Source organism: Clostridium sp. cel8, from assembly GCF_014050525.1.
Lineage (GTDB): Bacteria > Bacillota > Clostridia > Clostridiales > Clostridiaceae > Clostridium_B.
Genome location: NZ_JACGAG010000013.1, coordinates 1 through 57,070 on the forward strand (window position 1 = coordinate 1; position 57,070 = coordinate 57,070).

The 57,070-nt window shown below is 31.5% G+C and carries 73 protein-coding genes, 2 tRNA genes and 1 other annotated feature (1 of these 76 cut by a window edge); of the genes, 2 read left to right on the forward strand and 73 right to left on the reverse strand.

What is annotated here, in order from left to right:
• Window positions 1-151 precede the first annotated feature (151 nt).
• From trxA to ptsP, 4 genes are all read right to left on the reverse strand, one after another.
• Window positions 152-469, reverse strand: coding sequence for a thioredoxin (gene trxA, locus H2684_RS10485; protein ID WP_182089356.1), 318 nt, complete (start codon window positions 467-469; stop codon window positions 152-154).
• Between the two features lie 91 nt (window positions 470-560).
• Window positions 561-1,820 (reverse strand): tetratricopeptide repeat protein, encoded by a 1,260-nt coding sequence (locus tag H2684_RS10490; RefSeq protein ID WP_182089357.1) that lies wholly within the window; start codon window positions 1,818-1,820, stop codon window positions 561-563.
• A gap of 40 nt (window positions 1,821-1,860) precedes the next feature.
• Window positions 1,861-2,616, reverse strand: coding sequence for a DUF4652 domain-containing protein (locus H2684_RS10495; protein WP_182089358.1), 756 nt, complete (start codon window positions 2,614-2,616; stop codon window positions 1,861-1,863).
• 125 nt (window positions 2,617-2,741) lie between these two features.
• Window positions 2,742-4,355 (reverse strand): phosphoenolpyruvate--protein phosphotransferase, encoded by a 1,614-nt coding sequence (gene ptsP, locus H2684_RS10500; RefSeq protein ID WP_182089359.1) that lies wholly within the window; start codon window positions 4,353-4,355, stop codon window positions 2,742-2,744.
• Between the two features lie 376 nt (window positions 4,356-4,731).
• Between ptsP and H2684_RS10505 the strand changes: the two genes are divergently transcribed.
• Window positions 4,732-6,744, forward strand: coding sequence for a sigma 54-interacting transcriptional regulator (locus tag H2684_RS10505; RefSeq protein WP_182089360.1), 2,013 nt, complete (start codon window positions 4,732-4,734; stop codon window positions 6,742-6,744).
• Between the two features lie 14 nt (window positions 6,745-6,758).
• Here the strand turns inward: H2684_RS10505 and H2684_RS10510 are convergent, their stop codons facing one another.
• The 67 genes from H2684_RS10510 to H2684_RS10840 all read right to left on the reverse strand — a co-directional run bounded on the left by H2684_RS10510 (window position 6,759) and on the right by H2684_RS10840 (window position 54,768).
• Window positions 6,759-7,463, reverse strand: coding sequence for a tetratricopeptide repeat protein (locus H2684_RS10510; protein ID WP_182089361.1), 705 nt, complete (start codon window positions 7,461-7,463; stop codon window positions 6,759-6,761).
• Window positions 7,464-7,540: 77 nt separating this feature from the next.
• The gene (locus H2684_RS10515) at window positions 7,541-8,101 is read right to left on the reverse strand and encodes a Fe-S-containing hydro-lyase (RefSeq protein WP_182089362.1); all 561 of its coding nucleotides are present in this window, start codon (window positions 8,099-8,101) and stop codon (window positions 7,541-7,543) included.
• Window positions 8,102-8,152: 51 nt separating this feature from the next.
• Entirely contained in the window at window positions 8,153-8,995 is an 843-nt protein-coding gene (locus H2684_RS10520; RefSeq protein WP_182089363.1) for a fumarate hydratase, read from the reverse strand.
• Window positions 8,996-9,053: 58 nt separating this feature from the next.
• Window positions 9,054-10,064, reverse strand: coding sequence for a GntR family transcriptional regulator (locus H2684_RS10525; protein ID WP_182089364.1), 1,011 nt, complete (start codon window positions 10,062-10,064; stop codon window positions 9,054-9,056).
• Window positions 10,065-10,110: 46 nt separating this feature from the next.
• On the reverse strand, window positions 10,111-10,809 hold the full coding sequence (gene cwlD, locus H2684_RS10530) for an N-acetylmuramoyl-L-alanine amidase CwlD (RefSeq protein ID WP_243159333.1): 699 nt from the start codon (window positions 10,807-10,809) through the stop codon (window positions 10,111-10,113).
• 167 nt (window positions 10,810-10,976) lie between these two features.
• Window positions 10,977-11,369 carry a 30S ribosomal protein S9 gene (rpsI, locus tag H2684_RS10535; RefSeq protein WP_182089366.1) on the reverse strand — a complete coding sequence of 131 codons (393 nt, stop codon included), beginning with the start codon at window positions 11,367-11,369 and terminating at the stop codon, window positions 10,977-10,979.
• Window positions 11,370-11,393: 24 nt separating this feature from the next.
• The gene (rplM, locus tag H2684_RS10540) at window positions 11,394-11,828 is read right to left on the reverse strand and encodes a 50S ribosomal protein L13 (RefSeq protein ID WP_182089367.1); all 435 of its coding nucleotides are present in this window, start codon (window positions 11,826-11,828) and stop codon (window positions 11,394-11,396) included.
• Between the two features lie 159 nt (window positions 11,829-11,987).
• Window positions 11,988-12,722, reverse strand: coding sequence for a tRNA pseudouridine(38-40) synthase TruA (gene truA, locus H2684_RS10545; protein WP_182089368.1), 735 nt, complete (start codon window positions 12,720-12,722; stop codon window positions 11,988-11,990).
• Window positions 12,722-13,531: an energy-coupling factor transporter transmembrane component T gene (locus tag H2684_RS10550; protein ID WP_182089369.1), complete on the reverse strand. Its 810-nt coding sequence runs from the start codon at window positions 13,529-13,531 to the stop codon at window positions 12,722-12,724. Before H2684_RS10550 ends, truA begins: the two co-directional genes overlap by 1 nt.
• 11 nt (window positions 13,532-13,542) lie before the next feature.
• A complete protein-coding gene (locus H2684_RS10555; protein ID WP_182089370.1) occupies window positions 13,543-14,397 on the reverse strand; it encodes an energy-coupling factor transporter ATPase in 855 nt (284 codons plus the stop codon).
• Window positions 14,382-15,227: an energy-coupling factor transporter ATPase gene (locus H2684_RS10560; RefSeq protein ID WP_182089371.1), complete on the reverse strand. Its 846-nt coding sequence runs from the start codon at window positions 15,225-15,227 to the stop codon at window positions 14,382-14,384. The genes H2684_RS10555 and H2684_RS10560 overlap by 16 nt, the downstream gene beginning before the upstream one ends.
• Window positions 15,228-15,385: 158 nt before the next feature.
• Window positions 15,386-15,727, reverse strand: a complete 342-nt coding sequence (rplQ, locus tag H2684_RS10565; protein WP_182089372.1) for a 50S ribosomal protein L17 — start codon at window positions 15,725-15,727, stop codon at window positions 15,386-15,388.
• Between the two features lie 62 nt (window positions 15,728-15,789).
• Complete coding sequence (locus tag H2684_RS10570; RefSeq protein WP_182089373.1) at window positions 15,790-16,737, reverse strand: DNA-directed RNA polymerase subunit alpha; 948 nt, start codon at window positions 16,735-16,737, stop codon at window positions 15,790-15,792.
• Between the two features lie 63 nt (window positions 16,738-16,800).
• A complete protein-coding gene (rpsD, locus tag H2684_RS10575) occupies window positions 16,801-17,421 on the reverse strand; it encodes a 30S ribosomal protein S4 (protein ID WP_182089374.1) in 621 nt (206 codons plus the stop codon).
• A gap of 21 nt (window positions 17,422-17,442) precedes the next feature.
• Window positions 17,443-17,841: a 30S ribosomal protein S11 gene (rpsK, locus tag H2684_RS10580; protein ID WP_182089375.1), complete on the reverse strand. Its 399-nt coding sequence runs from the start codon at window positions 17,839-17,841 to the stop codon at window positions 17,443-17,445.
• Window positions 17,842-17,853: 12 nt separating this feature from the next.
• Entirely contained in the window at window positions 17,854-18,228 is a 375-nt protein-coding gene (gene rpsM, locus H2684_RS10585; RefSeq protein WP_182089376.1) for a 30S ribosomal protein S13, read from the reverse strand.
• A gap of 144 nt (window positions 18,229-18,372) precedes the next feature.
• On the reverse strand, window positions 18,373-18,486 hold the full coding sequence (rpmJ, locus tag H2684_RS10590; RefSeq protein ID WP_002509257.1) for a 50S ribosomal protein L36: 114 nt from the start codon (window positions 18,484-18,486) through the stop codon (window positions 18,373-18,375).
• A gap of 16 nt (window positions 18,487-18,502) precedes the next feature.
• Window positions 18,503-18,721 carry a translation initiation factor IF-1 gene (gene infA, locus H2684_RS10595; RefSeq protein ID WP_119969985.1) on the reverse strand — a complete coding sequence of 73 codons (219 nt, stop codon included), beginning with the start codon at window positions 18,719-18,721 and terminating at the stop codon, window positions 18,503-18,505.
• 7 nt (window positions 18,722-18,728) lie between these two features.
• Window positions 18,729-19,004 carry a KOW domain-containing RNA-binding protein gene (locus tag H2684_RS10600; protein WP_182089428.1) on the reverse strand — a complete coding sequence of 92 codons (276 nt, stop codon included), beginning with the start codon at window positions 19,002-19,004 and terminating at the stop codon, window positions 18,729-18,731.
• A gap of 20 nt (window positions 19,005-19,024) precedes the next feature.
• Window positions 19,025-19,777, reverse strand: a complete 753-nt coding sequence (gene map / locus H2684_RS10605) for a type I methionyl aminopeptidase (protein WP_182089377.1) — start codon at window positions 19,775-19,777, stop codon at window positions 19,025-19,027.
• Window positions 19,774-20,424 carry an adenylate kinase gene (locus tag H2684_RS10610; RefSeq protein WP_182089378.1) on the reverse strand — a complete coding sequence of 217 codons (651 nt, stop codon included), beginning with the start codon at window positions 20,422-20,424 and terminating at the stop codon, window positions 19,774-19,776. The genes map and H2684_RS10610 overlap by 4 nt, the downstream gene beginning before the upstream one ends.
• Before the next feature lie 22 nt (window positions 20,425-20,446).
• On the reverse strand, window positions 20,447-21,727 hold the full coding sequence (gene secY, locus H2684_RS10615; RefSeq protein ID WP_182089379.1) for a preprotein translocase subunit SecY: 1,281 nt from the start codon (window positions 21,725-21,727) through the stop codon (window positions 20,447-20,449).
• Window position 21,728: 1 nt separating this feature from the next.
• Window positions 21,729-22,169, reverse strand: coding sequence for a 50S ribosomal protein L15 (gene rplO, locus H2684_RS10620; protein ID WP_182089380.1), 441 nt, complete (start codon window positions 22,167-22,169; stop codon window positions 21,729-21,731).
• Between the two features lie 17 nt (window positions 22,170-22,186).
• Window positions 22,187-22,366 (reverse strand): 50S ribosomal protein L30, encoded by a 180-nt coding sequence (rpmD, locus tag H2684_RS10625; RefSeq protein WP_182089381.1) that lies wholly within the window; start codon window positions 22,364-22,366, stop codon window positions 22,187-22,189.
• A gap of 12 nt (window positions 22,367-22,378) precedes the next feature.
• Window positions 22,379-22,876 carry a 30S ribosomal protein S5 gene (gene rpsE / locus H2684_RS10630; RefSeq protein WP_182089382.1) on the reverse strand — a complete coding sequence of 166 codons (498 nt, stop codon included), beginning with the start codon at window positions 22,874-22,876 and terminating at the stop codon, window positions 22,379-22,381.
• Window positions 22,877-22,892: 16 nt separating this feature from the next.
• The gene (rplR, locus tag H2684_RS10635; protein ID WP_182089383.1) at window positions 22,893-23,252 is read right to left on the reverse strand and encodes a 50S ribosomal protein L18; all 360 of its coding nucleotides are present in this window, start codon (window positions 23,250-23,252) and stop codon (window positions 22,893-22,895) included.
• Window positions 23,253-23,271: 19 nt separating this feature from the next.
• Window positions 23,272-23,814: a 50S ribosomal protein L6 gene (rplF, locus tag H2684_RS10640; protein WP_182089384.1), complete on the reverse strand. Its 543-nt coding sequence runs from the start codon at window positions 23,812-23,814 to the stop codon at window positions 23,272-23,274.
• Window positions 23,815-23,845: 31 nt separating this feature from the next.
• Window positions 23,846-24,244, reverse strand: coding sequence for a 30S ribosomal protein S8 (gene rpsH / locus H2684_RS10645; protein WP_182089385.1), 399 nt, complete (start codon window positions 24,242-24,244; stop codon window positions 23,846-23,848).
• A 35-nt stretch (window positions 24,245-24,279) separates the two neighbouring features.
• Entirely contained in the window at window positions 24,280-24,465 is a 186-nt protein-coding gene (locus tag H2684_RS10650) for a type Z 30S ribosomal protein S14 (RefSeq protein WP_182089386.1), read from the reverse strand.
• Window positions 24,466-24,477: 12 nt separating this feature from the next.
• Complete coding sequence (gene rplE / locus H2684_RS10655; RefSeq protein WP_182089387.1) at window positions 24,478-25,023, reverse strand: 50S ribosomal protein L5; 546 nt, start codon at window positions 25,021-25,023, stop codon at window positions 24,478-24,480.
• A gap of 21 nt (window positions 25,024-25,044) precedes the next feature.
• Complete coding sequence (rplX, locus tag H2684_RS10660; protein ID WP_182089388.1) at window positions 25,045-25,362, reverse strand: 50S ribosomal protein L24; 318 nt, start codon at window positions 25,360-25,362, stop codon at window positions 25,045-25,047.
• 18 nt (window positions 25,363-25,380) lie between these two features.
• A complete protein-coding gene (gene rplN / locus H2684_RS10665; protein ID WP_182089389.1) occupies window positions 25,381-25,749 on the reverse strand; it encodes a 50S ribosomal protein L14 in 369 nt (122 codons plus the stop codon).
• Window positions 25,750-25,776: 27 nt separating this feature from the next.
• On the reverse strand, window positions 25,777-26,031 hold the full coding sequence (gene rpsQ, locus H2684_RS10670; RefSeq protein ID WP_182089390.1) for a 30S ribosomal protein S17: 255 nt from the start codon (window positions 26,029-26,031) through the stop codon (window positions 25,777-25,779).
• A gap of 19 nt (window positions 26,032-26,050) precedes the next feature.
• Complete coding sequence (rpmC, locus tag H2684_RS10675) at window positions 26,051-26,263, reverse strand: 50S ribosomal protein L29 (RefSeq protein ID WP_182089391.1); 213 nt, start codon at window positions 26,261-26,263, stop codon at window positions 26,051-26,053.
• Window positions 26,253-26,696: a 50S ribosomal protein L16 gene (rplP, locus tag H2684_RS10680; protein WP_182089392.1), complete on the reverse strand. Its 444-nt coding sequence runs from the start codon at window positions 26,694-26,696 to the stop codon at window positions 26,253-26,255. The genes rpmC and rplP overlap by 11 nt, the downstream gene beginning before the upstream one ends.
• A 17-nt stretch (window positions 26,697-26,713) precedes the next feature.
• Entirely contained in the window at window positions 26,714-27,385 is a 672-nt protein-coding gene (gene rpsC / locus H2684_RS10685; RefSeq protein ID WP_182089393.1) for a 30S ribosomal protein S3, read from the reverse strand.
• Between the two features lie 16 nt (window positions 27,386-27,401).
• Window positions 27,402-27,740, reverse strand: coding sequence for a 50S ribosomal protein L22 (gene rplV / locus H2684_RS10690; protein WP_182089394.1), 339 nt, complete (start codon window positions 27,738-27,740; stop codon window positions 27,402-27,404).
• Window positions 27,741-27,760: 20 nt separating this feature from the next.
• Window positions 27,761-28,054, reverse strand: coding sequence for a 30S ribosomal protein S19 (gene rpsS / locus H2684_RS10695; protein WP_182089395.1), 294 nt, complete (start codon window positions 28,052-28,054; stop codon window positions 27,761-27,763).
• A gap of 64 nt (window positions 28,055-28,118) precedes the next feature.
• On the reverse strand, window positions 28,119-28,952 hold the full coding sequence (gene rplB, locus H2684_RS10700) for a 50S ribosomal protein L2 (RefSeq protein WP_182089396.1): 834 nt from the start codon (window positions 28,950-28,952) through the stop codon (window positions 28,119-28,121).
• Window positions 28,953-29,010: 58 nt separating this feature from the next.
• Window positions 29,011-29,307 carry a 50S ribosomal protein L23 gene (gene rplW / locus H2684_RS10705; RefSeq protein ID WP_182089397.1) on the reverse strand — a complete coding sequence of 99 codons (297 nt, stop codon included), beginning with the start codon at window positions 29,305-29,307 and terminating at the stop codon, window positions 29,011-29,013.
• Window positions 29,307-29,927, reverse strand: a complete 621-nt coding sequence (rplD, locus tag H2684_RS10710; RefSeq protein ID WP_182089398.1) for a 50S ribosomal protein L4 — start codon at window positions 29,925-29,927, stop codon at window positions 29,307-29,309. The genes rplW and rplD overlap by 1 nt, the downstream gene beginning before the upstream one ends.
• Window positions 29,928-29,952: 25 nt before the next feature.
• A complete protein-coding gene (gene rplC, locus H2684_RS10715; RefSeq protein WP_182089399.1) occupies window positions 29,953-30,582 on the reverse strand; it encodes a 50S ribosomal protein L3 in 630 nt (209 codons plus the stop codon).
• A gap of 82 nt (window positions 30,583-30,664) precedes the next feature.
• Complete coding sequence (gene rpsJ, locus H2684_RS10720; RefSeq protein ID WP_182089400.1) at window positions 30,665-30,973, reverse strand: 30S ribosomal protein S10; 309 nt, start codon at window positions 30,971-30,973, stop codon at window positions 30,665-30,667.
• Between the two features lie 389 nt (window positions 30,974-31,362).
• Window positions 31,363-32,556, reverse strand: coding sequence for an elongation factor Tu (gene tuf / locus H2684_RS10725; RefSeq protein ID WP_182089401.1), 1,194 nt, complete (start codon window positions 32,554-32,556; stop codon window positions 31,363-31,365).
• Between the two features lie 40 nt (window positions 32,557-32,596).
• A complete protein-coding gene (gene fusA, locus H2684_RS10730) occupies window positions 32,597-34,666 on the reverse strand; it encodes an elongation factor G (RefSeq protein ID WP_182089402.1) in 2,070 nt (689 codons plus the stop codon).
• A 77-nt stretch (window positions 34,667-34,743) separates the two neighbouring features.
• Complete coding sequence (gene rpsG, locus H2684_RS10735) at window positions 34,744-35,214, reverse strand: 30S ribosomal protein S7 (protein ID WP_182089403.1); 471 nt, start codon at window positions 35,212-35,214, stop codon at window positions 34,744-34,746.
• 163 nt (window positions 35,215-35,377) lie between these two features.
• Window positions 35,378-35,755 carry a 30S ribosomal protein S12 gene (rpsL, locus tag H2684_RS10740; protein ID WP_182089404.1) on the reverse strand — a complete coding sequence of 126 codons (378 nt, stop codon included), beginning with the start codon at window positions 35,753-35,755 and terminating at the stop codon, window positions 35,378-35,380.
• A 98-nt stretch (window positions 35,756-35,853) separates the two neighbouring features.
• A complete protein-coding gene (locus tag H2684_RS10745; RefSeq protein WP_182089405.1) occupies window positions 35,854-36,093 on the reverse strand; it encodes a ribosomal L7Ae/L30e/S12e/Gadd45 family protein in 240 nt (79 codons plus the stop codon).
• A 111-nt stretch (window positions 36,094-36,204) separates the two neighbouring features.
• Window positions 36,205-39,741 carry a DNA-directed RNA polymerase subunit beta' gene (rpoC, locus tag H2684_RS10750; protein ID WP_182089406.1) on the reverse strand — a complete coding sequence of 1,179 codons (3,537 nt, stop codon included), beginning with the start codon at window positions 39,739-39,741 and terminating at the stop codon, window positions 36,205-36,207.
• Window positions 39,742-39,758: 17 nt separating this feature from the next.
• Entirely contained in the window at window positions 39,759-43,487 is a 3,729-nt protein-coding gene (gene rpoB / locus H2684_RS10755) for a DNA-directed RNA polymerase subunit beta (RefSeq protein WP_182089407.1), read from the reverse strand.
• 293 nt (window positions 43,488-43,780) lie between these two features.
• Window positions 43,781-44,146, reverse strand: a complete 366-nt coding sequence (rplL, locus tag H2684_RS10760; RefSeq protein ID WP_182089408.1) for a 50S ribosomal protein L7/L12 — start codon at window positions 44,144-44,146, stop codon at window positions 43,781-43,783.
• Window positions 44,147-44,178: 32 nt separating this feature from the next.
• Window positions 44,179-44,688, reverse strand: a complete 510-nt coding sequence (gene rplJ, locus H2684_RS10765) for a 50S ribosomal protein L10 (protein WP_182089409.1) — start codon at window positions 44,686-44,688, stop codon at window positions 44,179-44,181.
• A gap of 31 nt (window positions 44,689-44,719) precedes the next feature.
• Window positions 44,720-44,851 (reverse strand) — a sequence feature (ribosomal protein L10 leader region).
• 29 nt (window positions 44,852-44,880) lie between these two features.
• Complete coding sequence (gene rplA, locus H2684_RS10770; protein ID WP_182089410.1) at window positions 44,881-45,570, reverse strand: 50S ribosomal protein L1; 690 nt, start codon at window positions 45,568-45,570, stop codon at window positions 44,881-44,883.
• Between the two features lie 56 nt (window positions 45,571-45,626).
• A complete protein-coding gene (rplK, locus tag H2684_RS10775; RefSeq protein ID WP_182089411.1) occupies window positions 45,627-46,049 on the reverse strand; it encodes a 50S ribosomal protein L11 in 423 nt (140 codons plus the stop codon).
• A 57-nt stretch (window positions 46,050-46,106) separates the two neighbouring features.
• Entirely contained in the window at window positions 46,107-46,628 is a 522-nt protein-coding gene (gene nusG / locus H2684_RS10780) for a transcription termination/antitermination protein NusG (protein ID WP_182089412.1), read from the reverse strand.
• A gap of 47 nt (window positions 46,629-46,675) precedes the next feature.
• Window positions 46,676-46,903, reverse strand: a complete 228-nt coding sequence (gene secE, locus H2684_RS10785; protein WP_182089413.1) for a preprotein translocase subunit SecE — start codon at window positions 46,901-46,903, stop codon at window positions 46,676-46,678.
• A gap of 35 nt (window positions 46,904-46,938) precedes the next feature.
• Window positions 46,939-47,088, reverse strand: a complete 150-nt coding sequence (gene rpmG, locus H2684_RS10790) for a 50S ribosomal protein L33 (RefSeq protein WP_182089429.1) — start codon at window positions 47,086-47,088, stop codon at window positions 46,939-46,941.
• 270 nt (window positions 47,089-47,358) lie between these two features.
• Window positions 47,359-48,552 (reverse strand): elongation factor Tu, encoded by a 1,194-nt coding sequence (gene tuf, locus H2684_RS10795; protein WP_182089401.1) that lies wholly within the window; start codon window positions 48,550-48,552, stop codon window positions 47,359-47,361.
• A gap of 89 nt (window positions 48,553-48,641) precedes the next feature.
• Window positions 48,642-48,717, reverse strand: a tRNA-Thr gene (locus tag H2684_RS10800).
• A 10-nt stretch (window positions 48,718-48,727) separates the two neighbouring features.
• A tRNA-Gly gene (locus H2684_RS10805) sits at window positions 48,728-48,802 on the reverse strand.
• An 82-nt stretch (window positions 48,803-48,884) separates the two neighbouring features.
• Window positions 48,885-49,553, reverse strand: a complete 669-nt coding sequence (gene sigH / locus H2684_RS10810; RefSeq protein ID WP_243159336.1) for an RNA polymerase sporulation sigma factor SigH — start codon at window positions 49,551-49,553, stop codon at window positions 48,885-48,887.
• Window positions 49,554-49,585: 32 nt separating this feature from the next.
• Entirely contained in the window at window positions 49,586-50,107 is a 522-nt protein-coding gene (locus tag H2684_RS10815) for an NYN domain-containing protein (protein WP_182089415.1), read from the reverse strand.
• Complete coding sequence (gene rlmB, locus H2684_RS10820) at window positions 50,104-50,898, reverse strand: 23S rRNA (guanosine(2251)-2'-O)-methyltransferase RlmB (protein WP_182089416.1); 795 nt, start codon at window positions 50,896-50,898, stop codon at window positions 50,104-50,106. Before rlmB ends, H2684_RS10815 begins: the two co-directional genes overlap by 4 nt.
• A 47-nt stretch (window positions 50,899-50,945) precedes the next feature.
• Entirely contained in the window at window positions 50,946-51,359 is a 414-nt protein-coding gene (locus H2684_RS10825) for a ribonuclease III domain-containing protein (RefSeq protein WP_182089417.1), read from the reverse strand.
• Window positions 51,360-52,757, reverse strand: coding sequence for a cysteine--tRNA ligase (cysS, locus tag H2684_RS10830; protein WP_182089418.1), 1,398 nt, complete (start codon window positions 52,755-52,757; stop codon window positions 51,360-51,362).
• A 201-nt stretch (window positions 52,758-52,958) separates the two neighbouring features.
• On the reverse strand, window positions 52,959-53,660 hold the full coding sequence (gene ispD / locus H2684_RS10835) for a 2-C-methyl-D-erythritol 4-phosphate cytidylyltransferase (protein WP_182089419.1): 702 nt from the start codon (window positions 53,658-53,660) through the stop codon (window positions 52,959-52,961).
• 1 nt (window position 53,661) lies between these two features.
• A complete protein-coding gene (locus H2684_RS10840; RefSeq protein ID WP_182089420.1) occupies window positions 53,662-54,768 on the reverse strand; it encodes a PIN/TRAM domain-containing protein in 1,107 nt (368 codons plus the stop codon).
• A 299-nt stretch (window positions 54,769-55,067) separates the two neighbouring features.
• On the opposite strand from H2684_RS10840, the gene H2684_RS10845 reads away from it, so the two are divergent.
• Window positions 55,068-55,475, forward strand: coding sequence for a DUF1573 domain-containing protein (locus H2684_RS10845; RefSeq protein ID WP_182089421.1), 408 nt, complete (start codon window positions 55,068-55,070; stop codon window positions 55,473-55,475).
• 26 nt (window positions 55,476-55,501) lie between these two features.
• Here the strand turns inward: H2684_RS10845 and disA are convergent, their stop codons facing one another.
• Together disA and radA are read right to left on the reverse strand one after the other, a co-directional pair.
• The gene (gene disA, locus H2684_RS10850) at window positions 55,502-56,575 is read right to left on the reverse strand and encodes a DNA integrity scanning diadenylate cyclase DisA (protein WP_182089422.1); all 1,074 of its coding nucleotides are present in this window, start codon (window positions 56,573-56,575) and stop codon (window positions 55,502-55,504) included.
• 15 nt (window positions 56,576-56,590) lie between these two features.
• Window positions 56,591-57,070 carry the end of a DNA repair protein RadA gene (radA, locus tag H2684_RS10855; protein ID WP_182089423.1) on the reverse strand. 885 nt of this gene lie beyond the right edge of the window, so 480 of the gene's 1,365 nt are visible here — the last part of the coding sequence; its start codon lies beyond the right edge, outside the window; its stop codon occupies window positions 56,591-56,593.

The following is a 57,070-nucleotide window of genomic DNA, read 5'->3' on the forward strand; positions in this document are numbered from 1 at the left end:
AAATTTTTAACTTTTATTTTTCAATCTATAATATTTCCTTTTTCTTGTATTTAATTTTTTAATTATGCTCATATCTAATATAAAATGACAAATCAACATTACAGTTAATTTGTCATTTTAATTTTTAAAGCAAACTCTTTCATATATAATATTATATATGCTTTTCTACAACTTGCTTTACAGCATCTTTAGGTCTAAATCCTACAAATTTATCAACTACATTTCCATTTTTAAATACCATAACAGTAGGTATACTAGAAATTTTAAATTCAGAAGCTGTATTAGGATTTTCATCTACATTTAATTTGAAAAACTTAGCTTTGCCACCTAATTCTTCTGAAACTTCATCCATTATAGGCGAAAGCATTTTACATGGTCCGCACCATGATGCCCAAAAATCTACAACTACAGGTTCTCCTGATTCATTAACTGACTTTGAAAAATTTTCATCTTTTATTTCTTTTATCATTTCTTCTACCTCCTAATACCCCCATAGGGTATATATTTTAATTATATTTTATATCTTATTATTCACTTAGTCAATATTTTTAATCATATATTTAATTTTGAATCAAAGAATTTATTATTGAATTGTTGTAAATAGACGAAGAATTTTTATCTATAAGTTTCTGTGCATATACTTTAGCCTTTGATATATCTAGATTCTTATAAATAAGCGCAAGTCGGTAGAGCACTGTTTCCTCATAATCTCCATTTGGATAATTTTTATCATATTTATCATAATATTTTATAGCACCTTCAAAATTCCCACTCATATCCAAATCATATCCAAGCATATATATTATGTGAGGATATATATAAGATGATTGTCCATACTTAAGAGCTTTTTCAAGATAACTTTTTGCATTAGCATACTCTTTATTACTTAAGTAATTACATCCCTTTTCATAAAAATAATTTACCCCTTCAGATTTCATAAGATTTTTTGCCTCAGCTAAAAGTTCTTTATCATTTATAGTTAATTGATCTATATTGTTAATTTTTTCAAGTTCATTGTACAAATTATCATAGTCTTTATTAGCCATATAATTTTTAATTACATCATATGAAAATTTTGTGCTATTTACCTTATCTGTTTCTTTATTATCAACGTTTTTTATATCTGATGACTCTATCTTATCATTCCCTTTGTTTTTATCTAATTCAGTACTTGAATCAACCTTTTTCGCTTGTGGCGCAGCTTTATGTATATTCCTATTGAATATAAGTTCATAAGTTCCTACACATAAAATAATTACTAAAATAATTATTATAAACATTGGTATTGTCTTCTTTAAATTTTGATTTCTGTGTACTGGCCTTATATTTTTGAGAATTTTTTTTGTTTTTTTAGCTCGACTATTTTTTATATCAATTTTAAAAATTTTATCCAAAGCAACAATTGCTTTATCATACTCACCTTTTTTTATATAGCACTCCGCAAGGCAGTTGTTCACATTTATACTATTAAAATCACTTTTGCTACACTTTTCGAGTAATAGTACAGCCTCATTTATTTTAAGATTATTCATTAATGAAACTGCTTTTGTATAAAGCTTCATATTGTTTATATCTTTCCTAGAACTCTCAAGATATCTCTTTGATACTTCATTTTTATTTACTTTGAAGTTCATACTCCACAGTTTCTGTGCTGAAGTTATATTTCCCTTTAAATATTCAAGAAGTCCTTTAAGATTAATTGCAGCACTGTTTTTTATATTCATAGATATACTTTTTTCACAGAGTTCAATAGATTTATCTATATATCCATTATTGTATTTATTCAAAGCTTTAATATATACTTTTTGAGACTTATCCATACATATTCTCCCTTAGTAATTTAAAGACGTAAATAATCCTCTATATTTCAAATATTACCTTTCCATCAGAATTCTTTACCTTCATATCACTATTTAGAGTTGGATCAAAGGGGTCAATACTCCAATTTTCTATATGAGATTCATTATACACATCATCATCATATATATTGACTTTCAACTCTAGTTTACTTCCATTTTTACTAGCAGACATTATTTGCTTTTTATCACTTTGAGTATCTAAAACCAAATAAGTATCTCCTGTATTTACATTTAGCATATACAAGTTTCCACCTTTTGCAACTGTTCCTGTAGCATAGGAAATAACAACAAGTAAGTTCTCATTATCAGCCCATTCAATTGATTTAGGTGTCTTTTTTGCATTGTCTTTTATACTAAAGGAATATACGGAATCATTTCCTTTTACGATTATCTTTCCTTGTCCTTCTTCTAAAGCTTCGCTTCCCTTACCTTCTATACATGCACTATAGCTACCATCTTCCGAATCCTTCCATGGTGTATTAAATTCTACACTAGCATCATCTGCAAGCTTAGTTTTTGTAAATTGAATTTCACTTAGAGCTTTAGCTTTTTTATTCACATTATCATCTTTTTCTTTATCACTGTTATTACTAGCGCTTTCCGATCCTTCAACTGATTTTTGGAAACTGGTAACTTTATTACTTTCATTTGTTTGAGATGTACTACCGCTTTTTTTACCACATCCGCTAAGACTGAGTATTAACACAACCATTAATGAACACATAAATACATTCTTAATATTTTTAAAATTTTTCATAATATCCCTCCTATCAAGGCAATTATACTGTATTTATAGATTAACAGTAAATTAATTTTTTTTCAATGGAACAATATAAAAAATCCCCAAATAATGATTATTTGGGGATTTAAGTTAAGTTCATATTAGTTTTCCATTATGAGTTGTTTTGCCTTCAATATTGATGATGCACTCATTGAGAACTCATCAAGTCCATATTTTGTAAGTGTAGGAATTGCCCTTTCATCTCCAGCCATTTCACCGCACATACCACACCATTTTCCTGCTTTATGAGCAGACTCTATAGTCATTTGTATAAGCTTTAGAACTGCTGGGTGCATTGGATTATATAAATATGATACCTTTTCATTCATTCTATCTGCTGCCAAAGTATATTGAATCAAATCATTAGTTCCTATACTGAAGAAATCAACATGCTTTGCAAGTTCTTCAGAATTTACTGCAGCAGCTGGTATTTCAACCATTATTCCTATTTCTATATCATCGCTATATTTCTTTCCTTCTTTTTTCAGTTCTTCTTTGCATTCATTAATAACTTCTTTTGCTTGAACAATTTCCTCAAGTGAAGATATCATAGGGAACATTATTTTAAGGTTTCCATAAATTGATGCCCTAAGAAGTGCTCTTAACTGTACTTTAAATATATCATGTCTATCAAGGCATAATCTTATAGCTCTATATCCCAAAAAAGGATTCATCTCTTCAGGAAGTGGAAGGTATGAAAGCTTCTTATCTCCACCTATGTCTAGTGTCCTTATAACAACTGGTTTATCTCCCATTTTTTCAAGAACATATTTATAAGCTTCAAACTGTTCTTCTTCTGCTGGCATTTCATCTCTATCCATATATAAGAATTCAGTTCTGAAAAGTCCTATAGCATCTGCACCATTTTTTATAACCTGATCAACATCTTGTGGCTTACCTATATTTCCTGCAACTAAAATACGTTTACCATCTTTGGTCTTTGTTTCTACATTTATTAACTTTTTAAGTTCAGCCTTTTCCTTCTCATAAGCTTCTCTTTTTGCTTCATATTCCTTTATAGTTTTCTCATCAGGATTTATTATAGCAACACCTTCAATTCCATCTACAATTATAGTATCACCATTTTTTACTGATAAAGTTATATCTTTCATTCCGACAACTGCTGGTATCTCTAAAGTTCTTGACATAATAGCACTATGAGAAGTTCTTCCTCCTATATCAGTCAAAAATGCTATAACTTTATTCTTATCAAGTTGAGCTGTATCAGATGGTGTTAAATCATGAGCAACTATTACTGTGTTCTCTTCTAATTCAGACATTCCGGATATATTACCTGTAAGATTAGCAAGTATTCTCTTCCCTACGTCCTTTACATCTGCTCCTCTTTCTCTTAAATATTCATCTTCCATAGCTGCAAATGTTGCCATATACATTTCTACTACATCAGAAAGTGCCTTTTCTGCATTTACACTATCATTCTCAATCTTACCTTCTATTGAACCTGCAAATTCAGGATCATCTAAAAGCATAATGTGACTATCAAATACTGCAGCCTTATCAGCTCCTACTTCTTTTTCTGCTTTTGCTTTTATTTCTTCAAGTTGTTTTTTTGAAGCTTCTAGTGCAGTTTTGAATCTCGAAATTTCCTCTTTTACATCATCTACTTTTCTACTCTCTATCTTTATTTCTTTATCCTCTTTAAGAAAAACTTTACCTATAGAGTACCCTTTTGAAGCTGCAATACCTTTTTTCATTTATGTTCCTCCTTAATTATTTCACTATTAATTTTTATTTACTATCAAAATACCTATATTTTTATTATAGCAAATTTCATACCAATATATAATAGTTTTAATTTTTCCGCATATTATATGTATTATTCACTCCAAAACAACTCTTTTTCATAACAAATCAATAGTTATAAGGCCTTACTAATTCTAAAATATAACGTTACCAATTATAACCATGATAAAAAATATCAAGTATTTATATTAATATGGAATCATATATATATAAGGCATACTCTAAATGCTAGACTTACAAGTAACTTTAGTATTATAATATATCTGTTGATACTTTTTATCAAGTTTATTCTGTACATTGATATTTTTTATCAGAAAGGAGTATTATATGTACAAAAATGTAATAACTGTACCAATTCCAAATGGAATTCACACTAGAATTGCTGCTATAATTGTTCATAAGGCAGTACAAATTAAAAATAAACTTGGAATAAATCTATACATAAAAACACTTTCATCTAAGGCACCTCTAGCTATAAGTATGCTTGCTTTAGTATCTCTTAAAATAAAGCAAAATGAAACAATTGAAGTATGTTGCAATGAAGATACAGAAAATGGCAAAAAAGCTGTGCATGATATGTGCAATTTCATAATTAATGACTTAGCAGATAACAATCCTACTACATCAAAAATAGATGATATAATAGAACAGAACACTATAGCATATGAACAAATAGTAAAAAATATTCCAGTTGGAATTGTAGTAATAGATGAAAATGCTCGTATCACTACAATGAATGACTACGGTCTAAAAATAGTTAACAAAAGTATAAGTGAAGTTACTGGACGATTTGTAAAAAATGTAATTCCAACTTCAGATCTCCCTAATATATTAAAATCAAAAAAGAAAAAAGTTGGAGAAACCCAGTATATAAATGATAAGCTTGTAATTGCAAATAGATCTCCTATATTTTCAAATGGAATGGTTATAGGTGCTTTAGGTGTATTTCAAGATATATCAGAGCTCGTAGGTATAAAAGAATTAAATGAAAGATTTAAAAAAATACTAGAAGCTTCTCATGAATTAATATGCTTTGTAGATGATAGGAGAATTGTAAGTTATATAAATCCTGCTTATGAAAAACACTACAATGTAAAAAATTCAGATATAGTCGGAAAAGACTTAATAGATATCTCTCCAAATGATTTAATAATAAAGGTATACAATTCTAAAAAATCTATCAGTAATCAAGTTTATCACAAAGACAATAAAACAATAATATCTACAGTTACTCCAATATTTGCAGATAAAAAATTCAAAGGAGTAATGTCAATATCAAGGGCTGCGGATGAACTAAAAGATCTTATTCAAAAGTTAAAGAATTCAGAAGAAAAGCTAAATTACTACAAAGAAGAATTGAATAGGCATAACGGAATAAATGGATCATTTGATTCTATAATCGGCAATAGCGGCTCTTTAAAAGAATGCCTAATAGTAGCTGACAAAGCGTCAAAATCAACTTCTACTGTGCTTATTAGAGGAGAAAGTGGAACAGGTAAAGAACTTATAGCAAAAGCAATACATAACAATAGCAATAGGAAAAATGAACCTTTTATTAGAATAAATTGTGCTGCTATCCCAGAGAATTTATTTGAAAGTGAATTGTTTGGTTATGAAAAAGGTGCTTTTACTGGAGCTGTAAAAAGCAAGCCAGGTAAATTTGAATTAGCTGATGGAGGAACTATCTTTTTAGATGAAATAGGTGACATGCCTCTATCAATGCAAGTTAAAATATTAAGAGTGCTTCAAGAAAGAGAATTTGAAAGTGTAGGTGGACTTGTTACCCACAAAGTTGATGTAAGAATAATAGCTGCCACAAATAAAAATCTGGAAGAAATGTTAAAACAAAATAAATTCAGAGAAGATCTTTACTATAGGTTAAATGTTATAAGTATATTATTACCTCCTCTCAGAGATAGAAAAGAAGATATAAATCTTTTAGTTGAACACTTTATAAAAAAAATAAGTAAGAAACTTAATAAAAAGGTTTATAAAATAGATAAAAAGTCATTAAATTACCTTCGTGAATATCACTGGCCTGGAAATATAAGAGAATTAGAAAATATAATAGAAAGAGCAATAAACATGTGTGATGGTGATACAATACACTCAAATGATTTACCATTTTTTATAAAAGGAGAAAATCATGATACGGAAGAATTAATAAACTTAAAAGATGGAGAAATTGCAACTATGAAAGAATATGAAAGAGAAATTATAGAAAAAGCTGTAAAAAAATATGGAAGCTATAATAAAGCAGGTAAAGCACTAGGATTAACTCATCGAACTGTTTCACTAAAATGTAAAAAATACGGTATACATATAAATAAAACTCATTGATATTTAATTAAAATTTATTTAAACAAATCTTGAAAGGATTTTGAATTCCTAACAGGATCAAAGTCCTTTTCATTTTTAGCTATACTCTTTATTTCAGGAGCCATGTTAAGTGCAATTTTTAAATATTTTACTGTATTTTCCACATCCCCTCTTCTTCCATAAATACTTGCTTTACCATAATAACTCCATACATAATCCTCTATCTGTAAGTCCTTATCATACCATATAAGAGCTTTATCATATTGTCCATATAGTTCATACGCAAGAGCCTTATTAAACCTTGCATATCCATATTCTGGATTTAATTCAAGTGATTTATCTATATTATTCATTCCCTCTTCAAAATTATTACTATAACATAATGCTATTCCCTTTATGTTATATGCCTTATAAAAATCTTTATCCTGTTTTATAATACTGTCCGCTTCTTTTATAGATTCTGCATACTGCTTATTTCTAAACAAACTTTCAGCTTTTTTATATTGACTTTCTAATTTCTCTGCCTCTTTATCTTTAGTTTCCCCATCTTCACTTTTAGATTCTTTTATAATCTTTTGTCCTGTTGCAGTTTGAGATGTATTATTTGTACTTTTATCTTTCATACTATTATTATTTATAATATTTTTAGCAGCAATTACAATTACAATTACACTCAATGCACAAAATATTATTGCTTTTACTTTTAATGAAATTTTATTTGTTCCATGTCTTAGATTCATATGTATATATCTCCTACCAATTATATATTCTATCTATTTATATTGGTTATTTTATCAATTAAAATACTACTAAAATATTAAGATTTTAAACTATTTAGATAGTTTCTAGGTCCTAATTCATACAAATTGTTACCTTCACAATCAATTACTACAATTACAGGTAATCTATCTACTGTGAGTTTTCTAATAGCTTCTGAACCAAGATCTTCATAAGCTATTATTTCTGAACTCTTTATTGATTTTGCAATAAGAGCAGCCGCTCCCCCTATGGCTCCAAAATATACAGCCTTATTTTTCTTCATTGATTCTACAACTTCTTTAGATCTAAATCCTTTACCAATCATTCCTTTCAATCCTATATCAAGCAGTGTAGGGGTAAAACTATCCATTCTATAACTAGTTGTAGGCCCAGCAGATCCTATAGGTCTACCTGGCTTAGGAGGTGTAGGTCCTACATAATATATTATCTGATTTTCTATATCAAAAGGAAGTTTTTTTCCTTTATTTAATAATTCTATAAGTCTTTTATGTGCAGCATCTCTAGCAGTATATATTGTTCCAGAAATAAATACACTATCACCTACATGTAAATTTTTAACTTTTTCAGTTGTAAGAGGAGTTTCTATTATTTTATCCATATATTACACTGCAATATTCGCAGCTTTCATCCCTTTCTTTTTTTATTTTTATTAAAGCTCAATTTCCTTGTGTCTTGTAACATGACAATTTATATTTACAGCTACAGGTAATCCTGCTATATGAGTAGGATAAGTTTCTATATTTACAGCCAAGGCAGTAGTCTTCCCGCCCAATCCTTGAGGTCCTATCCCAAGAGAATTTATTTTTTCTAGAAGTTCTTCTTCCATATTTCTATAAAATTCATCTTCATTTCTTTTATTAAGAGGTCTTATAAGAGATTTCTTAGCAAGACTAGCTGCTTTGTCGAAATTGCCACCAATACCTACTCCAACTACAATTGGAGGGCATGGATTTGGTCCTGCTTCTTTTACTACTTTTATTACAAAATTCTTTACTCCATCTACGCCATCAGATGGTTTTAACATTTTTATCTGACTCATATTCTCAGAACCAATTCCTTTTGGAGCCACAACGATATTCAGTTTATCTCCTGGTACTATCTCATAATTTATAATAGCAGGAGTATTATCTCCAGTATTCTTTCTTCTAAGTGGATCGGAAACTACAGATTTTCTCAAATATCCATCTATATATCCTTGTCTTACTCCTTCATTTACTGCATCTTCTATACTTCCCCCAACAATATGTACTTCTTGTCCAATTTTTATAAATACACATGCCATACCTGTATCTTGACACATAGGAAAATTATTATTCTTAGCTATATCTATATTTTCTAAAATCCTATCTAGTACATTTTGTGCCGAAGGCCAATTTTCTTTTTCCCTTGCAAATTTTATTCTATCCACAACATCTTTTGAAAGATAGTAATTAGATTCAATGCACAATTTTTTAACGGCCTGAACTATCTCGTTAACATTTACTTCCCTCATAAATTAACACTCCTCCTTTATATCATAGTATTTCTTATTACTATTGTTTTTAAAAATATTATTTTTTGTACTTCAACTCAATTATCTTAGATTTTAGTGCCTTTACAGAACTATCGTCCAAATTATATACAAATTCTAATATGCGTTTATCTGAAGATACAACTTCCTTTACATCATCATATCTTCCAGGTGATACTATTATAACATCAGAATTATTCGTTATTTTTTTGAGCTCATTTTTGTTCTTAGTATTTGAATATTGAATATTTATACCACCTAATCCTGCCTTTTCTAGTGCACTTCTAGCTTTAAACATAAATTGATTTGAAATACATATAAATGCAAACCTAGTATTTTGAGGATATCTTGCAATTTTAACTATTGTTTCTAAATCCACATTTATAGCTAATCCTATTACTTCTTTACCAAATCCACTTGTAATGCTTATAACTTCATTTACATGATTGAAAGTTGCTATTATTACCTGACAATTCTCTATAATATCTTTAACTTTTTGACTTCCATCTTTCAAATCATTTATAGTAAGTGGTATTACATTCATATCTGTGCTTTCCATAAGTTGTTCACTAAACATCTTAGCTTGCTCAATATTACATTCAACGTATACAGCGTTAATTCTTTTCATCATATTAGTTTTTTCTTTTACTCTTCTAGTTACAATCTCCAAAAATTCATCAGACTTTATACCAGTTTCTACTGCTTCTTCGAAAGCAAGATCTATAAACTTTGTTATTTTCTCCTTTACATTTTGTATCTTCCATGAATTAGTATCTTCAGCAACAAATGTACCTCTTCCTTGGTAAGATCTCAATACACCTTCTTGTTCCAATTCATTATATGCCGAACTTATAGTATTTCTGCTTACTTTTAAACTTTCAGATAACTCTCTCTCAGTTGGCATTTTATTACCTACTTTTAAAGTATCTTCTTTTATTAGATACATTATTTGCTTTTTTAATTGTATATAAAGTGGAACACTACTTAGCTTATCTAATTTAATGTCTATTTTAACCACCTCAAAATTAATCAAATTAATCAAATTACTCATACTGCAAATTAATAGTATCACAATTAATTATATATATGCAACAAACCTACTTATTTAAATTCTCATAATATTCATTAATAGATTTAGATAGTGATACTGCTATCTTTTCTTGATAACTATCTGATATTAACTTTTGTTTTTCTTCATAATTTGATAAAAACCCACACTCAACTATTATTGATGGCATTGTATCATTTTCTCTAAGTATTTTATATAAATTCGAAGCAGCTTTCTCACGCCTATTATTATTTCTATCTAAATCTTGAATTAAATTATTTTGCACTATTCTTGCCAGTTTCTTACTTTCATCATTCTTTGAATACCAAACCTGTGCACCATAATATTTTGATTGTGGAAACATATTTAAATGTATGCTTACAAACATATCACAGTGAGTATCTTTCTTTAATTTAACTCTATTATTTAAATCTTCAATTTTTTTCTTTCTTATTTTTCCTTCTGATCCATATAACCCTTTGTCGGTATTTCTTGTCATAAATACTTTATATCCCTGTTTTTTTAATCTATCCCTTAATTTCATACTTATTTTTAAGTTTATATCTTTTTCTATAATACCATCTTTTGTTTCAGCACCACCATCCATTCCTCCATGTCCCGGATCTATAAGTATAGTAATTTCATCCTTAGAACTTTTATTAACAAAACTAGAATCTGCATATACTGTATATTGAAAAAGTTGAGTAAGTAAAATAGATACTATCACTGTACATATTAATTTCTTCATAATTTTATTCCCCATAATATATATCAATTCCTTTCATAAATTCTATTGCTTATTTTTATCATAAGTAAATAAAAATATACGAAAAAAATAGAAAGGCTTTATAAAAAACCTTTCTATTATACAATTCAATTTTAAGTATAAAATTATAATAATAATATGTGAATAAACTATCTCTTTGAAAATTGTGGAGCTCTTCTTGCTTTTTTAAGACCATATTTCTTTCTTTCTTTCATTCTTGGATCTCTTGTTAAGAATCCAGCCTTTTTTAACTCAGGTCTTAAATTTTGATCTGCTTTTAAAAGTGCTCTTGATATTCCGTGTCTTATAGCTCCAGCCTGACCAGTGAATCCTCCACCATAAACATTTACTAGTACATCAAACTTATCCTTTGTTGAAGTTAATTCCAAAGGCTGCCTTACTATAACCCTCAATGTTTCCAATCCAAAATAATCTTCGATATCTCTTTTATTTATTATTACTTTACCTTCTCCAGGTACAAGTCTAACTCTTGCTACTGATTTTTTTCTTCTTCCTGTTCCTAAATACTGAACTTTAGCCATTTTTATCCTCCTTTCAGCTTCCAACTAATATCTTAATTCTAATACTTCTGGTTTCTGAGCTTCATGTTTATGCTCTGAACCTTTATATACCTTTAATTTTTTGAACATTTTTCTTCCCAATACTCCCTTTGGAAGCATTCTTCTAACAGCTTCTTCAAATACAAACTCTGGCTTCTTCTGCAAAGCATCTCTATATGGAGTTTCTTTTAATCCACCTGCATAAAGTGAATGATGTCTTAAAAACTTCTGATCCAATTTTTTACCAGTTAAGACTACCTTTTCTGAATTTATTACAATAACATAATCTCCAGTATCTACATTTGGTGTAAATATAGGCTTATTTTTTCCTCTCAATATTGAAGCAACCTGACTTGCTACTCTTCCTAATGGCTTTCCAGCTGCATCAACAATATACCATTTTCTTTCAATATCCTGTGGTTTTGCAATGTACGATTTCATCCCGGTTTTCCTCCTTGAACTTTTTACTATACTCGCATTTATCTATATAAAGATCCGGGGCTAGTGGATCCTTTATGCCTAAATACAAACATTTATATTATAATACAATCATCCTGGTGTGTCAATATATTATAAATGCTCAAAACTAACACTCTACTACTAATAAAATACCTTTTCAAGACACAATCCCATAGGTGGTACTGGCTTACCTGCTTTAGACCTATCTTTTGATTCAAGTATGTTAGGTATATCTTCAGGTTTAAGCTTTCCAACACCAACTTCTAGAACAGTTCCCACCATTATCCTTACCATATTATATAAAAATCCATCGCCTACAACATCAAACTTAAATATCTTATCATTTTTATGTACTATAAAATTCTTTATAGTTCTAACTGAAGTTTTTACAGAACTCCCATTTGATTTAAAAGCAGAAAAATCATGTGTACCTAAAAAAAATTTACATGCCTTCTGCATATCTTCTAAATTCAATTTTCTATAAAAATAGTACATATAATTTCTACCAATAGCTGGTCTATTATCACCTGTTACAATAGTATAAGTGTACATTTTTCCCTTACTTGAATATCTTGCATGAAAACTCATATCAACTTCTTGGGATTTAAGCACTACTATATCTTCAGGAAGTATTCTATTTAAAGCCATTTTAAATTTATCAGGTGGTATTTTACTATCAGTCATAAAATTGCATACAAATCCTCTTGCATGAACACCTGCATCAGTTCTACTTGATCCTATAACTTCACAAAATTTTCCCGTTAAAGACTTTATAGCATTTTCAAGTTTTTCCTGTATAGTCATTGCATTTTTCTGTCTTTGCCAACCTGAATAATTAGTTCCATCATATTCAATAACTAGTTTTATATTTTTCATTAATTCCACCATATTCTACTAAATATTGATATAATAACTAAGCACATAGTAGCTAGAGATGCAGTAAAATCTTTGTTGGTAATCTTTAATTGTTTCATTCTTGTTCTTCCATCTCCGCCCCTATAACATCTTGCTTCCATAGCCATAGCTAATTCATCTGCACGTCTAAATGAACTTATAAAAAGTGGCACTAAAATTGGTATAATACTTTTTGCCCTATGTACTAAATTACCAGACTCGAAATCTGCTCCTCTAGCCATTTGAGCTTTCATTATCTTATCAGTTTCATCCATAAGTGTAGGTATAAATCTAAGAGCTATAGTCATCATCATAGCTAATTCATGAGCTGGTACTCCTATTTTTTTCATAGGATTTAATAATTTTTCAATTCCATCCGTAAGTTCAATAGGTGATGTGGTAAGTGTCAAAAGTGATGTACCTATTATTAGAAATACAAGTCTTAAAACCATAAATGCAGCTACAATTAATCCTTCTCTATATATAGAAATAAACTTCCATTTAAACAAAGGCGGATTTACTCCTGTAGTCATAAATATATTTAAAACTGCAGTTATAAGTGCCAAAATTAGAATTGGTTTTAGTCCTTTATAGATATAAGCAAATTTCACTTTTGATATTGCTATAGCTATAAATGTAAAAAGTACTATAAATATATATCCTCTAAAATTGTTTACTATAAATAAATCTATAATATAAACTATAGAGATTAATATTTTAACTCGCGGATCTAATTTATGGACAAAAGAATTTCCAGGTACATACTGTCCTATAGTAATATCTTTAATCATAACTAACTTTCCTATCCTTTATTTAATATTCTAAGTATTTCACTTTTTGCTTGTTCTACTGTAAATACATTAGTAGAAATATCAAATCCTTTATCTTTTAGCTTCCTAGCAAGGTATGTAACTTGAGGAACAGCTAATCCCACACTTTCCAACGTATCTACTTGAGAGAATACCTTTCTAGGTGGTCCATCCAATATGCATTTACCTTTATGCATAACAAGTATTCTATCTGCAAGTTTTGCAACATCTTCCATACTATGAGATACAAGAATTATAGTCATATTATATTCTTTATGTAAATCTTTTATTTTACCAAGTATTTCATCTCTTCCCTCAGGATCCAAACCTGCAGTAGGTTCATCTAATATTAATATCTTAGGTTCCATTGCAACTACGCCTGCTATAGCTACTCTTCTCTTTTGACCTCCACTTACTTCAAATGGAGATTTATCTTTATATTTATCATACTCTAAGCCAACCATATTCATAGCTCTTTTTACTCTTTTATTTATCTCATCATCACTTAGACCCAGATTTCTAGGTCCAAAAGAAATGTCCTTTTCAATTGTTTCCTCAAATAATTGATATTCTGGATACTGAAATACTAAACCTACCTTTTTTCTGATAAAATTAAGATTTGTATTTTTATCCGTTATATCAACTCCATCAATTAATATTTTACCAAAACTTGGCTTTAGAAGTCCATTTATATGTTGAATAAGTGTTGATTTTCCTGATCCAGTATGACCTATAAGTGCTATAAACTCTCCCTCTTCTATTTTAAGATTAACATCATCTATAGCTTTTTTTTCGAAAGGAGATCCTGGCATATATATATGGGTCAAATTTTTTATTTCAATCGACATAATTCCTTCACCATCTCATCTATAGTCAATATATTAGATTGTATATTAATTCCACTCTTCTTTAGTTCGTAAGCCAATTCAGTAATTTGAGGAACATCAAGTCCTAAATTTTTCATCTTCTGAACATGACTAAATATATCTCTAGGAGTTCCCTGCATGGAAACTTTTCCCTTATCTATAACAATTATTTTATCAGCTTGTGCTGCTTCATCCATATAGTGTGTAATTAAAATTACAGTTATCTTATACTTATGATTTATTTCTTTTATAGTATTCATTACTTCTTTTCTTCCAGATGGATCTAGCATTGCAGTTGATTCATCAAATATTATACACTCAGGCCTCATTGCAAGGACTCCTGCTATTGCTACTCTCTGTTTTTGACCACCTGAAAGTAAATGAGGTGCATGTTTTCTGTATTCATACATATTTACACTTTTCAAACAATCATTAACTCTGGCTCTTATATCTTTAGGATCAATGCCTAAATTTTCTGGGCCAAAAGCCACATCTTCTTCTACAATAGTTGCAACAATCTGATTATCTGGATTTTGAAAAACCATTCCGGCTCTATTTCTTATATTCCATGTATTTTTCTTATCTGAAGTATCTAAATCTCCTACATACATTTTCCCTTCAGTAGGAATTAACAATGCATTCATGTGTTTGGCCAATGTAGATTTTCCGGAACCATTTCTCCCTAAAATAGCTATAAAATCACCTTTATCAATTTTAAATGTAACATCATCTACAACTAATTTTGAATTTTTTTTATCACTATCATCATAACTAAAACTTAAATTTTTACAATCAATCATTTTTTCTTTCATATAAACACCTCACTCCCTTTACAAAGAAGCTGAATACTTTTAATAACTATACTATTATTAAATATACCACGTTTAAAATATAAATTAAAGAATATCACATATAAAAATTTATAAATATATTAAAATGGGGATTAAGCTAACTTAATCCCCTGAGCTTTTTATACCAATTCCAATATAACTAACTCAGCTCCGTCTCCTCTTCTTGGACCCATTTTATACATTCTTGTATATCCGCCATTTCTCTCATTATATTTAGGAGCTATATTATCAAATAATTTTTTTACAACATCTTCTTCAGTAACAAAGGAAAGTACCTGCCTTCTGGCATGGAGATCTCCTCTTTTAGCTAATGTAATCATCTTCTCTGCTAAATTTCTAGTTTCCTGAGCTCTAGTAGATGTAGTTTGAATTTTTTCATGTTTTAAGAAACTAGTAACAAGATTCCTAAGCATTGCTTTTCTTTGATCGGTTGGACGACCTAATTTACGATATGAAGCCATCTATATCCCTCCTTGTCTGTAAATAAATTATTATGAACTTCTATACTAAACATACTAATTTATTATTCTTCATTTTGCTTTAAGGATAATCCTAAAGCATCCAATTTTTGTTCAACTTCTTCCAAAGACTTTTTACCTAAGTTTCTAACTTTCATCATATCATCCATAGTTCTTTCAGTTAATTCCTGAACAGTATTTATACCAGCTCTCTTTAAGCAATTGTAACTCCTTACAGAAAGATCAAGTTCTTCAATAGTCATCTCTAGAACTTTTTCTTTTTTATCTTCCTCTTTTTCGACCATTATTTCTACATTATTTGCATGGTCTGTAAGAGTCATAAATAATTTAAAGTGCTCTATCAATATCTTAGCTGACAAACTTATAGCCTCATCCGGCATTATAGTTCCATTAGTCCATACTTCAAGAGACAACTTATCATAATCTGTAATTTGGCCAACTCTAGTGTTTTCAACATTAAAATTAACTCTTTTTACAGGAGTGTATATAGAATCTACTGGTATTGTACCTATAGGCATATCTTCAGTTTTATTTCTGGCTTGAGGTACATATCCTCTTCCAGCAGTAACCATAATCTCCATATATAATTTTGCATTATCGTCTAAAGTAGCTATGTGCAAATCAGGATTTACTATTTCAACTTCTCCATCAGTTTTTATATCCCCAGCTTTTACTTCTCCTGGTCCTTCAGCATCTATATATATAGTCTTAGGATCATCACCATCCATCTTCAATGCTAATGATTTTATGTTTAAAATTAATTCAGCAACATCTTCTTTTACTCCAGGAACTGTTGAAAACTCATGAAGTACTCCTTCAATTTTTACATGTTTAGCAGCTACTCCTGGAAGAGAAGAAAGAAGTATTCTCCTAAGTGCATTTCCAAGAGTAATACCATAGCCTCTTTCTAATGGTTCAACTACGAATTTTCCGTATTTACCATCTTCACTTAATTCTACACACTCTATTTTTGGCTTTTCTATTTCTAACATGAATATAACCCTCCTTCTATTTATATTATAATTTATTTTGAGGGCAACTGATTTCTATATTGACTACTTACTATATAACTCTACAATTAATGTTTCGTTAACTGGAATGTCTATATCTTCTCTTGAAGGTTCCCTAACAACTTTTCCTTCAAAATTTTCTACATTTCCCTCTAACCAAGCTGGTAAAGTCTTAGGATTTTCTGCAAAAGCCTTAAATTTTTCTGATGATCTACTTTTTTCACAAATAGATATAACATCATCAACTGATACTTCATAAGAAGGAATATCAACTTTTTTACCATTTACCAAAAAATGTCCATGAGTAACTAATTGTCTAGCTTCTGATCTTGATTGACCATAGCCTAACTTAAATACTACATTATCAAGTCTCATTTCAAGAAGTTTAAGTAGGTTTTCACCTGTTATACCTCTTTTTCTATCAGCTTTCTCATAATATTTTCTAAATTGACCCTCTAATACACCATATATTCTTTTAGCTTTCTGTTTTTCTCTCAATTGTAAGCCATAGTTTGATATCTTTTTTCTTCCCTGTCCATGCTGTCCTGGTGCATACGCTCTTCTTGAAACTGCACATTTATCTGTATAGCATCTATCTCCTTTAAGAAATAGCTTTAAACCTTCTCGTCTGCAAAGTCTGCACACTGATTGAGTATATCTTGCCATTAAAAATTACACCTCCTATTACTAAACTCTTCTTCTCTTTGGTGGTCTACAACCATTATGTGGTATTGGGGTTACATCTTTTATGAGAGTTACCTCCAAACCTGCAGCTTGAAGTGATCTTATAGCTGCTTCTCTTCCCGCACCTGGTCCTTTTACATATACTTCTATGCTCTTTAATCCATGCTCCATAGCAGCTTTAGCTGAAGCTTCAGCTGCCATTTGTGCAGCAAATGGAGTACTTTTTCTTGATCCTCTAAATCCTAAGCCACCTGCACTAGCCCAGGACAATGTATTTCCAACAGCGTCAGTTATAGTAACAATAGAATTGTTGAAAGTTGACTTAATATGTGCACAGCCATGTTCTACATTTTTTCTTTCTTTTTTTCTTCTTGACTTTTTAACCTTTGATCCTGCTGCCATCTATTTACCTCCTTATACTAACTTTTTCTTCTTAGCTCCTACCATTTTTTTAGGACCTTTTCTAGTTCTTGCATTTGTCTTTGTCTTTTGTCCTCTAACAGGAAGACCTCTTCTATGTCTTATTCCTCTATATGAACCTATTTCTATTAATCTCTTTATATTTAAAGCAGTTTCTCTTCTTAAGTCACCTTCAACTTTAAGATTTTTTATGCTATCTCTAAGAAGATTTACTTCTTCTTCTGTCAAGTCCTTTACTCGTGTATCTGGATTTACTCCAGTTTCTTTAAGAATTTTTCGAGAAGTAGACAAGCCTATTCCAAATATGTATGTTAGACCTATTTCTACTCTTTTTTCTTTTGGTAGATCGACACCTGATATTCTTGCCATTAATTACACCTCCTAGTTATCTGCTTGTTAAGGATATTTCAATTTATTTTATATAAAGCTTCAAGGTAAGCAAAATTTATAATTTTGCTGCAGCCGCACCTTAAAACATCATTAACTCAAACACTCTTTATTCACAATTTTTATTCAGCCTTGTTTCTGCTTGTGCTTAGGGTTTTCACAAATTACCATTACTTTCCCTTTTCTTTTTATTACTTTGCACTTTTCACAGATAGGCTTAACTGATGGTCTTACTTTCATAGCTAACCCTCCTTAATTACTTTGCTCTCCAGGTTATTCTCCCACGAGTCAAATCATATGGAGAAAGTTCAACTGTAACTTTATCGCCTGGTAGTATTCTTATAAAGTTCATTCTCAATTTACCTGATATATGTGCTAATATTTTATGTCCGCTTTCCAATTTTACTTCAAACATTGCATTAGGTAAAGCTTCCAAAACAGTACCTTGCATTTCTATAACATCATCTTTTGACATAAGGTAATCAAACCTCCTTATTCTTGTCGTAAGACTGCAAAAAACTCTTTATCATGGAATTAGTAACTTCTTGATGTGTGCTTAGCATTTTTTCTATATCTTTGAATTTACAATCCATAAAATCTAAGTGCTTAAATTTCTTTTTCTTTGGTCTTTCTATAGTCCTAAGCTCACCATCACTTATATATACATGATTTTCATCTGATATTCCTATTACTATAAAGAACTTTCCCTTATCTCTTCCAGCCTTAGATAAAACTACTCTTCCTATACAATCATCAATGGTCAAATAAATCACCTCTACTATTCAATTAAGGTTGTTATCTCTGGACCATTTTCTAATATAGCAATTGTATTCTCATAATGAGCTGACAAGCTTCTATCTACAGTGACAGCTGTCCAGTTATTCTGTTGGACTTCGATATTATATCTGCCGATATTAACCATAGGCTCAATAGCTAAACACATTCCCTTTAATAGTTTAGGTCCTCTTCCTGGTTTACCAAAGTTAGGCACTACAGGATCTTCATGCATAGAACGACCTATGCCATGACCTACATAATCTCTTACAACAGAATAATTGAAACTTTCTACATATGACTGAATAGCATGAGATATATCAGTAAGTCTATTTCCAATTACAGCATGTTCTACGCCCTTAAAAAAGCTTTCCCTAGTTACATTAATCAAATTATGTGCTTCATGAGAAACTTCTCCAACTTCAAAAGTTCTTGCTGCATCACCATTATACCCCTTAAATATAGCACCACAATCCACACTTACTATATCTCCTTCATGAAGTACTATGCTCTTTGATGGTATGCCATGAACTACTTCCGAGTTTACAGAAGTGCATATTGATGAAGGAAATCCATAATAACCTTTGAAAGAAGGTATTGCATCTTTTGATCTTATATATTCATCTGCAATTTTATCCAATTCATAAGTATTTATTCCAGGCTTTATTACCTGATGAATTTTCTCTAATGTTTCTGCAACTATTTTGCCTGCACTTCTCATAAATTCAATTTCTCTATCTGTCTTTATAATTATCATTCACATACTGCTCCTAAGGACTTCTTAACCCTTTCAAAGACTTCTCCTATTTCTCCAGTTCCATCAACTATTGAGAGTTTATTTTTATCTTTATAATATCCTATCAATGGTTGAGTTTGCTTTTCATATACATCCAATCTATCTTTAACGGTAGATTCAGTGTCATCTTTTCTTTGAACTACATCTCCACCACAAACATCACACTTACCATCTACTTTAGTAGGATTAAATTTAATATGGTAACTTGCACCACAAGATGTACATACTCTCCTACCAGTCATTCTATCAAGAATTAATTCTTTTGGAACATCTATAAGTAAAGCTATATCTATTCCCTTTATATCATCTAAGAAATCATCAAGCGCTTTTGCTTGATTTACTGTTCTTGGGAATCCATCTAAAAGAAATCCATTTTTACAATCTTCCATATTCAATCTATCTTTTACTATACTTATAGTAACATCATCTGGTACCAATTTCCCAGCATCTAAATAACTTTTAGCCTTTATTCCAAGTTGAGTTTTCTCAGAGATATTTTTTCTAAAAATATCTCCTGTGGATATATGCGGTATAGAATATTTATCACTTATAAGTTTAGCTTGAGTTCCTTTTCCTGCTCCCGGAGGACCTAATAAAACTATTTTCAATTGTATCATCTCCAAATTATCTTTACTTTAAAAATCCATGGTAATGGCGCATTAACAATTGAGATTCTATCTGTCTAATAGTTTCAATTGCAACATTGACTATTATAAGCAATCCAGTTCCACCAAAATATATTCCCTTAAAATTAGTATAGGTTTCGGCAATTATAGGTGCTATTGCTATTATCCCTGCAAAAGCTCCTCCTAAAATTGATACCTTTGTTAAAACTCTTTCTATATACAAAGCTGTTGGCTCACCTGGTCTTATGCCTGGAATAAATCCAGAAGATTTATTCATATTTTCTGCCATTTCATCAGGTTTTAAAGTTACTTCAGTATAGAACCATGTAAAAAAGATTGTTAGTACAAAATACATTAATGCATATTCCCAACTACTTTCCCTAAAAGGACTATATTTACTCATAGATACAAATTTATAAAATGCTGAATTAGGGAAAAACTGTCCTATAGTCGTTGGAAATTGCATAACAGATATAGCAAATATTATTCCAATGACTGCCGATCCATTTACATTAATAGGAATGTTAGTGGATTGGCCTTTATACATTCTTCCACCAGCAGTTTTACCAGCATACTGAATAGGAATCCTTCTTTCTGATAAAGTTGTAATTACAACTGCTACAAATAGTAGCACAACAACTACTACAAATCCTATTACTTCAATAAAATTAACTATCTGAGTTTGCTGTAACTTTAGAATTCCCATTATCGTAGATGGAAATCTCGAAATAATATTTATAAATATTATTAAAGAAACTCCATTACCAATACCATGTTCTGTAATTTTATCTCCAAGCCACATTAAAAAAGTTGAAGCAGTTGTAACAGTAAGTATTATCATAAATATACTCAATTTGCTAGATGAATCTGCAAGTGCACCTGCTCTAGCTATTATTGCATATATACTAAACCCCTGTATTACACCTAAAGGTACAGATGCATATCTTGTATACTCCTGTATTTTTTTTCTTCCTTCTTCCCCTTCTTTAGATAACTGCTCTAAACGTGGTATAGCTACTGTAAGCAATTGCATTATGATGGAAGAATTAATAAAGGGAATAACACCCATTGCAAATATACTAAATCTACTAAATGCACCACCAGATATTAAATCATAAAAACCAATCAATGATCCACCTGTGGTCAAATTAGCCAACTTTGCAGTATCAACTCCAGGAACAGGTATAAAATTACCCATTCTAAAAATTACTATCATAGCAAAAGTAAACAACAATCTTTTTTTTAAATCTGGAACTTTCCAGGCATTATGTAAGGTTGATAACACCTTATATCACCTCAACTTTTCCTCCAGCAGCTTCTATTTTTTCTGCCGCAGCTTTTGTAAACTTGGCTGCCTTTACTGTAAGTTTCTTATTTAATTCTCCATTTCCAAGTACTTTTAGCCCATCTTTTGATTTCTTTATTATTCCTTTTTCTAAAAGTAACTGTGGAGTAACCTCTGTTCCATCTTCAAATATATTTAATCTTTCCACATTAATATGTGAATATTCTTTGGCAAATATATTAGTAAATCCTCTTTTAGGAATTCTTCTAAATAAAGGCATTTGACCTCCTTCGAATCCTAATCTTACTCCACCTCCGGATCTTGCATTCTGTCCTTTTTCACCTTTACCAGCATTTCTACCTAATCCTGATCCTGTACCTCTACCAACTCTTTTACGGGATTTTTTTGATCCTAATGGGGCTTTCAAATCATGAAGTTTCATTTTTGCACCTCCTCCTATTACGCTTCTTCTACTTTTAAAAGATAACTAACTTTTTTTATCATACCTCTTATCTGAGGAGTATCTTCTTTCTCTACTACACTTCTTATCTTTTTTAGTCCAAGTGCTTGAACTGTAGCTATATGACTCTTTTTTCTTCCTATTAAACTTTTTTCCAAAGTTATTTTAAGTTTAGCCAAAGGTATTACCTCCTAACCTAAAATCTCTTCAACAGTTTTACCTCTAAGATTAGCAATTTGTTCTGCTGTTCTTAGTCTGGATAAACCGTTAATAGTAGCATTTACCATATTTATCGGATTGTTTGTTCCAAGTGATTTTGCTCTAACATCTTTCAAGCCAGCAAGTTCAAGTACTGCTCTAGCTGGACCACCTGCTATAACTCCTGTTCCTTCTGATGCAGTTTTTATAAGAACTCTTCCAGTTCCAAACTTTCCTATAATATCATGAGGTACTGTAGTACCTACAATTGCAACATCAATTAAATTTTTCTTTGCATCTTCTATTCCTTTTCTAATTGCTTCAGGTATTTCTATAGATTTACCGCTTCCAACACCAACGTGACCAGCTTCATCTCCAACCACAACTAGTGCACTAAATCTAAAATTTCTACCACCTTTAACAACCTTAGCAACTCTATTTATAAATACAACTTTTTCTTTAAGATTCAAAGTGCTAGGATCAATTCTCATTAATTTTCCTCCTTCTTTAGAATTTCAAACCAGCTTCTCTTGCACCTTCTGCTAGATTTTGTATTCTTCCATGATATATATATCCGCCTCTATCAAATACAACTTCATTTATTCCATTTTTAATAGCTTTATCTGCAATGTTTTTTCCAACAACCTTAGCTGCTTCTTTATTGCTTCCTACTCCTTGAAAGTCTTTATCTAAAGTAGAGGCTGAAACTAATGTTATTCCCTTTACATCATCTATTACTTGAGCATATATATTCTTTTCACTTCTATAAACTGCAAGTCTAGGTCTTTCAGAAGTCCCAAAAATTTTTTTACGAACTCTTAAATGACGTTTTGCTCTTAATTTCTTCTTGTCATCTTTTTTAATCATAGAAATTCACTCCTTTCTATTATTTCTTACCAGTTTTACCTTCTTTACGTCTTATATGTTCATTTTCATATTTAATTCCTTTTCCTTTGTATGGCTCAGGTTTCCTCCAGTTTCTTATGTCTGCTGCAACATATCCAACAAGTTCTTTATCCATTCCCTTTACTACAACCTGAGTACTACTTGGAGTTTCAAATGTTACTCCCTCTATAGGTTCTATTTCAACTGGATGTGAATATCCTATATGCATAACTAATTTCTTGCCTTTAAGTTGTGCTCTATATCCAACTCCAACAAGTTCTAGAGTTTTTGAATATCCTTCTGTTACTCCGATTACCATATTATTTATAAGTGCTCTAGTCAATCCATGTAAAGCTCTTACTTGTTTTTCATCACTACTTCTTTTAACTATTATTGAATTATCTTCAACTGTTATACTAATTTCTTTTCTCATAGCTTTAACTAGCTGACCTTTTGGTCCTTTTACAGTAACAACATTATCAGGTGTTACTGTAACTGTCACGCCAGCTGGAATAGCTATTGGAAGTCTTCCTATTCTTGACATTATTACACCTCCTGTGGTATTCGTAGGCCCTCTACCATATGTAACAAAGTACTTCTCCACCTACTCCTAATTTTCTTGCTTCTCTATCTGTAACAATTCCGTTTGAAGTCGATATTATAGCAATTCCTAAACCATTTAAAACTTTAGGAATTTCTTCTTTTCTACAATATACTCTTAAACCCGGTTTTGAAATTCTCTTAAGTCCAGTTATAACTCTCTTTTTATCTTCAGTATATTTCATAGAAAATCTTATCATATTAACAGAACCGTCTGTATATTCTTCTAAATCCTTAATGTATCCTTCTTGAAGCATTATATTCAATATTGCCTTCTTAATATTTGAAGAAGGTACCTCTACTATCTTATGTCTAACAATATTCGCATTTCTTATACGTGTAAGTAAATCTGCTATAGGATCAGTCATTACCATTTATTGTGTGCCTCCTTTCATTTACGACTATCTAATTACCAACTTGCTTTTCTGCATCCAGGTATCTCACCTTTATATGCAAGTTCTCTAAAACAAATACGACATATGCCATATTTCTTTAAAACAGAATGAGGTCTTCCACATATTCTGCATCTTGTATAAGCTCTAGTTGGATATTTAGGTTGTTTTTTATATTTTTCTATCAAAGCTTTACGTGCCATGCTTTTCCCTCCTTATCTTTGAGTAAATGGCATACCAAGAAATCTAAGTAATTCCCTTGCTTCTTCATCAGTATTAGCTGTTGTAACAAATATTATATCCATACCTCTTATTTTATCTATCTTATCATATTCTATTTCAGGGAATATAAGTTGTTCCTTAATTCCTAATGAATAATTTCCTCTTCCATCAAATGATTTATCAGAAACTCCTGAAAAATCTCTAACTCTTGGAAGTGCAACATTTATTAGTTTATCTGCAAATTCGTACATATACTGCTTTCTCAAAGTAACTTTACAACCTATCGGCATATTTTCTCTTATTTTAAAATTTGCAACTGATTTCTTTGCTCTAGTTAATACAGGTTTTTGTCCTGTAATTATAGTTAAGTCATTTACTGCTGATTCCAAAGCTTTTGGATTATCCTTAGCTTCGCCAACACCCATATTTATAACTATTTTCTCTAATCTAGGTGCCTGCATTACATTCTTGTATTTAAATTTTTCCATTAAAGCAGGAACTACTTCTTTAGTATATTTTTCTTGTAATCTTGAACTCATGTTTTGCCCTCCTTTCAAAGATTAAAATATTTCTCCGCACTTTTTACATACTCTTACTTTTGTTCCATCATCTAATATCTTATGACTTATTCTTGTGACGTTTTTGCATTTGTTACAATATAGCATTACTTTCGAACTATATATTGGAGCTTCTTTATGAATTATTCCACCTTCTACATTAGCTCTATTTGGCTTTTGGTGTTTTGTAACAACATTTACGTCTTTAACAATGATTTTACCAGACTTAGGGTTTACTGATAATACTTCTCCGATCTTCCCCTTATCTTTACCTGATATAACCATAACTGTATCTTTTTTTATTACATGTACTTTTGCCATTCTAGACACCTCCTTATCTTATAGAACTTCAGGTGCTAATGATAATATTTTTGTAAAATCTTTATCCCTTAGCTCTCTCGCAACTGGTCCGAAAATACGTGTTCCTCTTGGTTGTTTATCATCTTTTATTATTACTGCAGCATTTTCATCAAATTTTATGTATGAACCATCTGCTCTTCTTAAGCCCTTTACCGATCTTACGATAACGGCTTTTACTACTTCTCCTTTTTTAACAACACCGCCAGGTGTTGCACTTTTAACACTAGCAACTATTATATCACCGATGTTTCCCCACTTTCTTTTGGAACCACCTAGTACTCTTATACACATAATCTCTTTAGCCCCAGAATTATCTGCAACTTTCAACAATGACTGTTGTTGAATCATTGAAATACCCTCCTTTCAGCTCATATACTATTTAGCTTTTTCTACTACTTCAACAAGTCTCCATCTTTTATCTTTAGATAAAGGTCTAGTTTCCATTATCAATACCCTATCATTACATTTTGCTTCATTTTTTTCATCATGGACCTTAAATTTAGTAGTTTTATTTATTATTTTTCCGTATAATGGATGACGTACTTTAGTTGCCACTGCAACTACTACTGTTTTATCCATCTTGTCAGAAACAACTTTACCTATCTTTGTCTTTCTAGATTTTCTTTCCACAGGACAGCCTCCTTTCACTCTACTGTTCTAAAGTTCTTAGTTCATTCTCTCTAATGATAGTTTTTACTTGAGCTATGGATCTTTTTACCTCTTTTATCCTCATTGGGTTCTCTAATTGACCTATAGCCAATTGAAATCTTAAATTAAATAATTCGGACTTAAAATCAGCTAGCTTCGCCTGTAAGTCTTGAGGGCTATTATTTCTTAATTCCTGTAATTCTTTAGCCTTCATTGCTTTCACCACCAATTTTTTCAAAATCTTTTCTTGTTACAAATTTAGTTTTTATAGGTAACTTATAAGCAGCAAGTCTCATAGCTTCTCTTGCTATTTCTTCGCTAACACCTGATAACTCAAATAATACTCTATCAGGTTTTACTACTGCTACCCAATACTCTGGTGATCCTTTACCTGAACCCATACGAGTTTCTGCTGGTTTCTCAGTAATTGGTTTATCGGGGAAAATTTTTATCCAAAGTTTTCCTCCTCTTTTAATATATCTATTTATAGCTATTCTGGCAGCTTCTATTTGATTACTTGTGATCCAACCACATTCGGTTGCCTGTATAGCATAATCTCCATATGCTATAAAATTACCTCTAGTAGCTCTACCTCTCATTCTACCACGCTGTACCTTACGATGTTTAACTCTCTTAGGCATTAACATGTTGTATTCCTCCTTTCCTATACGTTAGCTTTTTCTTCACTTTCAACATTTTTCTTAGTTGGAAGTATTTCTCCTTTATAAACCCAAACTTTAACTCCAATCTTACCATAAGTTGTATCAGCTTCGGCAAATCCATAATCTATATCAGCTCTTAAAGTTTGAAGTGGAATTGTTCCTTCATGATAAGATTCGGCCCTTGCAATCTCTGCACCGCCAAGTCTTCCTGAACAAGTAGTTTTAACACCTTTAACTCCAGACTTCATAGCCCTTTGAATTGTTTGTTTCATAGCTCTTCTAAAAGAAATTCTCTTTTCAAGCTGAAATGCTATATTTTCTGCCATAAGTTGTGCATCACTTTCAGCAGATTTTACTTCTACTATATTTATCAATATAGTTTTTTCTTTAATTATCTTCTTAAGTTCGGATTTTAGTGCTTCTATTCCCTGACCGCCTTTTCCTATTATCATACCAGGCTTAGCAGTAAATATATTAAGCTTAACTCTCTTAGCTGCTCTCTCAATCTGAATTTTTGAAACTCCAGCAATTTTTGTTCTGGATTTCACAAATTTTCTTATTTCATTATCTTCAACTAAATTATCTGCAAAATCTTTCTTTCCTGCATACCACTTAGCATCCCATTCTTTAATAACTCCAACTCTAAGACCATGTGGATGTACTTTCTGTCCCATCTTTTTCCCTCCTTCTTTATTCTTCTCTTTCCTTAACTACTAGAGTTATATGACTGCTTCTCTTTTTTATACTAAACGCTCTCCCTTGAGCATGCGGTTGAAATCTCTTTAAAGTTGGACCTTGACATGCATATGCCTGCGATATATATAAATTATTTGAATCTAAGTCCAAATTATTTTCCGCATTAGCAACTGCTGATTTGAGTAATTTATTTACTACTACAGCTGCCTCCTTTGGAGTATATTTTAATATGGCAAAAGCTTCATTTACATTTTTTCCTCTTATTAAATCAAGAACAATCTGTACTTTAGTTGAAGACATTCTTACATATTTAGCTATTGCTTTAGCTTCCATGTCTTTACCTCCTCTCGTTATTACTTAACTGCTTTAACATTAGTTGTTTTTTCTGTTTTATTGATATGACCTCTATAAGTTCTAGTCAATGCAAATTCTCCCAACTTATGTCCTACCATATCTTCAGATATGTATACAGGTACATGTTTTCTTCCGTCATGTACTGCTATAGTATGACCTATCATCTGAGGGAATATAGTTGAACTTCTTGACCAAGTCTTTATAACTTTCTTTTCACCTTTTTTATTCATCTCATTTATTTTTTTTAAAAGTGCTTCTTGAACATAAGGTCCCTTTTTAACTGATCTACTCAATTTTTTGGCCTCCCTTCATACATTACATAATAGTTTAAGGAAGAGAATGTATATTCTCTTCAAACTATTTACTATTTCTTCTCTTAACTATAAACTTATTAGAATATTTTTTACTCTTTCTAGTTTTATATCCCAATGCTGGTTTACCCCATGGAGTAAGTGGTCCTGGATGACCTACTGGGGACTTACCTTCACCACCACCATGTGGATGATCATTAGGATTCATTACAGATCCTCTTACTGTTGGTCTGATTCCCATATGTCTTTTTCTTCCTGCTTTACCTAGCTTAACTATTTCATGAGTTAAATTAGATACCGTCCCAATAGTAGCCCTACACTCTAATCTAACATATCTCATTTCTCCACTTGGCAATCTAAGAGTAGCATATTTACCTTCTTTTGCCATTAGCTGTGCAGATGCTCCAGCTGACCTAACAAGTTGTGCACCCTTTCCTTTTTGAAGTTCTACGTTATGAATAATTGTACCTACTGGTATATTTAAAAGTGGAAGGCAATTTCCAACCTTTATATCTGAATTTGGTCCTGAAACTATAACATCCCCAACCTTTAATCCAACTGGAGCTATTATGTATCTTTTTTCTCCATCCACATAATTTACAAGAGCTATATATGCAGATCTATTAGGATCATATTCTATAGTAGCAACTTTTGCTGGTATATCATCTTTATCTCTTTTAAAATCAATTATTCTATATTTTCTCTTAGCTCCTCCACCTATGTGGCGAACTGTTATTCTTCCATTTGAATTCCTACCACCACTTTTTTTCAGATCCCTAAGAAGTGACTTTTCAGGTACATCTGTAGTCAACTCTTCAAATGTACTTACTGTCATATTCCTTCTTGATGGAGTAGTAGGCTTAAATCCTCTAACTGCCATTACAATATTACCTCCTTCTTTTCGCTTATCTGGCTATTTAAGCCAATACCTGCTTATTTTACTGCATTCCTTCGAAGAATTCTATTGTTTTACTATCTTCTGTAAGTTTAACAATAGCTTTCTTATAATCTGCTCTCTTTCCTAAGTAAACTCCTACTCTTTTAGGCTTTCCTATATAATTAGCTGTTTTTACATCTTCTACAGTTACATCAAATACATCTTCTATAGCTTTCTTTATCATTGTTTTTGTAGCACGCGTATCAACTATAAAGGTGTACTTTTTATCACTCATTGAAGCCATAGTCTTTTCAGTTATAACTGGTCTTCTTATGATATCATAATTTGTATATTTCATTATGCATACACCTCCTCAATCTTAGATACAGCGTCCTTAGTTATCATAAGCTTATCAAATTTTAGTAAATCATACACATTCAAATTATTAACTGGAATAACTTGAACTCCCTTTATATTTCTTGCTGATCTATATACATTTTGGTTTGATTCTGCCGTAACTATCAATGTTTTCTTTGCTTCAAAAGCATCCAATACTTTAACCATATCTTTTGTCTTTGGTGCATCAAAGTTTAAACTATCTAAAACTACAATTTCATCATCTTTAACTTTACTTGTAAGAACAGACAGCATTGCTGTTTTCCTAGTTGACTTAGGTACTGAAATTCTATAATCTCTAGGTTTTACTGCAAATACCATACCACCGTGAGTCCACTGTGGAGCTCTTATTGATCCCTGTCTTGCTCTACCAGTTCCTTTTTGTCTCCAAGGCTTAATTCCACCTCCAGAAACTTCTGATCTAGTTTTTGCTGACTGAGTTCCTTGTCTTTTGTTTGCAAGTAATGCTACAACTACTTCATGAACTGCATTCTCGTTAACTTCAACTCCAAATACTTTTTCAGATAAATCTAAATCTCCAACTTTTTTTCCTTCTTTATTAAATAATCCTACTGTAGGCATTCTGTATCCTCCTTTCTACTAAAAATTACGCTTTTATAGTATTTTTTATCATTATAAATCCTCTATTTGGTCCTGGAACTCCACCTTTTATCAAGATAAGATTCTTCTCAGGAATAACTTTTGCTATTTGTAAATTTAAAATTGTTACATTTTCATTTCCCATATGTCCAGGCATTTTCATATTTTTAAATGTTCTTGATGGATCAGATGCTGCACCCATTGAACCAACTGCTCTGTGAAATTTAGAACCATGAGACATAGGTCCTCTTTGAGCATTCCATCTTTTTATTGTGCCCTGAAATCCCTTTCCCTTTGAGATACCAGAAACATCAACTCTTTCTCCTGCTTCGAAAATATCTGCTTTTATTTCCTGTCCAACCTCATAAGCACTTATATCTTCAAGTTTAAATTCTTTTACAAATCTCTTTAATGATGCTCCAGCCTTTTTGAAATGTCCTTTAAGTGGCTTATTAACAAGCTTTTCTCTAATATCATCAAAGCCTACTTGTATAGCTTCATATCCATCTCTCTCCATAGTCTTTTTTTGCAAAACCACACAAGGTCCTGCTTCAACAACAGTAACAGGTACTACCTTTCTATTATCATCAAATATTTGAGTCATACCAAGTTTTCTACCTAATATTGCCTTTTTCATTCAATACACCTCCTCAACGTATTAGCGGATTACAATAATGCAATCATAACCGTTTGTAATAGTCTAATCTATTACAATAAAATTATAACTTTATTTCTATATCTACTCCTGCAGGCAAGTCAAGTCTCATAAGAGCATCAACTGTCTTTGGTGATGGACTTATAATGTCTATAAGTCTTTTATGAGTTCTTATTTCAAATTGCTCTCTTGAATCTTTATATTTATGTGGAGCTCTAAGTATTGTAACAACATCTTTTTCTGTTGGCAGTGGTACTGGACCTGCCACCTTAGCTCCAGTTGACTTAGCTGTTTTCACAATTCTTTCTGAAGACTGATCTAATATGTTATGATCAAAAGCCTTTAATCTTATTCTTATTCTTTGTTTTGCCATTTATATTCCCTCCTTTTCATGCACGCTACGCTTCTTTTACGTACAACAGCGGACACATTCTGTAAACTGTTCCTGGTGTTTCATTTAATTTTACGCAGAAAAGTACACTACAGAAGCACCGTCATCTGGTTCAACGACCTAGACTGTTCATTCAAGAATTACCCGGAAGCCCGGCAACCTCTTGCTTCATCACTGTTATAACAATACAACTTCTTAATTATACTATATATATTTTCATTTTACAAGTATAAAATATATGACAAATAAAATATTTTATAAAAAAAGGAAAGAGCGTCCTCTTTCCTTTTTTACTTGTATATAATTTATAAAGTCAAGTCCTATTCTTATATAATAATAAAGTAACAGGCTTATTAATGTACTAACATAAATTACTCAACAATTTTAGTAACAACACCTGAACCAACTGTTCTTCCGCCTTCTCTTATTGCAAATCTCAATCCTTCGTGCATTGCTACTGGTGTTATAAGCTCTACATTCATATCTATGTGATCTCCTGGCATTACCATTTCTGTTCCTTCTGGTAATGTTATTGATCCTGTTACGTCTGTTGTTCTAAAATAAAACTGTGGTCTATATCCATTAAAAAATGGTGTATGTCTTCCGCCTTCTTCTTTCTTCAATACATATACCTGGCCTACAAATTTCTTGTGTGGATGTACTGTACCTGGATGTGCTAAAACCTGACCTCTTTCTACTTCTTCTCTCTGTATTCCTCTTAACAATACTCCTATGTTATCTCCTGCCATTGCCTGGTCAAGAATCTTTCTAAACATTTCTACTCCTGTACATACTGTCTTCTTCTTATCTTCTTTAAGTCCTACTATCTCTAATTCGTCCCCTACTTTCAATACTCCTGTTTCTACTCTTCCTGTTGCAACTGTTCCTCTTCCTGTTATTGTGAATATATCCTCTATTGGCATCAAAAATGGCTTATCTGTTGGTCTTTCTGGTGTTGGTATATATTCATCTACTGCATTCATTAATTCATATATACATTTTGTTGCTTCTTTATCATCTGGGTTCTCTAATGCCTTTAATGCACTTCCTACTATTATTGGAACATCATCTCCTGGGAATCCATATTCATTTAATAATTCCCTTACTTCCATTTCTACTAATTCTATTAACTCTGGATCATCTACTTGATCTGATTTATTTAAAAATACTACTATATACTGAACTCCTACTCTGCTTGCTAGTAGTATATGTTCTCTTGTCTGTGGCATTGGACCATCTGCTGCACTTACTACTAGGATTGCTCCATCCATTTGTGCTGCCCCTGTTATCATATTCTTTACATAGTCTGCATGTCCTGGACAGTCTACATGTGCATAATGTCTTTTTTCTGTCTCATACTCTACATGTGCTGTATTTATTGTTATTCCTCTCTCTTTTTCTTCTGGTGCCTTATCTATTTCATCATACTTTGTTTCTGCTGCCTTTCCTTCTTTTGCTAATATTGTTGTTATTGCTGCTGTCAATGTTGTCTTCCCATGATCTACATGCCCTATTGTTCCTATGTTTACATGTGGCTTTGTTCTCTCAAATTTTTCTTTTGACATTTTATTTCTTCCTCCTTAAAATAAACTAATATGATTTAAACTAGCTATTTCTTTCTCCAGCGATTTTTTCTTGAATACTCTTAGGTACTTCTTCATAATGATCAAATGTCATAGTATAAACTCCTCTACCTTGTGTTCTTGATCTCAACACAGTAGCATAACCAAACATTTCGGAAAGTGGTACAAACGCTCTGATAATCTGAGCTCCTGACCTTTGATCCATTCCTTCAATTCTTCCTCTTCTTGAATTTATGTCTCCCATTACATCACCCATATATTCTTCTGGCACTGTAACTTCAACTTTCATAGTAGGTTCAAGTAAAACTGGATCTGCTTTTTGCATAGCATTCTTAAACGCCATAGATGCTGCAACTTTAAATGCCATCTCAGATGAATCTACATCATGATATGATCCATCATACAGTTTTACTTTAAAGTTTATAACAGGATATCCAGCTATTATACCGCTCTTTGCTGCTTCCTGTATTCCATTATCAATAGGTCCAATATATTCTTTTGGAATAGCTCCACCTACTATTGCATTTTCAAATTTATATCCATCTTCTGAAGGCGACATCTCTATCAAGCAATGACCATACTGTCCATGTCCACCAGACTGTCTTATAAATTTACCTTCTGCCTTAACAGCTTTCCTAATAGTTTCCTTATAAGCAACTTGAGGTTTACCTACATTACATTCCACCTTAAACTCCCTTTGAAGTCTGTCAACAATTATTTCAAGATGAAGTTCTCCCATACCAGATATAATTGTCTGTCCTGTTTCATGATTAGTATAAGTTTTAAATGTAGGATCCTCTTCTGCTAATTTAGCAAGTGCTATTCCCATTTTTTCCTGTCCGGCTTTGGTCTTAGGCTCAATTGCTACATCTATAACCGGTTCAGGGAATTCCATACTTTCTAATACTATAGGATTATTTTCATCACAAAGTGTATTACCTGTAGTAGTTTCTTTCAATCCAACTATAGCACCTAAATCTCCTGCATGAAGCTCATCAATTTCCTGTCTATGATTTGAATGCATTTTTACAAGTCTAGCAATTCTCTCTTTTTTTCCTTTAGTTGAATTGTATACATAACTACCACTCTTCATAACACCTGAATAAACTCTTGTAAATGCAAGTTTACCTATAAATGGATCAGTTGCTATTTTAAATGCTAATGCTGCTAGTGGTTCATTATCATCAGCTGGCCTCTCAGCTTCTTCTCCCGTTTCTGGGTTAGTACCTTTTATAGCTGGAATATCAAGAGGTGATGGCATAAATTGTACTATTGCATCTATCATTGGCTGTACACCTTTATTTTTATAAGATGACCCACATAAAACAGGTACTATTTTATTTGAAATAACACCTTTTCTAAGAGTTGATACTATTTCATCTTCGCTCAATTCTTCTCCATCAAGATATTTCATCATCAAATCTTCATCTAACTCAACTACGGCTTCAATTAAAGCAGTTCTATACTCTTCAGCTTTATCTTTTAAATCTTCAGGTATTTCTACTTCATCCATAACTGTTCCTAAATCATCTTCATATATAATAGCCTCATTTTTTATAAGGTCAACTACACCTTTAAATTCATTTTCAGAACCTATTGGTATTTGAATAGGAACAGCATTACAGTGAAGTCTATCTCTCAATGTGTTGATACACATATAAAAATCTGCTCCAATAGAATCCATTTTATTTACATAAACCATTCTTGGTACTCCATAATTATCTGCCTGCCTCCAAACAGTTTCTGTCTGAGGCTCAACCCCACTCTTAGCATCCAATACAGTAACAGCACCATCTAAAACTCTTAATGATCTTTCAACTTCAACAGTAAAATCCACATGCCCTGGTGTATCTATTATATTTATTGCATAACCTTTCCATTTACAAAATGTAGCAGCTGAAGTTATAGTTATTCCTCGTTCCTGCTCTTGGGCCATCCAGTCCATAGTAGCTTCACCATCGTGTACTTCTCCTATTTTATGAGTTTTACCTGTATAGAAAAGTATACGTTCTGTAGTGGTAGTCTTTCCAGCATCTATATGTGCCATTATTCCAATATTACGGAATTTTTCCAATGGATATTCTCTTGCCACTTCTTCTTCCTCCTCACAAATGTAATTTTTAATTTGACAAAACTGTTTTAGTAAAACCACCAAAACAGTTTTGAATATTAATATCTATAATGCGCAAAAGCCTTATTTGCTTCAGCCATTTTATGAGTTTCTTCCCTCTTTTTAACAGCTGCGCCTGTATTCTTAGCTGCATCCATTATTTCTGCAGCTAGTCTTTCTCTCATATATTTCTCATTTCTTTTTCTTGCTGCAACAAGTAGCCATCTAATACCTAATGTCTGTCTTCTTTCCGGTCTAACTTCTATTGGTACCTGATAAGTTGCTCCACCTATTCTTCTAGCTTTTACTTCTAGTAGAGGCATTATGTTATTCATAGCTTCTTCAAATACTTCCATAGGGTCTTTATCAACTTTTTCTTTAATTATTTGAAAAGCACCATAACATATTTTTTGAGCTACGCCTTTTTTACCATCTTTCATTACATTATTTATTAACTTAGTAACAACTTTACTATTATATACTGGATCCGGTAATACATCTCTTTTTGCTATATGCCCTTTTCTTGCCACTTTTCTTCCCTCCTTAACAATTTAAATTTAAGTTCATAGGTACTCGATTACCTAGTAAGTAATCGCAAAGCGCTTTGTACTCTTGTAAAACAATTTATAACAATTATTGTTAATCTATATAAATGCTGAATACATCGCACTAATTTACTTTAATTTTTCAAGACTATTTTTGTTTTGGTTTTTTTGCACCATATTTTGATCTTGCCTGCTGTCTATCAGCTACACCTGCAGAATCTAAAGCTCCTCTTACAATATGGTATCTTACACCTGGAAGATCTTTTACTCTTCCACCTCTTATTAGAACAACACTGTGTTCTTGAAGATTGTGACCTATACCTGGAATGTATGAAGTTACTTCATATCCATTTACCAATCTAACCCTAGCTATTTTTCTAAGTGCTGAGTTAGGTTTCTTAGGTGTAGTAGTCTTAACGACTGTACAAACTCCTCTTTTCTGAGGGCATTCCTTTAATGCTGGTGCTTGTGATTTTGCACTTGATGTCTTTCTCCCTTTTCTAACTAATTGACTTATTGTTGGCATACTTTACACCTCCTTTTAATTTAACTAATACATTTACTTGAATGTTAAAATAAGTAAATTTTGATTTATATTAAATATCTTGAAAACTAATTAAAAAACTACTTAAGCAATGCTGCAGTCGAAGAACCTACATTTATTCCACATAACTTACCTAACTCTTTCATAGTGTCTACATATACAACCTCTAAGGAATTATCTTCAATTAACTCTTCCAATGAACGTTTTAGGTCATCATCAGCATCTTTAGCTATATATACAGTTTTTGCCATATTATTTTTAATAGCTTTTTTTGTCTGTTTTAAACCTACAACTTTTTTTCCTTTAAGCCTGTAAATCATAAACCTATTTCCTCCCTTACAGTGTTATAGAGACAAAGGATAGACTTTGCCTCTTAAAAACACATAGCTGTATTTTATCATTTTAGTGTTGTTATGTCAATAAATTATATACTAAGCTTCTTTCTTATCTTCATCTTCTTCGCTGCTAGACTTTACTCCAGGGTCTACTTTTATAGATCTATATCTCATCATTCCAGTTCCTGCTGGAATAAGTTTACCTATGATGACATTTTCTTTTAGTCCAAGAAGTGGATCCACCTTACCTTTTATAGCTGCATCAGTAAGTACTCTAGTAGTTTCTTGGAATGAAGCAGCTGATAAAAATGAATCTGTAGCAAGTGCAGCTTTAGTTATACCAAGAAGTGCTACTCTTCCTTCAGCTGGCTTTCCACCATTTTTAGTAACTTTCTCATTTTCTTCTTGGAAATCAAATATATCAATCATTGTTCCAGGCAAAAGATCAGTATCTCCTGAATCTTCTATCTTTACTTTTCTAGTCATTTGTCTTATTACAACTTCAAGATGTTTATCATTTATATCAACTCCTTGAAGTCTATAAACCTTTTGTACTTCAGATAAAAGATAATTTTTTACTCCTTGCACACCCTTTATTCTAAGAATATCATGAGGATTAACAGATCCTTCAGTTATTTCATCCCCAGCACTTATATATTCTCCATCTGATACTTTAATTCTTGCTCCAAATGGAATATCATAACTTACTTCTTCTCCGTTATCTGAAACGACTGAAATTGTTCTCTTCTTTTTAGTCTTTTCCATCTTAACAACACCAGATACCTCACTGATTATTGCAAGACCTTTTGGCTTTCTAGCTTCAAATAATTCTTCTACTCTTGGAAGTCCCTGTGTTATATCAGATCCTGCAACTCCACCTGTATGGAATGTTCTCATTGTAAGCTGTGTACCAGGTTCTCCTATACTTTGAGCTGCTATTATTCCTACAGACTCACCTATCTCAATCTTCTTTGCAGTTGCCATATTCATTCCATAACATTTAGCACATACACCATGCCTAGACTTACATGTAAATACAGATCTTATCTTTACTTTTTTAATACCTAAATTTTCTATTTTATTTGCAATCTTGGCATCCATATAACTATCTCTTGCTACAATTAGCTCTCCAGTATTAGGATCTTTAATATCTTCAGCAGAATACCTTCCTGTCAGTCTTTCAGATAAACTTTCTATAACCTCATTTCCTTCTTTTATTTCAGAAACTTCGTATCCCTCATGAGTTCCACAATCTTCTTCTCTTACTATAACATCTTGACTTACATCTACTAATCTTCTTGTAAGATATCCTGAATCTGCAGTTTTAAGTGCTGTATCAGCATTACCCTTTCTAGCTCCATGAGTTGAGATAAAGTACTCAAGCACATCCAATCCTTCTCTAAATGATGATCTAATTGGAAGTTCTATTATTTTTCCTGAAGGATTTGCCATAAGTCCTCTCATACCAGCAAGTTGCTTAATCTGACTTTTAGAACCTCTAGCACCAGAATCTGCCATCATGAATATTGGATTGAAAGTATCCAGATTGTTCATAAGTTCATCAGCAACATCTTCTGTAGTTTTAGTCCATTTTTCTATAACCCTTTGATATCTTTCATCTTCAGATATAAATCCTCTTCTATACATCTTTTCTATCTTATCAACAGCTAAATCAGACTCACTAAGAAGCCTTTTCTTTGCCTCTGGAACTACCATATCTGAAGTAGAAACAGTTATACCGCTTATAGTAGAATAATGATACCCTCTTGCCTTTATTTTATCAAGCATTATTGAAGTTTTAGTAGCACCATGTTTCATATAACATCTATTTATTATTTTACCTAAATTCTTTTTAGCTACTAAAAAATCAATTTCCAATTTAAATTTATTTTCTGGCTTACTTCTATCTACAAATCCTAAATCTTGTGGTATTGATTCGTTAAATATAAGCTTTCCAGGAGTAGTTTCAATTATACCACTTATAGTCTTTCCATCTTCAACTTTAGTCATTTTGACTTTAATTTTTGCATGTATATTAATCTGCTTAAGTTGATAAGCCATTATTACTTCATCAGGAGATGAGAACATTCTTCCCTCGCCTTTTACTCCATCTTCTGTTATTGTTAAATAATAAGATCCAAGTACCATATCTTGCGTAGGTACAACTACAGGCTTACCGTCTGATGGCTTCAATATATTATGTGCAGCAAGCATTAGAAATCTAGCTTCAGATTGTGCTTCAACTGAAAGAGGTACATGTACAGCCATCTGATCACCATCAAAATCTGCATTATATGCGGTACATGCAAGTGGATGTAATTTTATAGCCTTTCCTTCCACAAGCACAGGTTGAAACGCTTGAATTCCTAATCTATGAAGAGTTGGAGCACGATTTAAAAGTACTGGATGATCTGATATTACTTCTTCTAATACATCCCATACTTGAGTTTGAACTCTCTCAACCATCCTTTTTGCACTTTTTATATTATGTGCCATCCCACTTTCAACTAACTTTTTCATGACAAATGGTTTAAATAGTTCCAATGCCATTTCTTTTGGAAGGCCACATTGATACATTTTGAGTTCAGGTCCTACAACTATAACCGAACGCCCTGAATAGTCAACACGTTTTCCAAGCAAGTTCTGCCTAAATCTTCCTTGTTTTCCTTTTAACATATCTGATAATGATTTTAACGGTCTATTTCCTGGTCCAGTTACTGGTCTTCCTCGCCTTCCATTATCTATAAGTGCATCTACTGCCTCTTGGAGCATTCTTTTTTCATTTCTAACTATTATATCTGGTGCTCCCAAATCAAGAAGCTTTTTTAATCTATTATTTCTATTTATAACTCTTCTATAAAGATCATTTAAATCTGATGTAGCAAATCTGCCACCATCCAATTGAACCATAGGTCTTAAATCAGGTGGAATAACAGGTATTACATCAAGTATCATCCAAGATGGATTATTACCAGATTTCCTAAAGGACTCTACAACTTCCAGTCTTCTTATTATTCTCACTTTTTTTTGACCCGTACTAACTTTAAGATCTCCCTTCAATTCAGCTGAAAGTTGATCCAAATCTATTTCCTCTAATAATTTCTTAATAGACTCAGCTCCCATTCCTGCTACAAAAGTTCCATCGCCAAATTTATCAAGAGCCTCTCTATATTCTTTTTCATTTAAAAGCTGTTTTTTTAACAAAGGAGTTTTTTTAGGATCTAGTACTACATAAGATGCAAAATACAGTACCTTTTCTAGAGCTCTTGGTGACATATCAAGTATAAGACCCATTCTAGATGGGATACCCTTAAAATACCATATATGTGATACAGGTGCTGCAAGTTCAATATGTCCCATTCTCTCACGTCTTACTTTCGCTTTAGTTACCTCTACACCACATCTATCGCATACTATTCCTTTATACCTTATTCTCTTATATTTACCACAGTGACATTCCCAGTCTTTTGTCGGTCCAAATATTCTCTCACAAAACAATCCATCTTTTTCAGGTTTTAATGTCCTATAATTTATAGTTTCAGGTTTTTTAACTTCACCTCTTGACCATTCTCTTATTTTTTCTGGAGAAGCTAGACCTATTTGCATTGCATCAAAATTATTTAATTCAAACAAGGGTACATCCTCCCTTCCTAATGTTCATCGTTAAAATCATCTATATCCAAATCACCTTGTAATTCATCTAGATTCAAATTATTATTTTCTTCATTCGATTTATTACCATCATCAATAACATAGTTTTCATCAGCATTAGAATTTGATATATATTTATCTTTATCTTTTCCATTTTGAGAATTTGAATCCTCAGTTCCTTCTATATTTACATCTAAATCTTCTACATCGTCATCAACAGATTCTTTTATTTTTATCTCTTCATTATTGTCATTTAATACTTTAACATCAAGACAAAGTGCTTGAAGTTCTTTTATAAGTACTTTAAATGATTCTGGAACACCTGGCTCAGGTATATTTTCACCTTTTACTATAGCTTCATAGGTTTTTACTCTTCCTACTACATCATCTGATTTAACTGTTAATATTTCTTGAAGAGTATGTGCTGCGCCATATGCTTCAAGTGCCCAAACTTCCATTTCTCCAAATCTTTGTCCTCCGAACTGAGCTTTACCTCCAAGTGGTTGCTGAGTTACAAGTGAATATGGCCCTGTAGATCTTGCATGAATCTTATCATCAACTAAATGAGCCAATTTCAAAATATACATATAACCTACTGTAACAGGTCTATCAAACGGTTCACCAGTTCTTCCATCATATAACACAGTTTTTCCATTAGTATTATATCCCGCTTTTTTTAGACATTCCAATATATCCTCTTCTCTAGCACCATCAAATACTTGAGTTGCTACATGCCATCCTAGTTTACTAGCAGCTAATCCAAGATGTACTTCAAGAACTTGACCTATGTTCATACGAGAAGGAACACCAAGAGGATTTAAACAAATCTGAAGTGGTCTACCATCTGGCAAAAAAGGCATATCTTCTTCCGGTAATACTCTAGAAATAACACCCTTATTTCCATGTCTACCAGACATTTTATCACCAACAGATATCTTCCTTTTCTGAGCTATATAGCATCTTACAAGTTTATTTACTCCAGGAGGAAGTTCATCTCCATTTTCTCTAGTAAATACTTTCACATCTACAATTATACCATACTCACCATGTGGCACTCTAAGTGAAGTATCTCTAACCTCTCTTGCTTTTTCTCCAAATATAGCTCTTAATAGTCTTTCTTCTGCTGTAAGTTCAGTTTCACCTTTTGGTGTAACTTTTCCAACTAATATATCGCCGGATCTTACTTCAGCTCCTATTCTTATTATTCCTCTTTCATCTATATCTTTTAAGGCATCTTCTCCAACATTAGGTATATCTCTAGTAATTTCTTCTGGCCCAAGTTTTGTATCTCTAGCTTCAGATTCATATTCCTCTATGTGAATGGATGTAAATACGTCATCTCTAACAAGTTCTTCTGATATAAGCATAGCATCTTCGTAGTTATATCCTTCCCATGTAGTGAATCCCATTCTTATGTTTTTCCCCAAAGCTATTTCTCCAAGATCAGTTGATGGACCATCTGCAATTACAGTTCCACGTTCAACCTTTTCTCCTTTTTCAACTATAGGTCTTTGATTTATACAAGTTCCTTGGTTAGATCTCTTAAATTTTATCAAATGATAAACATCTATACCGCCATCTGAATCTCTTTTCACTCTAATTTCATTGGCACTTACATATACTACAGTTCCTGCATTCCTTGCTTTAGGTAAAACACCAGAATCTACGGCAGCTTTATACTCAATACCGGTTCCTACAATAGGTGCTTCAGGTTTTAAAAGTGGTACCGCTTGCCTCTGCATATTGGATCCCATGAGTGCACGACTTGCATCATCATTTTCTAGAAAAGGTATCATAGCTGTAGCAACGGAAACCAATTGTCTAGGTGAAACATCTATAAAATCAACATCCTCAGATGGTACTACTATAACATCACCTTTATCCCTAACAGTGACTCTTTTATCAACAAAGCTTCCATCTTCATTTAAAGGCTCATTTGCTTGACCAATTAGATACTCATCTTCTTCATCTGCAGTCATATATACAATTTCATCAGTAACTCTACCAGTTGATTTATCAACTTTTCTATATGGTGCTTCAATAAAACCATATTCATTAACTTTTGCATAAGTTGCCAAAGAATTAATAAGTCCTATATTAGGTCCTTCTGGAGTTTCTATAGGACACATTCTTCCATAATGAGAGTTGTGAACATCTCTTACTTCAAATCCTGCTCTTTCTCTTGACAATCCACCAGGACCTAATGCAGATAATCTTCTCTTATGAGTAAGTTCTGAAAGAGGATTAGTTTGATCCATAAATTGAGATAACTGTGAACTTCCAAAGAACTCTTTTATTGCAGCAGCTACAGGTCTTATATTTATAAGTGCTTGAGGTGTTATTACCTCCTGATCTTGTATTGTCATTCTTTCCTTAACTACTCTTTCCATTCTAGAAAGACCTATTCTAAATTGATTCTGCAAAAGTTCTCCAACAGATCTAAGCCTTCTGTTACCAAGATGATCAATATCATCGGTATATCCTATATTATAAGCCAATCCTAATTCATAGCTAATGGTAGCATATATATCATCTTTCACTATATGCTTTGGAATTAATTCATGCATATGCTTTCTAATTTGATCTTTAATTGCTTCTTCATCACTATAGTTATTTAATATTTCTTTTAATACTGGATAATAAACACTTTCTTTTATATTTAAATCACTTATATCAAAGTCAATGAAATTATGTATGTTCACAAAATTATTTCCGATAACTCTTAAAATATTATCATCTATTTGAATATCTACGATATTTATACCAGATTGTTGTATTTCTACAGCTTTATCCCTATCAATTTGTTCTCCCTTTTGAACCAGTATTTCTCCAGTTTCTGGATTGACTATATCTTTAGCCGCTATTTGATTTGTAATTCTGAGATAAAGTGCTAATTTCTTATTAAATTTATATCTTCCAACCCTTGAAAGATCATATCTCTTTGCATCAAAAAACAAAGAGTCAATAAGTGACTTTGCACTATCTACTGTAGGTGGTTCACCTGGTCTCAATCTTTTATAAATTTCAAGCAATGCTTCTTCATGAGTTTTAGTATTATCTTTTTCAATTGTAGCTTTTAATCTTTCATCTTCGCCAAAAAACTCAGTAATTTCATTATCTGTGCCATATCCCATTGCTCTAGCTAAAATAGTTATAGGTAATTTTCTTGTCTTATCTATTCTAACGTATATTATATCATTTGAGTCAGTTTCGTACTCTAACCAGGCCCCCCTATTAGGAATAACAGTAGAGGAAAAAAGTTTTTTCCCGGTTTTGTCAAGTGACATATCATAATATACTCCTGGCGACCTTACAAGCTGACTTACTATAACTCTTTCTGCTCCATTAATTATAAAAGTTCCCTGCTCCGTCATAAGAGGGAAATCTCCCATAAAAACTTCTTGCTCTTTAACTTCTCCAGTTTCTTTATTCAGTAATCTAACCTTAACTTTTAACGGTGCAGCATAAGTAGCATCTCTTTCTTTACATTCTTCAACAGAATATTTGATATTATCCATATCTAGTTTATAACCTACAAACTCTAAGTTAAGATTTGCAGTATAATCTTGAATTGGATTTATATCATCAAATACCTCTTGTAAGCCTTCTTTCAAAAACCAATTATATGAATCTAACTGCACTTCTATTAAATTAGGCATATGCTCTACTTCTTTAAGCCTGGAAAAGCTCATTCTAGTTCTTTTACCAACCTGGACAGGATGTACCATTGACTTTCACCCCTCGCATAAACTAAAAATAGCCAAAAACATTTATATATATGTTCATGGATTTTAACATTACTATCAAATTAGTATAACCTATTTTTACATAAGATATTCAAATTACACTAATTTTCTATCATCATATTGATTCTTAACTAATCAATGCAATTTATTATGTTATCATAATATCAAAAATATGTCAATAATTATTTTCACTTTTTTATTGATAAATTTATAAAAGAGACACTTTTTAATAAAGTGTCTCTTTTATAAATTTCATATAACAAAATTACTTAATTCTACTGTAATTCTACTGTAGCACCAACTTCTTCAAACTTAGCCTTCATTGCTTCAGCATCTTCCTTACTTACGCCTTCTTTTAATGTCTTAGGAGCTCCATCAACTAATCCTTTAGCATCTTTTAATCCTAATCCTGTAACTTCTCTAACAACTTTTATAACTTTTATCTTTTGTGAACCTACTTCTTTTAATACTACATTAAACTCAGTTTTTTCTGCTGCTGCTCCACCATCTGCTGCTCCTCCTGCAACTGCTACTGGTGCTGCTGCACTTACTCCAAATTCTTCCTCACATGCTTTTACTAATTCATTTAATTCTAAAACACTCATATCTTTTATAGCTTGAATAATTTCTTCTTTATTCATTTAATATACACCTCCAAAATTTCTCTTGTTTATTACGCTTCTTTTGAAGCTGAATCTTTTTGTTTTGATATTGCATCCAATAAGTATACAAAATTTGATATTGGAGCCTTAAAGCTACCAAGCAATTTAGCAATAAGTACTTCCCTAGGTGGTATTTTAGCAAATTGTTTAATTTTAGCTTCATCATAGAATTCACCATCTATAATTCCACCTTTAAGTTCTAAAACTTTATGATCTTTAGCATACTCATTAATTACTCTTGCAGGAGCTGTTACATCTTCATATGAAAATGCTATTGATATAGGTCCATTAAGAATTTGTTCTGCATCATTATATCCTAATTCTCTTGCTGCAATTTTTGATAATGTATTTTTATAGACCTTATATTCTACATCAGCTTCTCTTAAATTCTTTCTAAGTTCTGTATCTTCTTCAACTGTCAATCCCTGATATTTAGAAAAGACTATAGCTTTTGATTTTTCCATCTTTTCTTTAATTTCTTTGACTTTATCTTCTTTCAATTTTCTATTTTTATTTGCCACTCTATATACACCTCCTCATAGCACACTAAAAACTTACAAAATTAAAGATCTCTCCATAGACAAAGAGAGACCAACCGACTTCTTATATTGGAATCCTAGGTAGGTTGGGACTATCCCTTTACGCTTTTGCACCTACTGTCTATGGAATATTTACTTATTTATAATTAATATACTAGAAACTTTCTGTAAGTATTAATCCAAAACTTTAGCTGGATTTATTTTTATTCCAGGTCCCATTGTACTTGATAATACTACAGATTTCAAATATTGTCCTTTAGATGCTGATGGTTTTGCCTTTATAATTGCATCTAGTAATGAATGAAAATTATCTAGCAAATTTTCTGATTCAAATGATTTCTTTCCTATTGGTACATGTATTATAGAAGTCTTATCTACTCTATATTCAACTTTTCCGGCTTTAATATCTTTTACAGCCTTTTCAACATCAAAAGTTACTGTACCAGATTTAGGATTTGGCATTAATCCTTTAGGTCCAAGAATTCTACCTAATCTACCAACAACACCCATCATGTCTGGAGTTGCAACAACTACATCGAAATCAAACCAATTTTCCTTTTGGATCTTTTCAACATATTCTTCTGCACCTGCAAAATCTGCACCTGCATTTTTTGCTTCATCAACTTTGGATCCTTTAGCAAACACGAGAACCTTAACTTTTTTACCTGTTCCATGAGGAAGTATTACAGCTCCTCTAACTTGCTGATCTGCATGTCTTGGATCTACGCCTAACTTTAATGCAACTTCAATAGTTTCATCAAACTTGGCTTTTGCTGTTTTTAAAACTAAATTCACAGCCTCTTCTGGTGAATATAACACATTTTTATCAATAAGCTTTACACTTTCTTCATAATTCTTTCCCATTTTAAATCCTCCTCTGTGGTAAGTAACGGCATAGCCTCCCACTAATTTAGCTGATACTATTCAACTGTTATTCCCATACTTCTTGCAGTTCCAGCTATCATCTTCATAGCTTTTTCAACTGATGAAGCATTTAAATCCTTCATCTTCATTTCTGCTATTTCTTTAATTTGTTCTTTTGTTACTTTAGCAACTTTTGTTCTATTTGATTCACTAGAACCACTTTCAATTCCTACTGCCTTTTTGAGCAACACTGCTGCTGGTGGTGTTTTTAGTATAAAACTAAATGACCTATCCTGATATACAGTAATTACTACAGGGATTATTAATCCTGCTTGTTTATTAGTCTTAGCATTAAATTCTTTACAGAATCCCATAATATTTACACCATGCTGTCCAAGTGCAGGTCCTACTGGTGGTGCTGGACTTGCTTTACCTGCAGGAAGTTGAAGTTTAATTATTCCTACTACTTTTTTAGCCATAATATTCACCTCCTATAATGCAACTTATAGACTTTCGTTTCAAACTATTGAATACTTCTAGTTTAACTTTTCTATTTGATTAAAATCAAGTTCAACAGGAGTTTCCCTGCCAAACATATTAACTAATGCTTTAACTATTCTCTTTTCAGTATTGATTTCTTGGACAACAGCTGAGAAATTCTCAAGAGGACCAGATTTAACCTTCACATTTTCTCCTACTGATATGTCTATATTTACAGGTTTTTCACTTATTCCCATAGCTTTTACTTCTTCATCTGTAAGTGGAACTGGTTTAGATCCAGGTCCAACAAAGCCTGTAACTCCTCTAGTGTTCCTAACTATATACCAAGAATCATCACTCATAACCATGTGTATTAAAACATATCCTGGGAAAATCTTCTTGAGGGTTATCTTTTTCTTTCCATCCTTAATTTCAACCTGTTCTTCCATAGGAACTTGAACGTCATCTATCCAATCATAGAGGTTTCTATTTTCTATGGTTTTCTCAAGGTTAGCCTTAACCTTATTTTCATAACCAGAATATGTATGAACTACATACCATCTAGCTTTATCTGCCATAATATGAGGGACGAAAGTATATCTCGACCCTTACCTCCTTTTTATTATTATTTCAATATGCTTTTAACTATGAAATTGAATCCAAAATCCAATATCCCAACAATAACAACATACACAGCGCAAAATGCAATAACTGATATAGATGATTTTTTCACATCTTCTTTTGATGCCCAAGTTATTCTTTTGAATTCTGCTACCAAGTCTTTAAAAAAATTGGAGCTTTCATTATTTACTACTGTTTTTCTATTGAATTTTCTATTATTGCTTGCAGCCATGATATTCACATCCTTGAAATATTCTTTATATTCTACTATTTTGTTTCCTTATGAATTGTATGTTTATGGCAAAATGGGCAATATTTTCTCATTTCCATTCTATCAGGATTGTTTTTCTTATTCTTCACTGTACTATAATTTCTCTGTTTACAATCTGTGCATGCTAATGTAACTTTTACTCTCACTGCCATCACACCTCCTGGTATTGTTAATGTATGTCAATTATTCCCATCTACATTAAATTTAGAGGATGAGATCTAACTATATAAAGCACCTTAACTTTAATATAATTTATATACGGTGATTGACAACACCGCAATAATATCTTTTTAATAAAATATTCGCAATTTTGTGCATTACTTATATACTTTATCACAGCTTAGTTTTTATGTCAATAAAAAATAATATATTAATTTTAAAAAGAACCAGGTCCAAGAAACCTGGTCCTTCTTTAATTACTCAACAATTTTAGTAACAACACCTGAACCAACTGTTCTTCCGCCTTCTCTTATTGCAAATCTCAATCCTTCGTGCATTGCTACTGGTGTTATAAGCTCTACATTCATATCTATGTGATCTCCTGGCATTACCATTTCTGTTCCTTCTGGTAATGTTATTGATCCTGTTACGTCTGTTGTTCTAAAATAAAACTGTGGTCTATATCCATTAAAAAATGGTGTATGTCTTCCGCCTTCTTCTTTCTTCAATACATATACCTGGCCTACAAATTTCTTGTGTGGATGTACTGTACCTGGATGTGCTAAAACCTGACCTCTTTCTACTTCTTCTCTCTGTATTCCTCTTAACAATACTCCTATGTTATCTCCTGCCATTGCCTGGTCAAGAATCTTTCTAAACATTTCTACTCCTGTACATACTGTCTTCTTCTTATCTTCTTTAAGTCCTACTATCTCTAATTCGTCCCCTACTTTCAATACTCCTGTTTCTACTCTTCCTGTTGCAACTGTTCCTCTTCCTGTTATTGTGAATATATCCTCTATTGGCATCAAAAATGGCTTATCTGTTGGTCTTTCTGGTGTTGGTATATATTCATCTACTGCATTCATTAATTCATATATACATTTTGTTGCTTCTTTATCATCTGGGTTCTCTAATGCCTTTAATGCACTTCCTACTATTATTGGAACATCATCTCCTGGGAATCCATATTCATTTAATAATTCCCTTACTTCCATTTCTACTAATTCTATTAACTCTGGATCATCTACTTGATCTGATTTATTTAAAAATACTACTATATACTGAACTCCTACTCTGCTTGCTAGTAGTATATGTTCTCTTGTCTGTGGCATTGGACCATCTGCTGCACTTACTACTAGGATTGCTCCATCCATTTGTGCTGCCCCTGTTATCATATTCTTTACATAGTCTGCATGTCCTGGACAGTCTACATGTGCATAATGTCTTTTTTCTGTCTCATACTCTACATGTGCTGTATTTATTGTTATTCCTCTCTCTTTTTCTTCTGGTGCCTTATCTATTTCATCATACTTTGTTTCTGCTGCCTTTCCTTCTTTTGCTAATATTGTTGTTATTGCTGCTGTCAATGTTGTCTTCCCATGATCTACATGCCCTATTGTTCCTATGTTTACATGTGGCTTTGTTCTCTCAAATTTTTCTTTTGACATTTTATTTTCTTCCTCCTTGTTTGTTCAAAGTTTTAATTAAGTAAACTCACCCTGGTGTATTATAACTTTAAATTACACAAATATTACCCTGGAGCCCATGACCAGGATTGAACTGGTGACCTCCACCTTACCAAGGTGACGCTCTGCCAACTGAGCTACATGGGCAATCATAAAATGGAGCGGGAGACGGGGATTGAACCCGCGACAACCAGCTTGGGAAGCTGGTGTTCTACCACTGAACTACTCCCGCTTATAAAACCATTACCTAGTATTTAAAACCTATATACCGATTATTAATTTTAATACATATACATTTTTTTGTCAATATAATTTTATTTTTCACTTAGACATTTTTCTAACTTTCTTTTAACCCTTTGCAGTGCATTATCTATAGACTTAGCATGCCTATCTAAATCACATGCAATTTCCTGATATGATTTTCCATCCAAATACGACATAAGTACTTCCATTTCCAAATTTGATAGTACTTCACCTATTTCACTTTGTATATGATTTACTTCCTCTCTATTTATTATAAGCTCTTCAGGATCTGCTACTTTTGTTTCTGACAAAACATCTAGTAGTGTTCTATCAGATTCTTCATCATATATTGGTTTGTTTAAAGAAATATATGTATTTAATGGAATATGCTTTTGCCTTGTAGCAGTTTTTATAGCAGTTATTATCTGCCTAGTTATACATAATTCAGCAAAAGCTTTAAAAGACGATAACTTCTCCGACTTAAAATCTCTTATCGCTTTATATAATCCAATCATTCCCTCTTGATATATATCTTCTTTATCTGCTCCAATCAAAAAATATGATTTTGATTTAGATTTTACAAAATTCTCATACTTATTGATTAGATATTCCTGTGCCCTTGTATCCCCTTTTTTCGCCTCAAAAACAACTTCTTCATCTGACTTTTCTTCAAAGGAGAAATTTTTTCCAATATAACCCCTACTATCCAAGTTATCCCCTCCAAAACAAATATAAACCATATACTGATTATACATTACAAATAAATTTGCAGTCAATAGATTTTAGCTTTTTTTCTAATTTTTTCAAGTTTGTCTAATATTTCCTTGTCTATTCTGTCTTCTAAAGGATGTTTTTTGTCTGAATAATTCACATGAATTTTATTACGAATTTTATGATTCATAGATTTAATTTCATTATAAAACTCCAAAGAAGACATTCTCACTGCACCTCTTTGAAAAACAAGTTGCTGTTCTAAATTATCTGAGGTTACTACAAATACTTCATTCCTACGTCCGATATTATTTACAGCTCTCTCTATATAGGCATCTGCTGTTTCACCTTCTTTAGTAAACACTACACTTAAATTACTAGTAATCTTCTCACATTTTTCTATACTTCCTTGTACAAATTGTGCATCAAAAATTACAAATACTTTATATCCATTAAAGGCAGCATAACTTGTCAAAATATCTATAAGTCCCTGTCTTGCGGATTCAAAACTATAATCTTTCATTTTAATTAGCTCGGGCCAACTATTTATTACATTATATCCATCAACAAAAACGTTTCTCAATTTTTATACCTTTTTATTTTCTGTCTTAAAATTTCATACATTATTATTCCCCCCGCTACTGAAGCATTTAATGAAGTAATATTTCCCCTCATAGGTATTTTTGTAAGTACATCACACTTTTCCTTGATCAATCTTGATATTCCTTTTCCTTCACTTCCTATTACAAGAGCTACACCTCCATTAAAGTTTATATCAAAACAATAATTTTTACCATCCATATCTGCACCATATATCCAAATTCCTAATTTTTTCAATTTATCAACAGTTGCATTCAAATTATTCACTTTACATATTCTAATATGCTCTACAGCTCCTGCAGAAGATTTATATACAGTTGGGGTAACTCCTACATTTCTTCTCTTAGGAATAACTATTCCATGAACTCCACATACTTCTGCAGTTCTAATTATAGATCCAAAATTATGAGGATCCTCTATTTGATCTAATATAACTATATATGGTTCTTCGCCTTTCTTTGAAGCATAATTCAATATATCTTCTAATTCATAGTATTTATAAGGACTAACCTTAGCAATAACTCCCTGATGCGCTCCTGTATAGGAAATTTGATTTAACTTTTTCTTATCAACTCTTTTTACTATAATATTTTTATTCTTTGCAAGTGCTAGTATCTTATTTATAGATCCTGTAATATTTCCATTTGAAACTAATATTTCTTCAACAGTTTTCCCTGATTTTAATGCTTCAATAACTGCATTTCTGCCCTCTACTATATTTTCTATGAAATCATTTTTTGAATCCACTTTATATTTAAATAATTGATCTTTCATGCTGCAAAGTCAACTCCTTATTTCAGGTCTTAATATATTTATGCATATCATATTTTAAAATTTATCATAATATTAAGCAAATATTTTAATCTCTCCAATTTGTGTGTCAAATACAAATATCCAATTAAAGTTTCCAATCCTGTAGCAAATCTATACTCCTGAACATCTGCATTTTTAGGAGTAGTCCCTGATTTTGCATTCCTGCCTCTTTTAAAAAAATATAATTCATCATCTGAGAGTTTACTACATACACCTTTTATGATTTCACTTTGAGAATGTGCCTTAACAAAATGTATAGCCTTAACATGAAGTTTATGCACATTCATATCCATGTTGTTATAAACTAAATAAGTTCTTATAAAGACTTCATATACCGCATCACCAACGAAAGCCAATACAAGAGGATTTAGATTCCTAACCTCATTTTCTGTAAACGTATGTTCAAATAAGTAATTTTGCATTTATAACCTCTTCCATCTCACTCCATCTGGAGTATCCTCAAGTACTATACCCTCAGATTTTAATTGATCCCTTATTTCATCTGCAAGTTTCCAATTCTTTTCTCGTCTTGCTTGTTGTCTTTTTTCTATTAATTCCTCTATATCTTTTTCAATTGAACCTTTTTTAGATTCTTGTAAAATTCCAAGTGGCTCGCCAAGTTCTCTTATTAAACTTAAACAAAATTTTATCAATTGTTTAGATGATTTATTATTTACATTTATATTAATATCTTTTATTAAATCGAATATGACAGATATAGCATCCGCAGTATTAAAATCATCATCCATTTTTTCTATATATTTGTCTTTATATGATAATAGCTTGGTTTTATATTTTCTTTCATTATCATTCATATTATCTATAGAACTTTCTTCTAAAAAAATCTCTAAATTAGTTATAGAATTATATAATCTATCTACTGAAGATTTTGTAGAGTCAAGTAATTCCAAACTAAAATTTATTTGAGTTCTATAATGTCCAGACAACATAAACATTCTTACTACATCAGGTTCATACTTTTCAAGTATTTCTCTTGCAGTAAAAAAATTATTAAGAGATTTTGACATTTTCTGATTGTTTACATTCACAAAAGCAGAATGCATCCAATAATTTGCAAAAGGCTTACCTGTCTTACTTTCACTTTGTGCAATTTCGTTTTCATGATGTGGAAATTCCAAATCAGAACCTCCTGCATGAATATCTATAGTATCACCGAAAATATTATATACCATACACGAGCATTCTATATGCCAACCTGGCCTTCCCATACCCCATGGACTTTTCCATCCAGGTTCCCCAATTTTTTGACTCTTCCATAAAGTGAAATCAATAGGATTTCTTTTCTTGTCATTTATATCTATTCTTGCCCCGGATTGAAGATCTTCTATATTCTGGCCCGACAGTTTTCCATATTCTTTAAATTTATTTGTATCAAAATAAACATCTCCATCAACTTCATAGGCATATCCTTTGTCTATCAAATCTTTAACAAATGATATTATCTGATTAATATAATTAGTTGCTCTTGGATTTTCAGTTGCTCTTTTTATATTCAACTTATCTGCATCCTTATAATACTCATTTATAAATCTATCACCAAGTTGCTGAACTGTAGTAGATTCCTCATTTGCCCTTTTAATCATTTTATCATCAATATCAGTAAAATTTTGCACAAACTTAACTTCATATCCTCTATATTCAAGATACCTTCTTACAGTATCAAATACAACAAAGGTTCTAGCATTACCTATATGAAAAAAATTATATACTGTAGGCCCGCACACATACATATTAACTTTACCTGGATGTATTGGTTTAAATTCCTCTTTTCTTTTAGTCATTGTATTATAAATTTTCATAAATTTTTGCACTCCTCATTTAATTTTATACCATAATTATATGAATCTTGCTTATTAAATCCATAATCATTATTTATTTTATCATATTATTATACACAAAATAAAATTTCTGATGCTTTTATTTGATGTATTTTTTACTTTAATTTAAGTTAATTCCCCTGTCCCATATTGCTTACACATATGAGGCAAGGGAATCAAAATTCAATCATTTTTTAAATCCTTAATTATCATTTCCGCCGTTTTTAAATCATCCTGAGTAGTTATCTTTATATTGTTATAACTTCCATCATAAAAATACACCTTATTACCATAATTTTCTACTACCATAGTATCATCTGTAACATCAATGCCATCTTCAAAAATTTTTTTGTGACATTTCCATATGAGATCAAAATTAAAACACTGCGGTGTTTGAACTAAAACAAGCCTGTTTCTATCTAAAGTATTTGTAGAAAACCCTTTTTCATCTTTAACTTTTATAGTATCTTTAACACTTATTCCACAAGCACATGCATTATACAACCTAGAAAACCTTATTCCATCATCTATTATTTTATCTGTAACAAAAGGTCTTGCCCCATCATGAATCAAAACTATATTGCAATTATATTTTTTTAAAGCAATTAGCCCTTTTAAAACGGAATCCTGGCGTTTGCATCCTCCTTCTACAATATCTAAAACTTTCGTAAAATTATATTTTTCAATTACATTCTTCCTACAATACTCAATTTCATTTTTTGAGCATACAACAATTATTCCATCGATTAAATCACTTTTAGAAAAGGTATTTATAGAATAATACAACATTGGCTTTCCATCTATATTTATGAATTGTTTATTTATATTAGCCTGCATCCTTCTCCCTTTTCCTGCAGCAACTATAATAGCATAATTACCTTTCATTTTAAAACTCCTCTTTCTGCTTTGCAAATATCATTCTTCCTGCTGCCGTTTGTAATACAGAAGTTACAACCACATTTTTTGTTTCTCCTATATATTTTCTTCCTCCTTCTATAACTATCATAGTTCCATCGTCAAGATACGCTATTCCCTGGCCAGATTCTTTACCATCTTTAATTATTTGTACTGTCATTTCTTCACCTGGAAGCACTACAGGTTTTACAGCATTTGCAAGTTCATTTATATTTAAAACTGGTACTCCCTGAAATTCTGCCACTTTGTTTAAATTATAATCATTAGTTATGACTTTTCCGTCCAATACTTGAGAAAGTTTTAAAAGTTTACTATCAACTTCTTTTATATCAGGAAAGTCCTTTTCATATATTTTAACATCTATACTTAATTCCTTTTGTATTTTATTAAGTATATCAAGACCTCTTCTTCCTCTAGTTCTCTTTAATCCATCTGACGAATCTGCTATATGTCTAAGTTCCGCCAATACAAAATTAGGAATTATAAGCGGTCCCTCTATAAAACCAGTTTGACATATATCAAATATTCTTCCATCAATTATTACAGATGTATCAAGTACTTTTGGGCATACACCACTAAATTCATTTTTAGGTTTCTTCTCTTTTACAGTCTGTGTTCTTTTAATAAAAATATTACTAAATAAATTTATCAGCTCATCCTTTTTCCTTATAGCTAAATTTGCACCAAGTGCAGCCATAAGAATAGCTATCAATACTGCAAGCATAGCTCCCACAATAGGTATTTTAGCTATCAAGTTTACAAATACTGATGATATTAGAAGTCCTAACAATGCACCTATTAACCCAATCAATATTTCTACCGCCGGAAGCTTTTGTAGACTTCTCTCAATATAATCCATAATTTTCATTATAAGAATATTAATCCACGGCGATATTAAAAATAATATAATTCCAAAAATTATACTTACTATAGTTGGAAATAAAATTTTTCCTATAAGTCCATTACTTAAGTAATCAGATTTAACAAAGTATTGACTATTAATTATCATTTTTCCCAAGAAATATCCAAGTATTAAGCCTATTATTGTAAAAAGTCCTCTCAATGTTTTTCTTAACAATAGACTCACCTCCTCATAAATTATTAGATAGTTCATTTCTGTCAATATCTAATATATATTAACAAAGCATTTTTTTCAATAAGACTTCACTTATTTAATAAATTATTTACTAAAATTTCGCATTTTAATCAAATTTACCTTTTTTGTTTAGCATAAAAGTTTAATGAATCCCCCTATTCAGAAAATAATTATTGTCTTATTATATATGTTAAACGAAGACATACTTTATTGACAAAATTATCTAGTAAAAATTATAATTATCATATGTTATCATAATTATAAATGAGGAGTTGAATTAGATGAAAGATATAATCTTCGACAATTTTCAAAATGTTGTTAATGAATCATTATTAAGACATAAAAGTATTTTAGATATATTAACTAAGCTTCAAGAATCAAACGGAAGAATAAACAGAGCAGTAGCAAAATCTGTTACAAACTGTGGCTGTATACAAATATCTGCAGATAAACAGCATATACCTTCTGAAAAAGATGATGATATAGATATAAATTCATTTGAAAAATGTTTAAAAACCCATGTAAATGGTGAACTATGCGATAATTGCAGGGAAATTATATCAAATGAAATAGGAAATAATTTATTTTATTTGACTTCCTTATGCAATACATTAAATTTAAATTTATATGATATATTATTAAAAGAATATGATAAAATGACCACACTAGGTAAATATACATTTAGGTGAAACAGCGCACAAAATAATGATTAACATTATTTTGTGCTAAAATTATCATCTACTAACATCTGTTCTCTTAATCTTCTAAGTCCATTCTTTATAGCCCTTGCTCTGGCTTCTCCAATACCCTCTACACTGTCAAGTTCTTCATAAGATGCTTCAATTACACCTTTTAATTCTTTAAAATTATTAACCAAATTCTCTATTACATTAGTTGGTATTCTAGGTATTTTATTTAGCATCCTATATCCTCTAGGAGAAATCAACGTGTCAATAAGTGGAACACCTGTATATCCTAACGCTTTTGCAATACAATCAAGATTTAACAACTCATCATAAGTCATTCCTTGTATTTGTTTGTAAATTTCATCATAACTAGTATCTTTTTGGCAATAATCTCTTATCATCCATATTCCATCTTGTTCAATATCTTTTATAAGTTCATTTAACTGCATTGATATAAGTCTGCCCTCATTACCAAGTTCACATATGTATATTTCAATTTCGGATACTATTCTCATTACCATTTCTGTTCTTTGAATAGCTGTCATGACATCAAAAAGTGTAACTAAATCTTGAAACTCCAGAGCATTTAAATTATTTACAATTCTCTCAAGAACAGAAACGTACTTTTCCAATGTCTGAAGCGCTTGATTTGCTCTTGCAAGAATAATACTACTATCTCTAAGTACATATTTCATGTAACCTTTATAAACAGTTATTATATTTCTTCTCTGAGAAATAGCAATTACTATAGCTCCCGTCTGTTTGGCTACTCTATCTGCAGTCCTATGCCTAGTCCCTGTTTCAAAAGTTGTTATTCCTGAATTTGGAATAAGCTGAGCATTTGCACATACTATTTTCTTTAAATCACTGCTTAAAACTATTGCACCATCCATTTTTGCAAGTTCATAAACATAGGACGGACTATAATCAGAATTTATAGTAAATCCTCCATCAACTACTTTTAATATCTGTTCACTATCTCCTAGTAATAAGAGACCCCCTGTTTTTGCCCTAAGTATATTCTCAAGTCCATCTCTAAGCTGAGTGCCAGGAGCCAATAATTTCAATACACTTTTCAATTCTTTATTCTTTTCTATTCTCAAAATTATCACCTTAAATCAAAAGACTTTATTTAATGCCTCTTTAAGGGAAGACACACCCTTAATATTTATTTCATTATCATTAATCTTTTCTTTGTTCTTTTCAGGAATCAATATATTATTAAACCCCATTTTCTTAGCTTCATTTACAATTCTATCACAAAATGACACAGGTCGTACCTCTCCAGTAAGACCAATTTCACCTACTACAAGTAAATTTTTTAATTTTACACTCATAGATTTAGCACTTGAAATAAGAGAAATTGCAAGACCTAGATCCCCAAAAGTTCCTTCAATTTCAAGTCCACCTACTACATTTACATAAACATCACAATTATAAAATGGTATTTTTAGCTTTTTTTCAAGTACAGCTAAGATCAAATTCAATCTTGAATTATCCACACCTACTGCAGTTCTTCTTGGCATTACAGCCTTTGTTTGAGTTACCAAAGCCTGTATTTCTACAAGTATAGGTCTAGTTCCCTCCACTATTCCAAT

What these genes read in the sequence shown, in the direction of transcription:
- rplC (WP_182089399.1), bottom strand. Translation starts at nt 30,582, where the DNA reads ATGAAAAAGGCAATATTAGGTAGAAAACTTGGTATGACTCAAATATTT.
- rplX (WP_182089388.1), bottom strand. Translation starts at nt 25,362, where the DNA reads ATGGCAAAAGTACATGTAATAAAAAAAGATACAGTTATGGTTATATCA.
- rplV (WP_182089394.1), bottom strand. Translation starts at nt 27,740, where the DNA reads ATGGAAGCTAAAGCAATAGCTAAATATGTAAGAATGTCTTCAACTAAA.
- rplO (WP_182089380.1), bottom strand. Translation starts at nt 22,169, where the DNA reads ATGAAACTTCATGATTTGAAAGCCCCATTAGGATCAAAAAAATCCCGT.
- cysS (WP_182089418.1), bottom strand. Translation starts at nt 52,757, where the DNA reads ATGAAAATTTATAATACAATGACTAAAAGAAAAGAGGAATTTAAACCA.
- H2684_RS10490 (WP_182089357.1), bottom strand. Translation starts at nt 1,820, where the DNA reads ATGGATAAGTCTCAAAAAGTATATATTAAAGCTTTGAATAAATACAAT.
- H2684_RS10555 (WP_182089370.1), bottom strand. Translation starts at nt 14,397, where the DNA reads ATGTCGATTGAAATAAAAAATTTGACCCATATATATATGCCAGGATCT.
- rplR (WP_182089383.1), bottom strand. Translation starts at nt 23,252, where the DNA reads ATGATTAAAAAAGATGACAAGAAGAAATTAAGAGCAAAACGTCATTTA.
- ispD (WP_182089419.1), bottom strand. Translation starts at nt 53,660, where the DNA reads ATGAAAGGTAATTATGCTATTATAGTTGCTGCAGGAAAAGGGAGAAGG.
- H2684_RS10495 (WP_182089358.1), bottom strand. Translation starts at nt 2,616, where the DNA reads ATGAAAAATTTTAAAAATATTAAGAATGTATTTATGTGTTCATTAATG.
- H2684_RS10745 (WP_182089405.1), bottom strand. Translation starts at nt 36,093, where the DNA reads ATGATTTACAGGCTTAAAGGAAAAAAAGTTGTAGGTTTAAAACAGACA.
- rpmC (WP_182089391.1), bottom strand. Translation starts at nt 26,263, where the DNA reads ATGAAGGCTAAAGAATTACAGGAATTAAGAAATAATAGCCCTCAAGAC.
- tuf (WP_182089401.1), bottom strand. Translation starts at nt 48,552, where the DNA reads ATGTCAAAAGAAAAATTTGAGAGAACAAAGCCACATGTAAACATAGGA.
- H2684_RS10825 (WP_182089417.1), bottom strand. Translation starts at nt 51,359, where the DNA reads ATGCAAAATTACTTATTTGAACATACGTTTACAGAAAATGAGGTTAGG.
- H2684_RS10505 (WP_182089360.1), top strand. Translation starts at nt 4,732, where the DNA reads ATGTACAAAAATGTAATAACTGTACCAATTCCAAATGGAATTCACACT.
- cwlD (WP_243159333.1), bottom strand. Translation starts at nt 10,809, where the DNA reads ATGAAGAAATTAATATGTACAGTGATAGTATCTATTTTACTTACTCAA.
- rplM (WP_182089367.1), bottom strand. Translation starts at nt 11,828, where the DNA reads ATGAAATCGTACATTGCAAAACCACAGGATATTGAAAGAAAATGGTAT.
- rpsI (WP_182089366.1), bottom strand. Translation starts at nt 11,369, where the DNA reads ATGGCTAAAGTTCAGTATTTAGGAACAGGAAGAAGAAAAAAATCAGTA.
- secE (WP_182089413.1), bottom strand. Translation starts at nt 46,903, where the DNA reads ATGGCTGCAAGCAATAATAGAAAATTCAATAGAAAAACAGTAGTAAAT.
- rplP (WP_182089392.1), bottom strand. Translation starts at nt 26,696, where the DNA reads ATGTTAATGCCTAAGAGAGTTAAACATCGTAAGGTACAGCGTGGTAGA.
- rpsM (WP_182089376.1), bottom strand. Translation starts at nt 18,228, where the DNA reads ATGGCAAGAATATCAGGTGTCGATCTACCAAAAGAAAAAAGAGTAGAA.
- H2684_RS10560 (WP_182089371.1), bottom strand. Translation starts at nt 15,227, where the DNA reads ATGAAAGAAAAAATGATTGATTGTAAAAATTTAAGTTTTAGTTATGAT.
- H2684_RS10650 (WP_182089386.1), bottom strand. Translation starts at nt 24,465, where the DNA reads ATGGCACGTAAAGCTTTGATAGAAAAATATAAAAAACAACCTAAATAT.
- truA (WP_182089368.1), bottom strand. Translation starts at nt 12,722, where the DNA reads ATGAAAAATATAAAACTAGTTATTGAATATGATGGAACTAATTATTCA.
- rlmB (WP_182089416.1), bottom strand. Translation starts at nt 50,898, where the DNA reads ATGAAAGATCAATTATTTAAATATAAAGTGGATTCAAAAAATGATTTC.
- rplW (WP_182089397.1), bottom strand. Translation starts at nt 29,307, where the DNA reads ATGAAATATACAAATTATGATATCATAAGAAGACCAGTTATAACTGAA.
- rplD (WP_182089398.1), bottom strand. Translation starts at nt 29,927, where the DNA reads ATGCCTACAGTAGGATTATTTAATAAAGAAGGAAAAAAAGTTGGAGAT.
- H2684_RS10515 (WP_182089362.1), bottom strand. Translation starts at nt 8,101, where the DNA reads ATGGATAAAATAATAGAAACTCCTCTTACAACTGAAAAAGTTAAAAAT.
- rpoB (WP_182089407.1), bottom strand. Translation starts at nt 43,487, where the DNA reads ATGGTACATCCTGTCCAGGTTGGTAAAAGAACTAGAATGAGCTTTTCC.
- H2684_RS10510 (WP_182089361.1), bottom strand. Translation starts at nt 7,463, where the DNA reads ATGAATCTAAGACATGGAACAAATAAAATTTCATTAAAAGTAAAAGCA.
- infA (WP_119969985.1), bottom strand. Translation starts at nt 18,721, where the DNA reads ATGTCAAAAGATGATGTTATAGAAATGCAAGGTACTGTTTTGGAAGCT.
- trxA (WP_182089356.1), bottom strand. Translation starts at nt 469, where the DNA reads ATGATAAAAGAAATAAAAGATGAAAATTTTTCAAAGTCAGTTAATGAA.
- rpsL (WP_182089404.1), bottom strand. Translation starts at nt 35,755, where the DNA reads ATGCCAACAATAAGTCAATTAGTTAGAAAAGGGAGAAAGACATCAAGT.
- ptsP (WP_182089359.1), bottom strand. Translation starts at nt 4,355, where the DNA reads ATGAAAAAAGGTATTGCAGCTTCAAAAGGGTACTCTATAGGTAAAGTT.
- H2684_RS10550 (WP_182089369.1), bottom strand. Translation starts at nt 13,531, where the DNA reads ATGATTAAAGATATTACTATAGGACAGTATGTACCTGGAAATTCTTTT.
- rpmJ (WP_002509257.1), bottom strand. Translation starts at nt 18,486, where the DNA reads ATGAAAGTAAGACCATCAGTTAAGCCTATCTGTGAAAAGTGCAAAGTA.
- nusG (WP_182089412.1), bottom strand. Translation starts at nt 46,628, where the DNA reads ATGGCAGATAAAGCTAGATGGTATGTAGTTCATACATATTCTGGTTAT.
- rpsK (WP_182089375.1), bottom strand. Translation starts at nt 17,841, where the DNA reads ATGGCAGCAGGATCAAAGGTTAAAAAGTCAAGAAGAAAAAAAGAAAGA.
- rplF (WP_182089384.1), bottom strand. Translation starts at nt 23,814, where the DNA reads ATGTCAAGAATAGGAAGACTTCCAATAGCTATTCCAGCTGGCGTGACA.
- H2684_RS10525 (WP_182089364.1), bottom strand. Translation starts at nt 10,064, where the DNA reads ATGAGTAATTTGATTAATTTGATTAATTTTGAGGTGGTTAAAATAGAC.
- rpsE (WP_182089382.1), bottom strand. Translation starts at nt 22,876, where the DNA reads ATGAGAATTGATCCTAGCACTTTGAATCTTAAAGAAAAAGTTGTATTT.
- tuf (WP_182089401.1), bottom strand. Translation starts at nt 32,556, where the DNA reads ATGTCAAAAGAAAAATTTGAGAGAACAAAGCCACATGTAAACATAGGA.
- rplK (WP_182089411.1), bottom strand. Translation starts at nt 46,049, where the DNA reads ATGGCTAAAAAAGTAGTAGGAATAATTAAACTTCAACTTCCTGCAGGT.
- rplQ (WP_182089372.1), bottom strand. Translation starts at nt 15,727, where the DNA reads ATGGCTTCATATCGTAAATTAGGTCGTCCAACCGATCAAAGAAAAGCA.
- H2684_RS10520 (WP_182089363.1), bottom strand. Translation starts at nt 8,995, where the DNA reads ATGAGGGAAGTAAATGTTAACGAGATAGTTCAGGCCGTTAAAAAATTG.
- rplB (WP_182089396.1), bottom strand. Translation starts at nt 28,952, where the DNA reads ATGGCAGTTAGAGGATTTAAGCCTACTACTCCATCAAGAAGGAATATG.
- rplN (WP_182089389.1), bottom strand. Translation starts at nt 25,749, where the DNA reads ATGATTCAACAACAGTCATTGTTGAAAGTTGCAGATAATTCTGGGGCT.
- rplL (WP_182089408.1), bottom strand. Translation starts at nt 44,146, where the DNA reads ATGAATAAAGAAGAAATTATTCAAGCTATAAAAGATATGAGTGTTTTA.
- rpsC (WP_182089393.1), bottom strand. Translation starts at nt 27,385, where the DNA reads ATGGGACAGAAAGTACATCCACATGGTCTTAGAGTTGGAGTTATTAAA.
- rpsH (WP_182089385.1), bottom strand. Translation starts at nt 24,244, where the DNA reads ATGGTAATGACTGATCCTATAGCAGATTTACTTACACGTATAAGAAAT.
- rpsD (WP_182089374.1), bottom strand. Translation starts at nt 17,421, where the DNA reads ATGGCAAGATATACTCAATCAGTGTGCAGACTTTGCAGACGAGAAGGT.
- map (WP_182089377.1), bottom strand. Translation starts at nt 19,777, where the DNA reads ATGATAATTATAAAGACAGATAGAGAAATTGAATTTATGAGAAGTGCA.
- rpsJ (WP_182089400.1), bottom strand. Translation starts at nt 30,973, where the DNA reads ATGGCAAAACAAAGAATAAGAATAAGATTAAAGGCTTTTGATCATAAC.
- sigH (WP_243159336.1), bottom strand. Translation starts at nt 49,553, where the DNA reads ATGGTTTATATTTGTTTTGGAGGGGATAACTTGGATAGTAGGGGTTAT.
- rplA (WP_182089410.1), bottom strand. Translation starts at nt 45,570, where the DNA reads ATGGGAAAGAATTATGAAGAAAGTGTAAAGCTTATTGATAAAAATGTG.
- H2684_RS10845 (WP_182089421.1), top strand. Translation starts at nt 55,068, where the DNA reads ATGAAAGATATAATCTTCGACAATTTTCAAAATGTTGTTAATGAATCA.
- H2684_RS10570 (WP_182089373.1), bottom strand. Translation starts at nt 16,737, where the DNA reads ATGTTAGAAATAGAAAAGCCAAAAATAGAGTGTGTAGAATTAAGTGAA.
- rplE (WP_182089387.1), bottom strand. Translation starts at nt 25,023, where the DNA reads ATGAGTTCAAGATTACAAGAAAAATATACTAAAGAAGTAGTTCCTGCT.